The sequence below is a fragment of the Sphingobacterium sp. UBA3519 genome (assembly GCF_002377215.1).
Classification (GTDB): Bacteria; Bacteroidota; Bacteroidia; order Sphingobacteriales; family Sphingobacteriaceae; genus Sphingobacterium; species Sphingobacterium multivorum.
The window spans coordinates 1-57671 of record NZ_DFPI01000018.1 but is presented as its reverse complement, the minus strand read 5'-3'; the positions used below and the strand labels follow the sequence as shown (position 1 = coordinate 57671).

The 57671-nt window shown below is 38.8% G+C and carries 59 protein-coding genes, 2 tRNA genes and 1 pseudogene (1 of these 62 running past the window's edge); 41 read left to right on the top strand and 21 right to left on the bottom strand.

Annotated elements, in window-relative coordinates; all coding sequences use genetic code 11:
- Positions 1 to 1124, bottom strand: the 5' portion of a protein-coding gene (locus B3297_RS08505) for a Na+/H+ antiporter (protein ID WP_070564084.1). Its footprint begins 454 nt before the window's first position; 1124 of the gene's 1578 nt are visible here — the first part of the coding sequence; the start codon lies at positions 1122 to 1124; its stop codon lies beyond the left edge, outside the window.
- 353 nt (positions 1125 to 1477) lie between these two features.
- Between B3297_RS08505 and B3297_RS08500 the strand changes: the two genes are divergently transcribed.
- Both B3297_RS08500 and B3297_RS08495 read left to right on the top strand, forming a co-directional pair.
- On the top strand, positions 1478 to 1786 hold the full coding sequence (locus tag B3297_RS08500; protein WP_286778779.1) for a helix-turn-helix transcriptional regulator: 309 nt from the start codon (positions 1478 to 1480) through the stop codon (positions 1784 to 1786).
- Between the two features lie 6 nt (positions 1787 to 1792).
- Positions 1793 to 2422: a pentapeptide repeat-containing protein gene (locus B3297_RS08495; protein WP_286778818.1), complete on the top strand. Its 630-nt coding sequence runs from the start codon at positions 1793 to 1795 to the stop codon at positions 2420 to 2422.
- Between the two features lie 152 nt (positions 2423 to 2574).
- On the opposite strand, the gene B3297_RS08490 is transcribed toward B3297_RS08495, so the two are convergent.
- Entirely contained in the window at positions 2575 to 3039 is a 465-nt protein-coding gene (locus B3297_RS08490) for an Lrp/AsnC family transcriptional regulator (RefSeq protein ID WP_070564088.1), read from the bottom strand.
- Between the two features lie 191 nt (positions 3040 to 3230).
- Here B3297_RS08490 and eat point away from each other — a divergent pair, with 191 nt between their 5' ends.
- The 13 genes and pseudogenes from eat to B3297_RS08420 all read left to right on the top strand — a co-directional run bounded on the left by eat (position 3231) and on the right by B3297_RS08420 (position 17455).
- Positions 3231 to 4553, top strand: coding sequence for an ethanolamine permease (eat, locus tag B3297_RS08485; protein WP_286767206.1), 1323 nt, complete (start codon positions 3231 to 3233; stop codon positions 4551 to 4553).
- Positions 4550 to 5911, top strand: coding sequence for a glutamine synthetase family protein (locus B3297_RS08480; protein ID WP_286778778.1), 1362 nt, complete (start codon positions 4550 to 4552; stop codon positions 5909 to 5911). Before eat ends, B3297_RS08480 begins: the two co-directional genes overlap by 4 nt.
- Positions 5912 to 5918: 7 nt before the next feature.
- Entirely contained in the window at positions 5919 to 7076 is a 1158-nt protein-coding gene (locus B3297_RS08475) for an iron-containing alcohol dehydrogenase (protein ID WP_286778777.1), read from the top strand.
- Between the two features lie 106 nt (positions 7077 to 7182).
- The gene (locus B3297_RS08470; RefSeq protein WP_286778817.1) at positions 7183 to 7827 is read left to right on the top strand and encodes a gamma-glutamyl-gamma-aminobutyrate hydrolase family protein; all 645 of its coding nucleotides are present in this window, start codon (positions 7183 to 7185) and stop codon (positions 7825 to 7827) included.
- Positions 7805 to 9184, top strand: a complete 1380-nt coding sequence (locus B3297_RS08465) for an aldehyde dehydrogenase family protein (protein ID WP_236560200.1) — start codon at positions 7805 to 7807, stop codon at positions 9182 to 9184. The genes B3297_RS08470 and B3297_RS08465 overlap by 23 nt, the downstream gene beginning before the upstream one ends.
- 267 nt (positions 9185 to 9451) lie before the next feature.
- Positions 9452 to 9940: an NUDIX hydrolase gene (locus tag B3297_RS08460; protein ID WP_070564092.1), complete on the top strand. Its 489-nt coding sequence runs from the start codon at positions 9452 to 9454 to the stop codon at positions 9938 to 9940.
- Positions 9941 to 9966: 26 nt separating this feature from the next.
- A complete protein-coding gene (locus B3297_RS08455; RefSeq protein ID WP_115048702.1) occupies positions 9967 to 10668 on the top strand; it encodes an HAD family hydrolase in 702 nt (233 codons plus the stop codon).
- A gap of 112 nt (positions 10669 to 10780) precedes the next feature.
- A pseudogene (locus tag B3297_RS08445) lies at positions 10781 to 12507 on the top strand (amidohydrolase).
- A gap of 398 nt (positions 12508 to 12905) precedes the next feature.
- Positions 12906 to 13628: a hypothetical protein gene (locus B3297_RS08440; protein ID WP_286778775.1), complete on the top strand. Its 723-nt coding sequence runs from the start codon at positions 12906 to 12908 to the stop codon at positions 13626 to 13628.
- A gap of 9 nt (positions 13629 to 13637) precedes the next feature.
- Entirely contained in the window at positions 13638 to 14369 is a 732-nt protein-coding gene (locus B3297_RS08435) for a hypothetical protein (RefSeq protein WP_254667679.1), read from the top strand.
- Positions 14370 to 14531: 162 nt separating this feature from the next.
- Positions 14532 to 15734, top strand: a complete 1203-nt coding sequence (locus B3297_RS08430; RefSeq protein ID WP_070564540.1) for a S41 family peptidase — start codon at positions 14532 to 14534, stop codon at positions 15732 to 15734.
- Between the two features lie 80 nt (positions 15735 to 15814).
- The gene (locus tag B3297_RS08425; protein ID WP_070564098.1) at positions 15815 to 16810 is read left to right on the top strand and encodes a hypothetical protein; all 996 of its coding nucleotides are present in this window, start codon (positions 15815 to 15817) and stop codon (positions 16808 to 16810) included.
- Between the two features lie 177 nt (positions 16811 to 16987).
- Positions 16988 to 17455, top strand: coding sequence for a GNAT family N-acetyltransferase (locus B3297_RS08420; protein WP_070564101.1), 468 nt, complete (start codon positions 16988 to 16990; stop codon positions 17453 to 17455).
- A 113-nt stretch (positions 17456 to 17568) separates the two neighbouring features.
- Here B3297_RS08420 and B3297_RS08415 read toward each other — a convergent pair whose 3' ends face one another.
- A complete protein-coding gene (locus B3297_RS08415) occupies positions 17569 to 18294 on the bottom strand; it encodes a DUF6090 family protein (RefSeq protein WP_286778774.1) in 726 nt (241 codons plus the stop codon).
- 242 nt (positions 18295 to 18536) lie between these two features.
- On the opposite strand from B3297_RS08415, the gene B3297_RS08410 reads away from it, so the two are divergent.
- Complete coding sequence (locus tag B3297_RS08410; protein WP_115048694.1) at positions 18537 to 19697, top strand: TlpA disulfide reductase family protein; 1161 nt, start codon at positions 18537 to 18539, stop codon at positions 19695 to 19697.
- Between the two features lie 110 nt (positions 19698 to 19807).
- Here B3297_RS08410 and B3297_RS08405 read toward each other — a convergent pair whose 3' ends face one another.
- The gene (locus tag B3297_RS08405) at positions 19808 to 20305 is read right to left on the bottom strand and encodes a GNAT family N-acetyltransferase (RefSeq protein WP_070564113.1); all 498 of its coding nucleotides are present in this window, start codon (positions 20303 to 20305) and stop codon (positions 19808 to 19810) included.
- 78 nt (positions 20306 to 20383) lie between these two features.
- Here B3297_RS08405 and B3297_RS08400 point away from each other — a divergent pair, with 78 nt between their 5' ends.
- Entirely contained in the window at positions 20384 to 20527 is a 144-nt protein-coding gene (locus B3297_RS08400; protein ID WP_159332943.1) for a hypothetical protein, read from the top strand.
- Between the two features lie 229 nt (positions 20528 to 20756).
- On the opposite strand, the gene B3297_RS08395 is transcribed toward B3297_RS08400, so the two are convergent.
- The 3 genes from B3297_RS08395 to B3297_RS08385 all read right to left on the bottom strand — a co-directional run bounded on the left by B3297_RS08395 (position 20757) and on the right by B3297_RS08385 (position 22091).
- Entirely contained in the window at positions 20757 to 21302 is a 546-nt protein-coding gene (locus B3297_RS08395; protein WP_115048692.1) for a hypothetical protein, read from the bottom strand.
- Between the two features lie 2 nt (positions 21303 to 21304).
- Positions 21305 to 21517, bottom strand: a complete 213-nt coding sequence (locus B3297_RS08390) for a hypothetical protein (RefSeq protein ID WP_070564118.1) — start codon at positions 21515 to 21517, stop codon at positions 21305 to 21307.
- Between the two features lie 486 nt (positions 21518 to 22003).
- Positions 22004 to 22091: transfer RNA gene (locus B3297_RS08385), tRNA-Ser, on the bottom strand.
- A 144-nt stretch (positions 22092 to 22235) separates the two neighbouring features.
- Here B3297_RS08385 and B3297_RS08380 point away from each other — a divergent pair.
- On the top strand, positions 22236 to 22706 hold the full coding sequence (locus B3297_RS08380; RefSeq protein ID WP_115049569.1) for a GreA/GreB family elongation factor: 471 nt from the start codon (positions 22236 to 22238) through the stop codon (positions 22704 to 22706).
- 74 nt (positions 22707 to 22780) lie between these two features.
- On the top strand, positions 22781 to 23293 hold the full coding sequence (locus tag B3297_RS08375) for a BON domain-containing protein (RefSeq protein ID WP_159332942.1): 513 nt from the start codon (positions 22781 to 22783) through the stop codon (positions 23291 to 23293).
- A gap of 76 nt (positions 23294 to 23369) precedes the next feature.
- On the opposite strand, the gene B3297_RS08370 is transcribed toward B3297_RS08375, so the two are convergent.
- The 6 genes from B3297_RS08370 to B3297_RS08345 form a co-directional block, all read right to left on the bottom strand.
- Positions 23370 to 24095 (bottom strand): tRNA threonylcarbamoyladenosine dehydratase, encoded by a 726-nt coding sequence (locus B3297_RS08370; protein WP_112374130.1) that lies wholly within the window; start codon positions 24093 to 24095, stop codon positions 23370 to 23372.
- 78 nt (positions 24096 to 24173) lie between these two features.
- Positions 24174 to 24839 carry a TatD family hydrolase gene (locus B3297_RS08365; RefSeq protein ID WP_070564127.1) on the bottom strand — a complete coding sequence of 222 codons (666 nt, stop codon included), beginning with the start codon at positions 24837 to 24839 and terminating at the stop codon, positions 24174 to 24176.
- Between the two features lie 61 nt (positions 24840 to 24900).
- The gene (locus tag B3297_RS08360) at positions 24901 to 26187 is read right to left on the bottom strand and encodes an anthranilate synthase component I family protein (protein ID WP_070564130.1); all 1287 of its coding nucleotides are present in this window, start codon (positions 26185 to 26187) and stop codon (positions 24901 to 24903) included.
- 3 nt (positions 26188 to 26190) lie between these two features.
- Entirely contained in the window at positions 26191 to 27468 is a 1278-nt protein-coding gene (locus B3297_RS08355) for an adenylosuccinate synthase (protein WP_070564133.1), read from the bottom strand.
- A gap of 127 nt (positions 27469 to 27595) precedes the next feature.
- Positions 27596 to 28087: a Fur family transcriptional regulator gene (locus B3297_RS08350; RefSeq protein ID WP_286778773.1), complete on the bottom strand. Its 492-nt coding sequence runs from the start codon at positions 28085 to 28087 to the stop codon at positions 27596 to 27598.
- Positions 28088 to 28197: 110 nt separating this feature from the next.
- Positions 28198 to 30417, bottom strand: coding sequence for a RelA/SpoT family protein (locus B3297_RS08345; protein WP_070564136.1), 2220 nt, complete (start codon positions 30415 to 30417; stop codon positions 28198 to 28200).
- 151 nt (positions 30418 to 30568) lie between these two features.
- On the opposite strand from B3297_RS08345, the gene B3297_RS08340 reads away from it, so the two are divergent.
- The 3 genes from B3297_RS08340 (at position 30569) to bshB1 (ending at position 32611) form a co-directional block, all read left to right on the top strand.
- Positions 30569 to 31201, top strand: coding sequence for a DUF4294 domain-containing protein (locus B3297_RS08340; protein ID WP_070564139.1), 633 nt, complete (start codon positions 30569 to 30571; stop codon positions 31199 to 31201).
- A gap of 19 nt (positions 31202 to 31220) precedes the next feature.
- The gene (locus tag B3297_RS08335; RefSeq protein ID WP_070564142.1) at positions 31221 to 31712 is read left to right on the top strand and encodes a glutathione peroxidase; all 492 of its coding nucleotides are present in this window, start codon (positions 31221 to 31223) and stop codon (positions 31710 to 31712) included.
- Positions 31713 to 31879: 167 nt separating this feature from the next.
- A complete protein-coding gene (gene bshB1 / locus B3297_RS08330) occupies positions 31880 to 32611 on the top strand; it encodes a bacillithiol biosynthesis deacetylase BshB1 (RefSeq protein ID WP_046673378.1) in 732 nt (243 codons plus the stop codon).
- A gap of 286 nt (positions 32612 to 32897) precedes the next feature.
- Here bshB1 and B3297_RS08325 read toward each other — a convergent pair whose 3' ends face one another.
- Genes B3297_RS08325 through B3297_RS08310 form a run of 4 tightly spaced genes read right to left on the bottom strand, consistent with a single transcriptional unit; the run spans position 32898 to position 36324 of the window.
- The gene (locus tag B3297_RS08325) at positions 32898 to 33707 is read right to left on the bottom strand and encodes a phosphate ABC transporter ATP-binding protein (protein ID WP_046673379.1); all 810 of its coding nucleotides are present in this window, start codon (positions 33705 to 33707) and stop codon (positions 32898 to 32900) included.
- Positions 33665 to 34516 carry a PstA family ABC transporter permease gene (locus tag B3297_RS08320; protein ID WP_046673380.1) on the bottom strand — a complete coding sequence of 284 codons (852 nt, stop codon included), beginning with the start codon at positions 34514 to 34516 and terminating at the stop codon, positions 33665 to 33667. Before B3297_RS08320 ends, B3297_RS08325 begins: the two co-directional genes overlap by 43 nt.
- Positions 34509 to 35405 carry a phosphate ABC transporter permease subunit PstC gene (gene pstC / locus B3297_RS08315; RefSeq protein ID WP_070564149.1) on the bottom strand — a complete coding sequence of 299 codons (897 nt, stop codon included), beginning with the start codon at positions 35403 to 35405 and terminating at the stop codon, positions 34509 to 34511. Before pstC ends, B3297_RS08320 begins: the two co-directional genes overlap by 8 nt.
- A 1-nt stretch (position 35406) precedes the next feature.
- Positions 35407 to 36324 (bottom strand): PstS family phosphate ABC transporter substrate-binding protein, encoded by a 918-nt coding sequence (locus B3297_RS08310; protein ID WP_236560197.1) that lies wholly within the window; start codon positions 36322 to 36324, stop codon positions 35407 to 35409.
- Positions 36325 to 36523: 199 nt separating this feature from the next.
- Between B3297_RS08310 and B3297_RS08305 the strand changes: the two genes are divergently transcribed.
- The 9 genes from B3297_RS08305 (at position 36524) to B3297_RS08265 (ending at position 45439) form a co-directional block, all read left to right on the top strand.
- Positions 36524 to 38629, top strand: a complete 2106-nt coding sequence (locus B3297_RS08305) for a HEPN domain-containing protein (protein WP_070564155.1) — start codon at positions 36524 to 36526, stop codon at positions 38627 to 38629.
- 12 nt (positions 38630 to 38641) lie between these two features.
- On the top strand, positions 38642 to 39400 hold the full coding sequence (cobA, locus tag B3297_RS08300) for a uroporphyrinogen-III C-methyltransferase (protein ID WP_070564158.1): 759 nt from the start codon (positions 38642 to 38644) through the stop codon (positions 39398 to 39400).
- A gap of 2 nt (positions 39401 to 39402) precedes the next feature.
- Complete coding sequence (locus tag B3297_RS08295) at positions 39403 to 39981, top strand: precorrin-2 dehydrogenase/sirohydrochlorin ferrochelatase family protein (RefSeq protein WP_070564161.1); 579 nt, start codon at positions 39403 to 39405, stop codon at positions 39979 to 39981.
- Positions 39971 to 40672, top strand: a complete 702-nt coding sequence (locus tag B3297_RS08290; protein ID WP_070564164.1) for a phosphoadenylyl-sulfate reductase — start codon at positions 39971 to 39973, stop codon at positions 40670 to 40672. Before B3297_RS08295 ends, B3297_RS08290 begins: the two co-directional genes overlap by 11 nt.
- Positions 40673 to 40726: 54 nt before the next feature.
- Positions 40727 to 41617 carry a sulfate adenylyltransferase subunit CysD gene (gene cysD / locus B3297_RS08285; protein ID WP_070564167.1) on the top strand — a complete coding sequence of 297 codons (891 nt, stop codon included), beginning with the start codon at positions 40727 to 40729 and terminating at the stop codon, positions 41615 to 41617.
- A gap of 29 nt (positions 41618 to 41646) precedes the next feature.
- Positions 41647 to 42891: a sulfate adenylyltransferase subunit 1 gene (locus tag B3297_RS08280; protein ID WP_286778772.1), complete on the top strand. Its 1245-nt coding sequence runs from the start codon at positions 41647 to 41649 to the stop codon at positions 42889 to 42891.
- 525 nt (positions 42892 to 43416) lie between these two features.
- Positions 43417 to 44748, top strand: coding sequence for an NADP-specific glutamate dehydrogenase (gene gdhA, locus B3297_RS08275; RefSeq protein ID WP_070564173.1), 1332 nt, complete (start codon positions 43417 to 43419; stop codon positions 44746 to 44748).
- 102 nt (positions 44749 to 44850) lie between these two features.
- Positions 44851 to 45096, top strand: a complete 246-nt coding sequence (locus B3297_RS08270) for a hypothetical protein (RefSeq protein ID WP_070564176.1) — start codon at positions 44851 to 44853, stop codon at positions 45094 to 45096.
- A 7-nt stretch (positions 45097 to 45103) separates the two neighbouring features.
- On the top strand, positions 45104 to 45439 hold the full coding sequence (locus tag B3297_RS08265; protein ID WP_254667680.1) for a hypothetical protein: 336 nt from the start codon (positions 45104 to 45106) through the stop codon (positions 45437 to 45439).
- A gap of 28 nt (positions 45440 to 45467) precedes the next feature.
- On the opposite strand, the gene B3297_RS08260 is transcribed toward B3297_RS08265, so the two are convergent.
- From B3297_RS08260 to B3297_RS08250, 3 genes are all read right to left on the bottom strand, one after another.
- Entirely contained in the window at positions 45468 to 46124 is a 657-nt protein-coding gene (locus tag B3297_RS08260) for an MgtC/SapB family protein (RefSeq protein WP_070564179.1), read from the bottom strand.
- Positions 46125 to 46187: 63 nt separating this feature from the next.
- Positions 46188 to 48557, bottom strand: coding sequence for an endonuclease MutS2 (locus B3297_RS08255; RefSeq protein WP_070564182.1), 2370 nt, complete (start codon positions 48555 to 48557; stop codon positions 46188 to 46190).
- A gap of 21 nt (positions 48558 to 48578) precedes the next feature.
- Complete coding sequence (locus tag B3297_RS08250; RefSeq protein ID WP_070564184.1) at positions 48579 to 49349, bottom strand: DUF4296 domain-containing protein; 771 nt, start codon at positions 49347 to 49349, stop codon at positions 48579 to 48581.
- Between the two features lie 73 nt (positions 49350 to 49422).
- Between B3297_RS08250 and B3297_RS08245 the strand changes: the two genes are divergently transcribed.
- The 10 genes from B3297_RS08245 (at position 49423) to B3297_RS08200 (ending at position 57359) form a co-directional block, all read left to right on the top strand.
- Entirely contained in the window at positions 49423 to 50115 is a 693-nt protein-coding gene (locus tag B3297_RS08245; RefSeq protein WP_070564188.1) for a YggS family pyridoxal phosphate-dependent enzyme, read from the top strand.
- Positions 50108 to 50560, top strand: a complete 453-nt coding sequence (locus B3297_RS08240; RefSeq protein WP_070564191.1) for a GNAT family N-acetyltransferase — start codon at positions 50108 to 50110, stop codon at positions 50558 to 50560. The genes B3297_RS08245 and B3297_RS08240 overlap by 8 nt, the downstream gene beginning before the upstream one ends.
- 21 nt (positions 50561 to 50581) lie before the next feature.
- Complete coding sequence (locus B3297_RS08235; protein WP_070564193.1) at positions 50582 to 51373, top strand: DUF3298 and DUF4163 domain-containing protein; 792 nt, start codon at positions 50582 to 50584, stop codon at positions 51371 to 51373.
- Between the two features lie 23 nt (positions 51374 to 51396).
- Complete coding sequence (locus tag B3297_RS08230; RefSeq protein WP_070564195.1) at positions 51397 to 52659, top strand: aspartate kinase; 1263 nt, start codon at positions 51397 to 51399, stop codon at positions 52657 to 52659.
- Positions 52660 to 53847 (top strand): THUMP-like domain-containing protein, encoded by a 1188-nt coding sequence (locus B3297_RS08225; RefSeq protein WP_070564197.1) that lies wholly within the window; start codon positions 52660 to 52662, stop codon positions 53845 to 53847.
- 46 nt (positions 53848 to 53893) lie between these two features.
- Positions 53894 to 54883 (top strand): LLM class flavin-dependent oxidoreductase, encoded by a 990-nt coding sequence (locus B3297_RS08220; RefSeq protein WP_286710288.1) that lies wholly within the window; start codon positions 53894 to 53896, stop codon positions 54881 to 54883.
- A 58-nt stretch (positions 54884 to 54941) separates the two neighbouring features.
- Positions 54942 to 55754 carry a hypothetical protein gene (locus tag B3297_RS08215; protein WP_286778771.1) on the top strand — a complete coding sequence of 271 codons (813 nt, stop codon included), beginning with the start codon at positions 54942 to 54944 and terminating at the stop codon, positions 55752 to 55754.
- Between the two features lie 10 nt (positions 55755 to 55764).
- Positions 55765 to 56421 carry a DUF1345 domain-containing protein gene (locus tag B3297_RS08210; RefSeq protein ID WP_070564549.1) on the top strand — a complete coding sequence of 219 codons (657 nt, stop codon included), beginning with the start codon at positions 55765 to 55767 and terminating at the stop codon, positions 56419 to 56421.
- 43 nt (positions 56422 to 56464) lie between these two features.
- Entirely contained in the window at positions 56465 to 56848 is a 384-nt protein-coding gene (locus tag B3297_RS08205) for a hypothetical protein (protein WP_070564207.1), read from the top strand.
- 91 nt (positions 56849 to 56939) lie between these two features.
- Entirely contained in the window at positions 56940 to 57359 is a 420-nt protein-coding gene (locus tag B3297_RS08200) for a c-type cytochrome (RefSeq protein ID WP_070564210.1), read from the top strand.
- Positions 57360 to 57564: 205 nt separating this feature from the next.
- On the opposite strand, the gene B3297_RS08195 is transcribed toward B3297_RS08200, so the two are convergent.
- Positions 57565 to 57644 (bottom strand) — tRNA-Leu (locus B3297_RS08195).
- Between the last annotated feature and the right edge of the window lie 27 nt (positions 57645 to 57671).

Sequence of the window (57671 nt, the reverse complement as noted above, 5' to 3'; positions counted from 1 at the left end):
CCGTCGGCCAAAGTTAATGGGATAGATAGCGCTGCTGCCAAAGAAACGACGCCACGCATTCCAGTCCAGCCGATAATCATTGGCGTTTGCCAACCAGGCGATTGATCGTCTGCAACCGTTATAAAATTTCTCATGATCAAGGTCGTAATTACTGCAGCATACCCTGCAAAAATTCGTACAAGAATAAGGACTATTGTAACGGCGACGCCATAGCCAATAGCAGTGGAGATATTGGTATCACCCAATCCAGATACAATTTCCGGTAAATCTAATCCGATAAGCATAAAGACAATGCCATTCAGCAGAAAGCAAAAGCTTTCCCATACGGTCACTGTCCGGATCCGGGATGCACTGCTCAAAAAATCGTGACTACGATACGAGAGAAATAAGCCGCCACTGACAACCGCAAGAACCCCAGAAGCATGAAGTTGTTCTGCGATCAAATACATCGAGAAAGGTGCAATAAAAGTTAGCAATATGTCTGTATTGGAATCGGTTGGTAAAAGTTTGTGCATTTTCAGAAAAACATAGGCAATTGTAAGTCCGATTCCCACTCCGCCAATACACATCCAAATAAAGCTCCCGGCCGCTTGGTACCATACATACTGCCCAGTAGCAGCAGCAATCATTGCAAAGCGAAAAATTATTAGTGAGGAAGCATCATTCAACAAACTTTCACCTTCCAATATGGACGCCAGCCTTTTGGGTACCTTCACGAATTTTAAAATTGCACCGGCACTAACCGCATCAGGAGGGGAAACTATTCCGCCCAATAGAAAACCGAGAGCTAAGGAGAATCCCGGGATAAAATAGTTGGCAAAAACGGCAACGGACAATGCTGTAAAAAAGACCACAACAAAGGCAAAGCTGAAGATAATCCGGCGCCATCGCCAGAGTTCTTTCCAGGAAGTTGACCAAGCTGCCTCGTAGAGGAGCGGCGGTAAAAAAATAATGAATATCAATTCGGGTTCTATCTTTATAGGGGGAACTCCCGGGATAAAACTTATTACAAGTCCCGCTAATACGAGTAAAACAGGGTATGCAACCTGAATTTTTCTCGCCAGCATGATCAACATCGTAATTAGTAGGACTAAAAAAAGGTAAAACTCAAAATTCTCTAACATATGTAAATTTTAGGTATATAAATATAGATCAAATTTCTAGAAATATTTAAACTAGCTTGGCGGTATTCATGGTGGTAGATCTTCCTAAATTAGTTAAAGTTTGTCTTTCTCATAACCCACGATCTAAAATATGGGATGGCATTATTATAAAGAAAGGCCCGTCTTTGAGAAGTTTTACTTAAAATATAGTTTCAATAACAGTATAGGACAATACTCTAGGAATAACAACCCGAAGCTGTTCGAATACAACGATAAGTAGCATAATTACAACTAGAGGTATTTCCCTTTTCGCGATAATTACAGATTAGCCTCAATATATTTGTAAAGTTGAACATCATCAATAAACAATAATTATGGATAACAAAACATTAGGTAATAATATTGCCAAAGTGCGGAAAGAGCGAAATATGTCGCAAGCACAGCTTGCTGAACTTTTATTCGTCAGCCCCCAAGCAGTTGGAAAATGGGAGCGGGGAGAGTCTTTACCAGACTTTTTAACAATACATAGACTTGCGGAAATATTCGCAGTCGATCTAAACTACTTCGCCGAAAATTCGAAATTAGGAGATAGCGTAGCAAGTCAAAAGGTGGTCATTGGCACTTTAGATGACACGAAAGGAAATTCTCTGGAAGAGGCAAAATTTTCTGATACGGGACAATAGCCGCTACTGACAGATTTTAGCGGTAACACGCTAGCCGAAACTGATTTTTCTGGCGTAAATGCGCCAAAGAGAAAATTTCTCGGAAGTGAGCTGCGTGGCACAGACTTCAGTACAGCAGATTTCACGGCAAGCATTTTTAAAGGAAGTGATATCCGCGATGCTAATTTTGATTCGTCGAACCTTACGGACTGTACATTTTCTGCTAGTAATATGACGAACGCAAATTTCAACAAGACCGTTCTCGCACGTACAGAATTTTATGCGTCGGAGTTGAACAATGCTAGATTTAATAGTATAAAGCTGACAGATGTCAAATTTACGGCGTCGGATCTCAGAAAAACCATTTTTGAACACTGTGAGTTCAATGGTGTTTGCTTTAAGTCCTGTGATATGAAAGGCATAAGCTTTGATGGGCAAGTATTTGTCGACGTAAAATTCGATAATGCAGACCTAGCAAACAGTTCATTTAGAGGGGTTATTCTTAGAAATGTTTCCTTTCGGCCCACGTTTGCGCTTACCAATAAATATTATAAGAGTATTAAAACAATCGATTTTGACGGGGCCTCAATGGACAAATTAACCTACGCAGCTCTTAAGGGAGTAGGCGTATCGCTTGAGAATATTGTGCTCTTATAAACAACACGATACAAATAGAAGGCATGGTTCTGCAAGTATGAACCATTGCCTAAGTGTAGGTGCCATACCAATGAAACCCATCAATTCCGGGAAATTAAATTAGGAGAGTCGTCAGCGCAGCATAGTAAAGCTAAAATATGCTAAACTAATTATCAAAGAAAGATTGGGAGACGGGTTGTATTCACGATTTCTTTCATGACAAAATAACTTTCCATATGTCTGATTCCCTTGATTGTTGCCAGTTTATTAAAATTGAATTCATGATAGTGATCAACATCCCTAACCATCACCTTTATTTGATAGTCAAATGCACCCGTTACGTGGAAACACTCGACTACTTCTGGAAATTTTTGTATCTCCTCCATAAATAACAAGGCACTTTCATTGGAATGTTTTTCCATACTAATGGATACAAGGACCATTAGATTAAGATCAAGTTTTCTTCTGTCCAGCAGAAAGACTTTCTGTTTGAGAACGGAGGTTGCCATTAACTTCTTAATACGTTCGTAAACGGGAGTCATGGATAAATTAACACGGTCAGCTATTTCCTTGTTACTTATGTTCGCATCCTGTTGCAAAAGGTCCAGAAGCATGAGGTCTTTCTCATCCAATTTCATTATCGTAGTAAATTAAATCTAAAAAAACTATATCTATGACTGTAGTTAGATCGTAAACACTAGTAAATAAAATACAACCATATTATTTTACTAAAATAGCCATAATTACAGATATATAATACTATCATTTAAACTATATGTAGTAAATTTAAATTAATTAATTACTTTCATTTACCAACCTAAATAAAATTATGAGTGAGCCTCAATTAAAAAAAGTCCTTGGTCCGGTTATGTTATGGGGATTGGGTGTAGGCTATGTTATCTCGGGAATGTATTTTGGATGGAATCTCGGTTTGGCAGAAGGCGGCACATTGGGATTGGCCATTGCTACAGTGTTCGTTATTATCATGTACCTTACATTTAACTTCAGCTATACAGAGATGGCGTGTGCGATCCCTAAGGCTGGCGGAGCCTTTGAATATGCCAATCGAGGATTGGGCAAGCATTTGGGATTTGTCGCCGGTATTGCACAAAATATTGAGTTTGTTTTTGCTCCGCCTGCTATTGCTGCTGCTATAGGTGCTTATCTACATTTATTGCATCCTTCGGTTGACTATCTTATTTTTGCCATTGGGGCCTATGTGATTTTCACTTCAATGAATATACTGGGCGTAAAGCTCGCTGCATCATTTGAATTGGTCGTAACTGTTCTTGCGGTTATCGAATTACTAATATTTGCCGGTGTTACATTTCCGGCTTTCGAATTTTCCAACCTTGAGCACAACGCATTGCCCAATGGCTTCTCGGGTATTTTTGCAGCTATTCCGTTTGCCATCTGGTTTTTTCTCGCTATTGAAGGTGTAGCGAATGTTGCTGAGGAAACGATCAATCCACAGAAAAATGTATTAATCGGCTTTGGATCGGCCATCGTAACTTTAGTTGTGCTTTGTATCATTACATTTTTGTCGGCGGTGGGTGTCGGCGGCTGGGAGGCTGTTGTTTATCCTGTCGGAAGCACTGAACCCTCCGATTCACCATTGCTACTTGCCATTGCACATGTCATTGACAATCGCCATATTCTCTATAAACTACTTATAGGCGTTGGTCTTTTGGGTCTTATAGCCTCATTTCATGGTATCATTCTCGCTGGTGGCAGAGCTACCTTCGAATTTGGGAGAGTGGGGTATGCACCGTCGATTCTTGGAAAAGTACATCAACGATTTAAGACTCCGGCCAATGCACTCTTAATCAATATGGCTATTGGCATCATAGCATTATTGACCGGAAAGACCGCAGGTATTATTACCATCGCATGTTTTGGGGCAATCTGTCTTTATATAATATCCATGTGGTCATTTTTTGCCTTGCGAAAAAAGGAACCCGATTTGGAACGCCCATTCAAAGTTCCATTGTATCCGCTGTTTCCGGCAATTGCATTTATTATTGCTGTCGTGTGTCTCATTGCAATGATATATTATAACCCCTTGACAGCTCTATTATTCTTTGGGCTTGTCATCTTATCATACCTCTATTTCCTAATCTTCCTTGACAAGGACAAAACCATCAAATTATGATAACTAAAAATGAAATTATTGCCAAATTAACAGCAAGCACAAGTACGCACGTTAAAGTTGCCGTCGCTGATATAGACGGGGTGCTCCGTGGGAAATTTATGCATCGGGATAAGTTTATCTCTGCACTGGACAATGAATTTGGGTTTTGCTCGGTGGTGTTTGGATGGGATGTTAACGATCAGGTTTATGACAATGTGGAAATTACAGGCTGGCATACAGGATACGGCGATTTCCCGGCGCGTATTGATGGAAATACATTTCGACAGATTCCCTGGCAAGAAGATATTCCCTTTTTTCTAGCTGATTTTGAATCTCCGCTTTCTCGGGACCAAAATGTGTGCCCAAGATCACTCCTTAAAAACATAATTGCACAGGCGGAGACTGCCGGATTTAAACCAATTTTTTCACAGGAATTTGAATGGTTTAATTTCGTGAAAGCCGATAATGCCGCTCCCCAAAATAGTTTTAGAGATATGACACCGATAACATCTGGTATGTTTGGTTATTCCATCTTACGGATGTCTGACAATTACGGATTTTTTCAGGATCTTTTGGCTATGCTCGAAAGATTCGGTGTACCTCTTGAGGGGCTACATACGGAGACCGGGCCAGGTGTTCTGGAAGCTGCGATCCAATGTAGTGATGCTCTTGAAGCTACGGATAGGGCTACGCTCTTTAAATCTGCGGTTAAGGACATCGGAAAAAAACATAATATCACGGCGAGTTTTATGGCGAAACAGACCAAGGACTTACCAGGCTGCAGCGGCCATGTGCATCAAAGTCTTTGGGATCTCAACAAACAGAACAACCTCTTTTATGATAAAGAAGATGAACTCGGAATGAGCCAGTTGATGAAGCATTTTCTTGCGGGGCAATTGTATTGTTTACCTGATATTCTACCGTTATTGGCGCCCACTGTTAACAGTTATAAAAGGCTGACTGAAGGAGCATGGGCACCGACAACCCTGACTTGGGGCATAGATAATCGTACCACAGCACTCCGCGTCATCGACGGTGGTCCCAAAGCCACACGCATTGAACACCGTGTTGTCGGTTCAGATGTGAACCCTTATTTGGCAGTAGCAGCATGTTTGGCTAGCGGGTTGTATGGCATCAAGTATAAATTGCCATTGGATAATCGACATACTAGCGGTAATGGTTATAAAGATCTGCAACACGGCGTGTTACCAAGAAACCTCCACGATGCGACCGCTCGAATGGCGCAATCGCAAATAGCCTCCGAGCTATTTGGCCAAAAGTTTGTCGATCATTTTTGTAAATCACGGTTATGGGAATGGCGACAATTTTCTGAGCAGGTCACAGATTGGGAAACAAAAAGATATTTTGAAATTATTTAACTGAACAATGGATACAGCAAAAATTTACGGTTTTAATTTTCCGACACCGATCCGTTTCGGTGCTGGAGTGATCGACGAGCTACCAGACTATTTATTGACCAATGGACTTAATCGCCCTTTACTGGTAACGGATCCGACTATCGCCCAACTACCATTTTTTAAGGGAGTCCAACAAAAGCTGACGAACAAAGGGATCGACGTTATTGTCTTTCATGATTTGCATAAAAATCCAGTAAAATCTGATGTCCTCTTGGGAGGAGATGTCTTTAGAGGGCAAAATAGAGATTCAATTATTGGCGTTGGCGGTGGAGCAGCACTCGACGTAGCACGGGCAATTGCCTTGCGCGCAAATCATCATCGTGATTTATTTGATTACGACGATCTGATCGGTGGCGATATCTATGTGACCAACGAGATACCACCATTGATTACTGTACCTACGACCGCCGGGACTGGGAGTGAGGTGGGGCGTAGTGCTATTATTTCAGAAGATGAAACCAAGAAAAAACGAATTCTGTTTAGTCCCAGATTGATGGCAAAAATTGTATTTGCCGATCCTTTGCTTACTATGGATCTGCCACCGTTTATTACGGCAGCAACGGGAATGGACGCACTTACCCACAATATGGAAGCCTATTTGGCCAAAGGGTATCATCCGATGTGTGATGGTATAGCGCTTGAAGGAATGGCCATGGTGGCGACGTCTATTGAGTGTGCTACGAAAGAATCAGACTTGCCATCCCGCTCCAAAATGCTTTTGGCATCATTGATGGGAGCTGTTGCTTTTCAGAAGGGATTAGGAGTCGTTCATAGTTTAGCGCATCCGCTGTCCTCGCTCCTTGATACCCATCATGGACTGGCCAACGCGGTGAATCTTCCTTATGGAATGCAGTTTAATTATGTCGGTTTTGAAGATCGTTTCGATAAGATGGCCATGGCTTTAGGGCTCGGTAGTCATGCTGGAGACAGGGTTGTAGACTATCTGTTTGACATCAATGTACGTTTGGGACTGCCTACACAATTATCTGCGATAGGCGTGCAAAAGGAACATCTGCAACCGTTATCAGAACTGGCGTTTGCAGATTTCTGTCACCCATCAAACCCCAAGCCCGTTAGCAAAGCAGATTTTCTTGCAATTTATGAAACCGCTTACGAAGGAAAATAATATGTTAAAAATCGGTATTAGTGCGTGTTTTTTTTATCCAGACCCCGAGAGGACGGTCTTTGGACACAAATCACTGAGCTATATGGAAAATGATATGGTTCGATGAATAACTAAAAAAGGCGTTCTTCCTATATTATTGCCGGATCTTGAAGAATCATTATTAGCGGACATCTTACACCAGATGGATGGCATAGTTCTTCAAGGTGGAAGCGATATAGCACCCCAGCATTATGGAGAAGAGCCTATCGGACCCTGGAAAGGAGACCCTTATCGGGATCAATATGAGCTAAAGATATTGGATTATGCCATCAGAAATCATAAGCCAGTCTTAGGTATCTGTCGGGGATTTCAGTTAATGAACGTCTATTTTGGAGGCACAATGTATCAGGATATCGGTAGTCAGCTTCCTCAGTCGGCTGTACATCGTTCAGCAAGTCTATACGACACCATCAATCATCCCGTACATATAGAACCAGGAACACTTTTCGACAGACTATATGGCCATGTTGCCAATCCATTGGTCAACACTGTACATCATCAGGCTATTAAAGATCTTGGCCGTGATCTCGAAGTCTTTGCGCGCTCGGAAGACGGATTTATCGAAGCATTTGGTTATACCAAAGAAGCGGCCGGGAAAGTGATGGGTGTACAATGGCATCCCGAATTTTCCCAAACACAGAAGGGAATACTTTTAGATGAAAATTTAATTCTTAATGTTTTTATCGAACATGCAAGACAACATAGAAATTAGAAATCCTGCAACCGGTGCTGTAGTAGCAACGTTGCCTTCAACCACAACAGTTGAATTGGAAAATACACTCTCCTTACTAAGACAGGGACAGCAAAAATGGGCCAACGTTCCTTTGAGGGATCGTTTGGCGTGCATCATACAATTTGGGGAGCTGATCTTGGCGAATAAACAGGAACTTGCGGAGATCCTTACCAAGGAGACGGGCAAACCCATCACACAATCGCTTAATGAAATTAACGGAGCACAAAACCGTATTGAGCATCTTCGAAAAAATGCTGAAAGATGGCTTTCAGAAGAAATTATTGTAAATGAGGGGGCTACACTAGAACATATTCGCTATGAACCACTTGGTGTCATTGCCAATATTTCTGCATGGAATTTCCCTTATAATGTGGGCTTTAATATTTTTCTGTACGCCTTGGTTGCGGGCAATGCCGTGCTCTATAAACCTTCTGAATTTGCTACGCTGACCGGATTGCAGTTTGCAAAATACCTTTATGAAGCCGGTATACCTGATGATGTATTTCACTGTGTTGTTGGAGATGGGAGGATTGGCGAGCATATCTTATCATTGCCATTGGATGGCTATTTCTTTACTGGATCCTATAAAACTGGAGTACATATTGCTAGGGCCGTAGCGCATAAATTAGTTCCAGTCCAGCTTGAGCTAGGCGGAAAGGATCCACTATACGTAACAGAAGATGTGAAAGATATAAAACAGGCGGCAGTGTCGGCAGCTGAGGGCGCTTTCTACAACAATGGGCAGAGCTGTTGTGCTGTTGAACGTATCTATGTTTCAGAACAGATATACGATGAGTTTGTCGAGGCATTTATTGAGGAGGTAGCTTCCTATCAGGTTGGCGATCCATGCGCTGGAGACACATTTATCGGTCCTTTAACGAGGGCTGCTCAGCTGGACGTCCTTGAAGATCAAGTGAAAGATGCCCTTGAAAAGGGAGCAACACTACGGTTGGGCGGACATGTATTAGAAGGTAAGGGATATTATTATGCTCCCACAGTATTTGAGCACTGTAATCACAACATGCTACTTATGCGTGAAGAGACTTTTGGTCCGTTGATAGGTATACAAAAGGTAACTTCAGACGAAGAGGCAATTACGTTGATGCAGGATACGACCTATGGCCTTACTGCAGCGGTGTTTTCGTCCGATCAGGATAGAGCAATGAATATCCTTAGCAAAATGGATACAGGAACGGTATATTGGAACTGCTGTGATAGGGTAAGCCCTAATGTGCCTTGGTCCGGAAGACGAAATTCTGGCTTAGGTTCGACCTTATCGGCTCAAGGTATACGAGCATTTGTTCAGCCTAAAGCCTATCATTTAAGACCCGCATAATTTAATGTTTAATTCTATGGATATAGCCCATTATGCCGATCGTTCATTGGATAATGGGCTTTCCCTCAAAAATAAATTTCGGTACCCCATGAGAGTGAGTGCGTAAAGATTATGGGGTCCGCTTCATGGAAAAGTGATCGCCAAGGTGACTTATGCCGATGCAATAGATATGCAAGTCCTTACTGAGGAGAGATAGACTGAATGAATTCGCTAAAATACTTGAAGACTCTCGCAACATTTTCTATTTTTGTTACAAACAGAAAAGAAATGAGCACTGAAGTGACAGGTTTGAAGCGTGTAGCCACACTATGTATATTAAGAAATAAAGATAAGTTTCTATTGTTAAAGCGCCTTAAAGAACCCAATAAAGATATGTATGTTCCCGTTGGTGGGAAATTAGACCCATTTGAAAACCCGGATGATGAGGTAGTTCGTGAAGTCATGGAAGAAACAGGGATCCATATCACGTCAAAACAATTTTGTGGCATGTTAACCGAAACATCACCGATCAATTACAATTGGATCAGCTATGTATATGTATCCGATATCGAATATGTAGAGGCCCCCTATTGTAATGAGGGTGACCTCGAATGGATCGCTGCAGACGAACTGGAATCTATTCCGACCCCTTTAACCGATCTTTATATTTATGATTATGTGGCTAAGGGAAAACTGTTTGCTTTTAATGCCGTATATGATTCAGACCTAAACTTGACCGGGTTATGGGAACAATATAATGGCATCAAGATCAAGTAAACTACTTAAATTGAATTAAAATTAGAATGATTATCAATAAAACTGCCATTAAAGTCATCGCATTCGATGCAGATGATACATTATGGGTAAACGAACCATATTTTCAAAAAGCAGAACATGATTTTTGTGCGCTGTTAGAAAATTATCTTCCACAGCATGCAGTATCAAAAGAATTATTTGAAACAGAAATGAATAACCTGTCCCTCTATGGGTATGGTGTGAAAGGCTTTATTCTTTGTATGATAGAGACTGCCAGCCGTATTTCGGCAGGACAGTTATCGCTGAAGACAATAAACAAAATCATAGCGATTGGACAAGATTTATTAAAGATGCCGATTGAATTATTGGAAGGTGTTGAAGATACGTTGGTAAGGCTGAGTGCACATTATAAGCTAATCGTAGCCACAAAAGGCGACCTTTTGGATCAGGAAAGAAAGCTGAAAAATTCGGGTCTCCAAAAGTACTTCCATCATGTGGAAATTATGAGTAACAAGAAAAATGACGATTACTCAAAATTATTAAGAAAAATTGAATGCCCCGCTGAAAATTTTATCATGATCGGAAATTCAATCAACTCCGATGTTCTGCCTGTTTTGGCATTGGGGGGACAGGCAATACATGTCCCTTACCATGTGACTTGGACACATGAGCAAGCTTGTGATGACGTTAAACCAAGCAATTTCCTGCAGGTAGAAAGTCTAGATCAACTGTTACCGATTCTGCTTTAATCGAAAATGCGCATCTAGATGCGCATTTCTTCTACCGGCTGTTACCCAGCAAAGAGCTGCGAAACAATTAACTGTTTTCTGTTGTTATTCATCAGTACAGTTAACCTCTCACATGGCAATTATTACAAAATATCTATTTTTCCTTTTACCCTTTTTTATTTTAAGCTGTAAGAGCAGTCAGCAAAAAGGGGATACGTTCTATTTTGGTGGAAATATTATTACGATGGAAGATGATTTTCCCCAGGTAGATGCGTTAGTAGTAAAAGGCGGGAAAATTCTTTTCGTCGGTAGCCGGAAAGAAGCGGCCCCCTATGTAGGGGAAAACACGAAACAGATCGATTTAAAGGGAAAAACTTTACTGCCTGGCTTTATTGATGCCCATGGCCATATCACTTCAAGAGCAGGAATGGAACAGGCAATAGATTTATCGCCCAGTCCATATGGTACCGTTAATTCAATACCAGATCTTCAAAAGACTATATTATCAGTTATTAAGCGAACAAAATTAGGCGCGTCTGTTCCTGTATTAGGAAATGGTTACGATGATGCTATCATGCGTGAGCATCGCCATCCGACTCGTCAGGAATTGGATGCGATCAGTACGACAAATCCTATTATTGTCATTCATGCTTCTGGTCATGCAAGTGTTGCCAATAGTGCGATGTTGAAGTTATTAGGTATTGCCGAAAATGTAAAAGACCCGGAGGGGGACATTACGGCCGAAGCCCCGATAATCGACTAAACGGCAAACTAGAAGAAAATGCCTCTTTTGCCGCACTGGTGAAGTTGACGAATATGATTCCCAAGCCTCAACAGGCCAAAAATGAGCTATCTCAATCCCTAAAAGATTTTGTCAAAGCGCAAGACGAATGGCTTAGTTATGGGCAGACAACAATCTGTGACGGACGTTCGATGGGAGTGGGGGTTGGCCTGTTGAAGGAAGCAGCTTCGAAAAATCTTCTAAAGGCAGATGTGGTTTATTTTCCGGATTTTGAAGCAAACAAAGCCGAATGGAAATCCTTTAAACCCAATTACATGAAATACGAAAAGCGTTTGAAATTTGGTGGATTTAAATTTTCGGATGATGGTTCGCCTCAGGGGAAGACAGCTTGGTTGACAGAACCATACCTGGTTCCACCAGAAGGTCAACCGGCAGATTACAAAGGCTTTCCAATCTTTTCGGACCAGACCCTCTACAATGATTTAAAAACAGTGTTTTCAAATCATATTACGGCACAACTACATGTTAATGGCGATGCGGCTATTGATCAGGTACTTCGTGTGATCGGCAGATTGAAAGCCGAAGGAATTTATAAGCCTGAGCTTAGGGCAACCTTGATACATGTGCAGAACAGCCGCCCCGATCATATCGCCAAGATAAAAGATATCGGTGTTATTCCTTCCTATTTTTCATCCCATGTTTACTTATGGGGAGATTGGCACTATCAAAGTGTTTTTGGTCCCAAACGTGCGGCGTTTATTAGTCCAGCTCAGTCGGCAAAAAAAGCGGGAATACTGTTTACCATCCATCATGATAGCCCAGTAACACCTCCAGATCTATTGACCGGGGTGTATGCTGCAGTCAATCGGACGACACGTTCGGGAATGTTGTTGGGGCCAGATGAACGTATTGATGTCAGGGACGCGCTCAAAGCAATTACCATCAACGCTGCCTATCAGTATCAGGAAGAAAAAGATAAAGGGTCTCTTAAAAAAGGAAAACTAGCTGATTTGGTTATTTTGGATCAAAATCCATTAACAATTAATCCCCAAAAATTACGGGACATCAAAGTAATTGAAACAATCAAAGAAGGGAATACCGTCTTTAAGCGAAATTGATCAATCTGTCAATCCCATAATAAAACAGCATTGTAAACTCATTTTGATTCGCGATTGTTTGGAAAAACCCACTATTGTACTGTTAGTTGCCACTCTGCTGGACTAGTGACGATGAGTCGAAGTCATCGTTTTCAAGAGGATCAAATGTTGGGATAAAACAGGAGAGTTGTATAGTAATACAACAGCGTCAAGTCTTCATCCTTTAAAGAAATAGCGAATAATAAATCGCCACATGCAAATATTAAATGGTCTTAAACTTTTGCGGCTTGTGGCCTATTTTTACACGATGATCGATTCATGATGTCACTTTTGAACAAACAATAGATCTATTTCATCATGCAACGCAGGGAGGGTTATCTTAGATGGAATCCTGTTTTTACTAAAATCCAGAAATAATTATGAAATCGCTATTGATATTTCTTTTTTCGATAAACCTTGTTTACGGTCAATCTACACCAAATTTGACAGTAGGTTATGGAGATCGCTATGATAGCCTTCCCAAATTAGTAATCAAAGCAGCTACACCAGAAGACTATCATAAAGCATTTAGCTCCAACATTATCAATAAAACTCCTGCTGTTGAACGGAAAAGCTTTGTGATTCCTACAGGCAAAGGCAAGCTAAAGTTCAGGAAATATAGTTTTTCAGCCGGTTATGGTGATGGATTTAAGGGTTGGGCGTATAAAGGCTATCTTCCCAAACTGAAAATGCATATTCTCGTAAGCAATCATGTTGTTGAATCATTAGGTTTTAGCGATTTAGTTTTACTCGATAGCATCAACGGTAGTCAACATACAATTGCTTCAGTCGGCGACGGTGCAGTTGAAATACCAATTCCATCTCCAAACGGAGATTTTCTTGCTTATTATTATAATGAGGTCTATGCTGCGAATAGTTGCTTTATAGGGGTACTTGCTGTCCGCAAAGAAAAGGCTCCTTTCCGGATCAAACTTTCCGAATACAACAGTTTTGAAACGGACAATTGGGCGGTGGAAAACATCAGATGGATCGATAGCATGACGATTATCATAAAAGCATATACGCTTAAAAAAGTTGCCAATGAAAATATTAAGCAGTTTGCGTACTACACTGCCCGGTTAAGCAAAGAAAATACAAACTAAGGTATAGAGATGAACATACAACAAAATATCATCATGCTAACTGTTGCTGCAATTTGCTCTTGTAACAATCCTAGCGTACCCCTACAAAAACGGGATGTTAAGCAATCAGAACATCCTATTGACGGAGAAGTAGTGATATCCAGGCAGCAGATAGATACGGTCCCCGCCTCGCATACCACGAATGAGGTTAAGACAACAACATCCATAAAGTTCAATGAATTTGTCGTTTCGATTCAAGGTATGGCCATTTTTGATCCAGAAAGGATGGATCGACTACAACGTGATACCGTAGAAATCGAAGCAGAAGTCGGGGAAAGCATCGAGGGAACTTATATTTCTATTTTAAGTGATCAGGTCCGTGACTTGAAGGTGGAACAACGCTATGAAACCAGCGTAACTATTATGAATGAAGGTCCCCATTGTGATCTTACCGAATGGAAACATTTTAACTCAGACTGGAAGCCTTTAAAACAAAATGGGAATGGCCTTTTTCTAAGTGAAGAATATACTGATCAGGATCATCGGACCTTTCCCAGCGTATCTATGGACGAATTGAAACAAAAAGTAAAAGAGCAGTGTGGTGAAGAATGGTTTAAACTTTTGACTAAAGTAAAATCGCTATCTGAATATCCATCAGCAGTCGGTATAAGCCGTTATTTCTTACGGATCGCATGTCGTCTTAAAGATAACGGTAAAAAAGTTACCAAATTAATCATTATCAAAACTCCAATGGGATGTTAACAGCTTAATTGCTGAATCACAACACCAGGATTTTCCAAGTTATAAATCTATACAAAGAGATTACGAAAAAAGTAATGCTTTCAAAAGATTCAGTATTTTAACACCGGTTTTATTATTTTTGCTATGGTTGGACCAATGAAATACCACTTCAAGAACACAACAATGAAATTAAGCCTATTGACTAAAGCAATTTTTACTATAGTATTCTTATTTTTAACAAAGAATAATATTTTCGCCCAAACCAAATACCAAAAGGATTTTTATGAGTTTTGGTCTGATATCAATAAACATTATGCTTATTTAGAAAGGCAAAATATCGACTGGAATAAAGTCAAAGAAATTTATTCTTCACAAGTAGAAAAAGTTACAAATGACAACGAGTTTATTCAGTTGCTTGAAAATACGTTGAATGAGCTGTACAATGGACATTCGTCGTTAAGCACAAATCTTAATACATCAAACAGGATAATTCCATCATGGTCCGACCTACGTGTCGAAAAAAATGGAAACAAATATTTAATAAAAGACTTAAGAAAAGGTTTTGGTGCAGATTTAGCTGGGTTAAAAATTGGTATGCAAGTAACTCTTTTCAACGGAAAAGCAATCGATGAACAGTTAAAAAGTTTCTTACCTCGATTTACAGATCATTACAGTCCAAAGATGTATCAGTATGCTTTAGATATGCTTTTTGCGGGAACTCATGATAAGAAACGCGTGATTACTGTCGTTGAAAACGGCGAACGTAAAACATTTGAACCGGTAAGCTATGGCAATCGGAATGAATTGTTGTATTATAAAATTATAAATGGAAACACAGCCTATATCAAAATCAATAATTCACTGGGAAATAACAACTTGATCGCTGAATTTGATACGGCGCTTGACAGTTTGATTTCTAATAAAAACCTTATTTTGGATTTAACTGAAACCCCTAGCGGTGGAAATTCAACGGTTGCGAGGGCCATTATGGGGCGGTTTGTCAATAAAGTTCTACCTTATCAAATTCACGAATTTGATGAGAAGGATTATGACACAAAACGACATTGGGTAGAGTATGTAAGCCCACGTAAGGAAATCTTCAAGGGTAATGTGTATGTTCTCGTGGGGCACTGGACAGGAAGTATGGGCGAAGGAATAGCTATAGGTTTTGACGCGCTTGATAGAGCGACAGTTATTGGCACACCTATGGCCGGGCTATTAGGCGCAATTTCAAACTTCCGTCTCACAGAAACAAAAATTGGATTCCAATTCCCAACGGAAAGATTGTATCATATCAACGGAATGCCAAGAGAGGATTTTATTCCCAAGATTTTGTGTGAAAATATCGAAGAAACATTAAAAAAAGCGAAGGAGATAGCTTGGTAGGTTAGATAGGAGATGATGGCTCAGTTTGCCTGAAAACTCATGGAGCAATGTTAGGATCAATGTGAACAACTAAAGAGTATATGTTTAGTAAAATTAATAAAACCTTTATCCTTCTTGTGCTTGTACTTGTTTCCAACTACAGCAAAGCACAAACCGGATATAAGAATTTAAATATACCTGCATCAGTTGAAGGATCTAACTTTTTTAATACGGATAAAAGGAATTGTATAACGCTTCCATTTGGGTATTCAAATATTTCAAAACAACTACCTGTCGATTCCGTAATGTCGGCTATGCAAGATCACCGTGGTTTAGGAAATCGCTATGCATTAAAATTTGATCAATCAATCAAAAACAATCTCGTAACGATACCCGAAGCATATGATGTTTCTTTTCCATTTGAGCAAGATATCGGCAAAGAATATAATCAGATTAAACTTGCCTCCAATTTCCTCCGTTATGGGGATTATTCGCTTCATTTTCTGGCCATTTATAACGCTGTCCGCTATAGTGAACCATTCATAAAAAAAATATATTTAATTTCAGTAAAGAATGGGAAGCCGGTTGATATAAGAAGAATTTATCTTCATCATGAGGGAGAAATGGGATTCACAGACTATACACTATTCTATATCGATAAAAATTTTATAATCTCATTGCGGGATTATGAATTTAATGAGAATCCCTTTAGGCAAAAACCTGTTTGTCAATTTCAGCTCTTAAGCAACGGAACATTTGTCAGATACTATGATCAGAATGGATTATATAAAACAGATGAAGAACAGGGCTCAATTAAAAATCACCATAAAGAAGGAAAATGGATCGAATTTAAAACAAATCGGTTTGTGGACTTACAAGAATATCCATCATTTACAGATTCGTATACGTACTTGGAAGCAAAGTATAAAGGAGGTCTTCCTGATGGCGAATGGAAATGTTATAAATTATTGCAGGAATATAATGAAGAAACGGGGGAACCAATAATCAACACAAGAAAAAGAGGACCGTTGATTTATACTGAACTATACAAAAATGGATTATTGGAAAAACGAGAGTTCCATATTCTTGATAAGTAGCCCCTCCGTTATAAGTGATAAATATGTAACTTGTAGAAAAGGTGAAAAAGGCTCCGAAGTTCCTTCTAATTAGAACTTAAAATATGAAAATAATACTACAGTTGCTATGCGATTTGTAGTTTGCCAGCAGTGGATATAGCCCGAAAAAGGCGGAATAATAGACGCAGAATATTAATTATGGAAATAATCATCAGACAAGCAAAAGAAAGCGAAATCAATGTGTTAATTGAGTTTGAACAAGGGATCGTTGAAGCGGAACGACCTTTTGATAACACATTAAAGCCAGGCGAAATTCATTATTTTGATCTCCTCGAATTGATCAAGTCTAGGGAGGCTGAAGTCCTTGTCGCAGTTGTTGACGATCAACTTGTCGGATCAGGATATGCGAAATTATTGGATGCAAAACCTTATCAAAAGTATGAAAAGTATGCTTATCTTGGTTTTATGTACGTTAGGCCAGAATATCGAGGTCAGGGTATCAACAAGATGATTTTACACCGATTGATCGATTGGGCAAAAGAAAGAAATATCTCGGAAGTAAGACTTCAGGTTTATGAAGAAAATACCAGTGCAATAAAAGCCTATGCAAAGGCAGGATTTAAACCAAATCTTCTGGAAATGCGTATGGAAATCGATGACAGATAATAGTGAAAATCCAATGAGATAATATCTATAACAAGTAAAAAAGACTTCTTTTAAAACTTTAAAAGAAGTCTTTTTTTTATTGGTAAGGCATTACACACTCATTTTAAACCGATTTATTCGTTGTTATGCTCAATTTCGGCAATGATTTCTTTGGCAGATTTAATCACCTGATCATTCAGCTGAATAATCATATTTGCTTGAGATGCTGCATTGATAAGAATCCCTTTTACTTTTGGCGATGCGTTAATTGCTTTGTACATTAAATCAGGATTGATATTTGCATTGGGAACGGATACCAGCTCATCTGCGAGATTAAAAACCAATGAGTTATAGTAGGTTTGCCAATCGTCTTTTGATGGTACTACGGTTTGATAATATTCCAAAATTCCTGTTTTTAATTTTCGATCCTTAATGAGACCGATTTTTCCACTAGATCGAAATCCTTCATAATTTCCAGTATTTCTGATCTTAAAGATCGGATTAAGGTTCATCTTAATACGGTCATTTGGGCTGACTTTCACCAAGCTATCAATTTTTTGTTGGTTTAATTCCCCGTAAAATTTACATCCTTCCGCTGTGTTCGTTAGGTAGGAATTTTGCTTTTCTAAGTCGTGGACATCTTTTTCGAGATCGACTTTTAGGTCCTCCAAAAATTCTTTTACTTCTTGTTGTTCATGCCTATGCTCACTCCAACCGTGAAGCCATATCGAAAGTGATACTGCAAAAACGATAATGAAGATCTCAATGGATATTTCTTTCAATTTTTCGGTGAGACTATGCTTTGGCTCCTTTGCGGTTTTATAAATTTTCTTCGTGTGCTTAATGATCTCGTCTTGCATTTTACAGCTTTAAGTTAATATAAAGGTGATTTGTTAAATATTGGTGCTAATACGCAAAGATGCAAAAGTTTGGTAAAACACACAAATTAATAACTTATCTATTACCTCTTTTATGGCAGAAAACACCTATCAAATTGTTTTATCGGGTATATACCATGGATTACACTAAATAGTGACTGGTTTAGAACAGAAAAATTCCGTATATTTAGGTCCGTAAATTAACTGAAAATAGACTTTATATTATGAGAATTCGGGCAGGACTGCTAGTAGTAGTGGCTCTTACGCTTCCTTTCCTCGTTTGTGGGCAAAATCGCTATCAAATTAATGGCACAATACCCCCATTGCAGGATGGTGCTAAAGTATTTTTGATCTACGAAATAGAAGGTAAGTCTGTCGTGGATTCCACTTTTTCCAGAGGAGGAAATTTTTCATTTTCGGGAACCGTAGACTATCCTGTTTCATCATCGTTATATCTCAATAAAAATCCATATGTAAATAGACCAGCTCGCAACGAGCAAATGGATTTTTTTCGTTTTTACCTTGAGCCTGTGACTATGGAAATGCGAGCAAGCGACTCCTTGAAGAACATTGTAATTAGCGGGTCTCAAATTAATCTCGACCAAGATGCTTTAAAAAAAATGCGAAGCGTTGTAGATGATAAATTTACAGCACTTAATAAAGAGTTTTATGCACTTTCAGCTAATCAACAGAGCGATCCTAAAGTACGGGAAGCTTTTATTGATCGGGAAAAGGGATTAATGGATGACCTGTATAGCGTTCATTTAGCATTTGCTCGCCAGCATCCATCGTCTTACCTTAGTTTAATCAGTTTATCCTTTGTTGCTGGACAGGAGAAATTTATAGAAGAGGTTAAAGGGATATACAGCGGTTTAGCGGAGGAGCTCAGAAGCTACCCTTTGGCCAAAGAGATACCCATGCAATTAGAATCGTCGATCAGGACGAAAGTTGGACAGATTGCCCCCGATCTTGAACTACAAACGCAAATGGGTACGAGTCTAAAACTAACTGAATTCCGAGGAAAGTATCTATTAGTAGACTTTTGGGCTAGTTGGTGTGGACCATGCCGTGAGGAAAATCCAAATCTTGTAGCGCTTTACAATAAATACAAAGATTCGGGATTCGAGATCTTAGGAGTATCCCTGGACAAGGCGGCTCAACGCGAACAATGGATGAAAGCAATTGCAGATGATAAGCTCAGTTGGCCACAAGTATCTGATTTAAAAGGTTGGGATAGCCAAGCAGCAAAACGTTATGGCATAAATTCCATACCAGCAAGCTTCTTATTGGATCCCACAGGAAAAATTATATACCGCGACCTCAGGGGAAAAGATTTAGAAGAAAAGTTAAAGGCGATCTTTTCAGATAAAGACGATCATAAATAGTGCGTTTAGTAGTGTGTCCGATAAGCCGTATTAAGACTGGAGTATTCTTGTTAGGCCCGGAACGTAAATGCAAAATGTAATAAGAAGAAAGCTGGTAATAAATAGGCTGATCAAATCACTGATTCATCTAATCTATAAATAAATTCCTCGATTTCGATTTGGCGTGCATTAGCAAAACCTCGGTCTGTACCAACCTTAACAAAACCACAATTTTCCAGTACTTTTTGAGAACCGATATTATCGAAAGCGACACGCCCATAAATCGGACGGCTTGTTTCAAATGAAAGAAGTTCTTTAAGCGCCTTTGTTGCAATTCCACGTCCCCAGAATTTCCGGTCAATCCAATAAGTGATCTCAGCATCACCATCAATAACAAACTTCGCAATACTTCCTACAATTGTCCCATCAACCAGAATCGTTTGATTGTTTATACTTGGCTCATTGAGAAATTTAGCATATTTCTCAAGGTAAGCTTCTTTGTCTGAAGAAGTACTTGAGGTAAATGCGGCGAGATAATTTGCTTCTTCATCAAGCTGAAACTGATAATGTGTTTCTAAATCCGTGTATACTGTCGGTCTAAGTGTAAGTTGAAAGTTGAGGGCATCCATGCTTTTTTATGTTCGGTTTATTCCCAAATATAGTAATAAATACACTATTGTTTAAACTCGCCTCAGGTATATGTGGATATGAAGCAAAAAACAAATTCTATCGTCTTCGAATTGGGCGTTTATATCTTTCCAACCTATATTGTCATTGACCGAGATGGCAAGATCATCTTTAGAGATTCATCCGAGGGTCTTGCCCGCATAAAAGATATTGTACTAAAATAATGATTACAATAGGCCAAAGTTATTATAATCGTTGTGGTAGTAATAATATCTATCGCTTAAAAAGATCAACCATTTAGAACTGCAGTAAGTATGAATATGAAAGTTTTCATCAAAGCCAACTTAAAGTCCAGCTGAGGAAAAGCCGAACAAAGGTAGAAGTTGGTCAGGTCAAGAGCCTTTAAATTTAGACTTCTCCTTTTATCGAAATTTAAGTGGGTATGATGTTCCTTCACTGAGCCCATACGGGGAGAGATGTAGATACCTCGATTCCTAAAGCATTATCTTGGTATTTAAACACAGTTTCAGGTACTATGTGGTTTTCGCTTATATCCACCCCCTTAACAGAGGAAAAGAGATTTAGATGTCTTTTCACAAGCGGCATGGTATGAATATATGAACGGGTTATTTTGTCAGGGTCGGAGTCGCAACTACTATTTTTCTTAGCCTTAGACCTCGCTTGGCATATGTACATATTATCGGTGTAAAAAAAGATCATTTCAATCTTATTTTCAGGATACAAGGCTTTAATGTCTTGTAGCATTTGAAGATGCACCTTATTAACGATATTGACCTCAACAGCAAAATCTTCGTCATGACTTAGCAGCCCCAACAGCTGTTCCTCAAATCTCCGATATCCATCTTTTAAACCTAGTTCAGCATAGCTTTGAACAAAGAGATTTGGGTCAAGTATCTTAATCCCTTCTGGGATGAAATACTGACCACAAGTACTTTTCCCAATGTAAGGGGGACCGGTTATCACATATATTGTCGCCATGATCAAATACTTTGAATCGTGCCATCGCGATGCTCTTCAACCATTTGCCCATCCTTGTTATAAACCAATGGCTGTTCGCGAGAAAATAAATAGGAACGAATGCTCTTTTGCAATTCTTGCCTCCATTGTATCTTTTCATCCGCAGACATAGTGAGCGGATCTTTTTTCATCTTTCCAGTTTTGACAAGTTCTTCTTCTTGAATTGTCCTTTTCATTTAAAACTTAATTAACATTAGCTTGTACGATTAATTAAATATAAACATATATTAATATATTATAAAAAAATATTAATATAAAAAACGCCAATAATTTGATGAATTGACTTTTGATTGGCAACAAGATCCATTAATAAAAATTGACTGGAGTTGTTTATTCTCTTTAGCAAGAAAGCCTACAAAGAATTATACAGTTCATAGGTAAAGCTATGTACCTATTTGAATAGTTTAAGGTAAAATTTAGACAACTAACAAAATGTAGAGCAATAATGTAAAACTTTCGAACTCATTAATCTAGCTCAGAATCTCGTATTCATAACGACTCTCCAGTCACCGGATTTGGCTCTTATTATACGTGGGATTTGGAAGAAGACACTCCCATTAAACATGAACTTCTTTGCTTTTATCTAAGTGCTGTTTTTGGTGCCGATTTAGTACTCAAAAAAGAAAAACCGTTTTTAACAGTGTTAAAAACGGTTTGTTTTGCGGAAAGGGAGGGATTCGAACCCTCGATACAGTCATCCCGTATACAGTCTTTCCAGGACTGCTCATTCGACCACTCTGACACCTTTCCGTGTTTCAGTGCACAAATGTAGTAATTTTTTAATTTATTGCAACCTTATTCGTATTATTTACCATCCAATTTATTATATTCTATTGAGCCTAAGCCTATTGTTTTTATTTTTTAATGAATAAAACTTATTCCTTATTTTTCGGAATGACAAATAATTATTTCGACATAAAAGGGGAGGTCCTTGACATAGCGCTAAAACGCACCAGGGAACGTATTACAATGATAGAATCTGCTTTGGAAACCGCACGGGATTCAAGTAATGACGATACAAAAAGTAGTGCTGGAGACAAATATGAGACGTCACGTGAAATGATCCAACAGGACATTAATCGCTACCAGAAACAACTCGTGGAAGCCAATAAAGATCTGCAGCAACTGATCAGTATAGAATCATTATCAAATGATGTAATTGATGTCGTCAGATTAGGAACACTTGTTCAAACCAATGTTGGACTATATTTGATCGCCACAAGTATCGGAGCTGTAAAAATAGGGACCAATAATATCTTCGTTATCTCGCCTGCATCTCCAATTGGACAACTACTTATCGGGAAAAAAATAGGTGATAGTTTTGTTTTTAATAACGTTAATCAAAAAGTTATTGCAATTTACTAGGTGATGAAAATACCGAAAAATTAAACAATATGCCGATGCATCTGTTCTTATTTAGTACAGAAACAAAGAATGACATGAAATTCAATAGTTTACTTTTAATCTTCTTGCTTGGTGCTGCACTATTTATTCACTCTTGTAGATCGCCCGAGTCGGACGAAAAACTAAGATCAAAAATCGAGACAGCGTTGGAAACTACTGCGGGAATCGGAGTCGATGTCGAAGAGGGGAATGTAACCTTGAATGGACAAATAGGTTCAGACTCTCTCAAGCAGGACATAGAAAACAAAACAAAGCTAGCCGGAGGAGAGGATATCAAATCCATTCACAACAATATTGTCGTAAATCTTCCTGAACCAGAAGATGCCCGTGAAAAATATCATGAAATTTTGGGCGGCGCGATAGATTCTACCTTAACACGAGATGTTAACCTTGTTCTGGAAGATTTTCCGACCATTACAGCACAGGTTAAAGAAGGGATTATAATTGCAACGGGTAATCTTGAAAAATCAAAAATAGATACACTCAAGAAACGATTGGAACATATCAAGCCCAAAGGTATTGATATAAAAGGGGTCACAAGCCGATAGCCTAAGAAAAAAAGAAGCTACCGTCAATTGGCAGGCAGCTTCTTTCATTTCTTCATATGTTTATTTAATACCTAAGTTAAGCATTTTCTATTAAATCTCGTATAGCAACAGAAGCTATTGCCCCACCAAAAGCCGCTGGTAGATAGGACATGGTGCCATAAGCGGACTTTTTAAAATTACTCCCATCGGTATACAATAATGAATCCTTGTTTGGAAGTTCGGTTGAAAATGCCACTTTCACTCCATCACGTATACCATGTTTGCGCAATTTCTTACGGATATGTTGGGCCAACTTACAATTATAAGATTTACCGATATCAGCAATTTTTATTTTTGTCGGATCCACTTTGCCACCGGCACCCATTGAACTTACAAATGGTATATTGGCTTCTAACGCCCTCCGAATGAAAAATAGTTTCGGTGTAATACTATCAATGGCTTCCACACAATAATCTGGCGCCAAATCTAATAAAGCGGGTATCTTTTCTGGAATGATAAAATCTTGTATTACGGTTAAATCCAATTCAGGATTAATGGCCAACAATCTTTCCCGCATAATTTCAGCTTTTGCTTCACCATGATTAGTTGCCAAGGCAGGCAATTGTCTATTACGGTTAGACGGATCCACTGTGTCTCCATCGATAATGGTCATTTTCCCAACTCCCGCTCGGCATATAAATTCCGCAGCAAAGGATCCAACACCACCTAATCCCAAAACCATCACATGTGAATTTGCCAATTTTTCAACCGCTGATCGACCTATCAATGCTTCGGTACGTGACAGCCAACTTAAATCTTTCATCTATCTAAATTTGTTTTTTTATATTTTCATGAAACCTTATAGCTATCCGACAACGTGAATAAACAGACTATGACGGCCTCACTTATTAAATACTTTCTTATAATTCTGGTATAAAGCCCGCTTTAGCTCCTCCAACTCGATCGATCTGATCCGAGCTACGTATTGATAAAGCGTAGTAATTTCTACGGTCGTATCTGTATCCGTTTCTAGAAACAATTGACTGAGTGAAATATTTTCCAAAAGCTCGTCTTGGCTTCCATTTAAACAATGTCCACCTATTGAAAGATAGTACCCCTGATCAATTAATTGCCGAGCTAGTGTCCAATTTTTCCGATAGCCATGGAAAACAACAGCTTCGTTAAAATTCACTTTTTTTAAACAACTGACAATCTCCTGAAAAGCTCGAACACAATGAATAATCAACGGTTTTCGATAAACTTGAGCCAGTTGAACCTGTCGATCAAAGACCTGCTGCTGCTGGATGAGGGGAATAGCAATATTTTTATCCAAACCGCATTCGCCTATCGCCAAAACTTGAACCTGTTTTAATCCTCCTTTCATTAAGGCTAAAGCAAGTTCAGAATTCCCGTCTATATACCATGGATGTAACCCTATGGAGCAATCTGTTTCAGTGATTTCTTCAGCATGATTCAATGCGATATTCTTCACCGAGAGAATCGCGCGCTCTTTGATCGGATAATTCCGATGAGTATGTAGATCGATATAAGGAACTTGTGGTACCAATGGGACAAAGGTCGAAAAAATACTTGAAGCAAAAAATATTCTCTACAAATTTAGTATAGTTTTATTCTTTCAACTTTGCATCTAGGGCTTCAAGGATGGCTGAAGCTTTCAAAAGGCATTCTTGATACTCCTGATCTGCAGCTGCCTGATTGGTGACCGCCCCTCCAGTATGAAAGGAAAGGTACCGTTTTTGTTTATTATACAGCAGTGAGCGGATGACTACATTAAAATCGAACTCATCATGTACAGTGTCAAAGTATCCGATAGACCCTGCATAGATACCTCTCTTTCGAGCTTCAAGCTGATCGCAAATTTGCATAGCTGCAATTTTAGGAGCACCTGTCATCGAACCTGCAGGAAAGGTATTTCTAAATACATCCACATTGGCGACTTTTGGGTCTTGCATGCAGGTAATGGTAGAAATCATTTGATGCACTTGTTCGAAGGATTGAATCTCAAAAAGGCGAGTAGCCTCAACTGTTCCAGGAAGAGCACTTCGTGTCAAGTCATTACGCACCAAATCAACGATCATCACATTTTCCGCAATCTCCTTTTTTGACCTCAACATATCAGCTATAATCTGTCGGTCCTCTTCCGGGCTTGTTCCTCTTCTAGCTGTCCCTTTAATCGGTTGAGAAATCAGCTTTCCCTGCCTTTTCGCTAAAAATCGCTCCGGAGAAGCACACATGATAAAATGATGTCCTACTCTGAAGAATGAACTAAATGGGGTAGGTGATAGGCTATTTAATTGATGATAAACTTCGAGCGGCGAGATGTCGACGTTCTCCGCATAAAATTCCTGACAAAGGTTAACTTCATAAATGTCTCCACGTTGAATATGCGCTTGCACATCTTCAAATGCTTTAACGTATTCACTTTTTGTCCAACGCGATTGTACTTGCACTACGATTGGAGCTGCTAAAGGAATCTTCGTATCGGAAATAGCTTGATAGATTTTAACTGGATCTTCAGCCTCTATATGCACTTGATTTGCCGTCCATCGGAGCGTAATCGCTGGCACGAAGAAATAAGTTTCCGGAAATTCGAGCTGATCCTTTCCCGTTGTCTGTAATTCCTCTATCTCATTCTTGAGGTCGTAGGATAGAAATCCAGGGATAAACTGAGATTGATGTAAATTCAAAAATGTATCGAGCTGATCAAATACATTTTCATTTGCACGGAAGGAGAATAATGCCTTGACAGCCAAAACTTGCTCATATCTTCCCCATTGATCGGACATCCCATTACTATTAAAGAAAGAAATTTCATCAAATTGCCCCGACCAATGCAGGGCTTTTTGATGAAATTTATCTTTAGAATCGAGAAGATCAAAACTTTCGATCCGCATAGTTTATTTTGATAAAGCTAATGTTTGTTTACGATCAGGACCTACCGATAGGATTGTGATAGGTACTTCAAGAGCTTTCTCTAAATAAGAAATGTAATTTTTTAATGCTTCAGGTATCTCCTGTTCAGACGTTATACCAGTCAAATCTTGTTTCCACCCATCAATTTCTTCCAAGATAGGTTCGGCTTGATGTGTGATGATTTCATAAGGCATATAATCAATCACTTCACCATTATATTTATAATGTGTACATGCATAGATTTTGTCGAAGGTATCCAAAACGTCGGCCTTCATCATAATCAAGTCTGTTACGCCATTAAGCATAATAGCATATTTCAAGGCAGGAATATCAATCCAACCTGTACGGCGAGCACGACCAGTAGTTGCTCCAAATTCATGACCTAATTGACGTAATTTTTCGCCAGTTTCATCGTGAAGTTCAGTAGGGAAGGGACCACCACCTACACGAGTCGCATAAGCTTTAAAGATACCATATACCTTGCCGATTTTATTTGGCGCAATACCTAGGCCTGTACAAGCTCCGGCTGTTGTGGTATTCGATGAAGTTACAAATGGATAAGAACCAAAATCAACATCCAACAGCGTACCTTGCGCACCCTCAGCCAACACACGTTTGCCTTCTTTCAGATATTGATTCACCAAATGCTCTGAATCCACATGTGGGATAGATTTAATGAATTCGATAGCATCTAAAAATGCCTTCTCTTTTTCACTGAAATCAGGTATCTCACCATAGTGCGAAAGAATGCTTAGGTGTTTTTCTTTCAACTTTTGGTAACGCTCTTGAAAATCCGGAAGTGTCGTATCACCTACACGTAAACCATTTCTACCGGTTTTATCCATGTAAGTTGGACCGATACCTTTCAAAGTGGATCCAATTTTTCCTGCACCCATTTTTGATTCTGAGGCAGCATCCAATAATTGGTGTGTAGGCAGAATAAGGTGTGCTTTTCGCGCTAAAACTAAATTGCCTTTACCCACCGGATCAAAACCAGCTGTCTTCAGGTTGTCTAACTCTCTTTTTAAGATAATCGGATCGATAACGACACCATTACCAATAAGATTTAGTGTACCTTCATTGAAGATACCAGATGGAATTGTGTTGAGTACGAATTTTTTGTTATCGAATTCCAACGTGTGTCCGGCGTTAGGGCCGCCTTGGAAACGAGCGATTAAATCGTATTTTGGACAAAATACGTCTACGATTTTACCTTTACCCTCGTCACCCCATTGTAAGCCCAAAAGCACATCAACTTGCATAGCTTTTAAAGTATAGTAATTAAAATGTTATTAATAAAAATAGACTCTATTTAAAAATAAAATGTTCAGGAATTTTCCCCTGAACATTCCTGAACAAATGTACTATTATATTTAAGAAAATATAAGATTAATTTGAAATAGCTTCGTGAGCGACGGTCTCTTCTTTTTTGTTCTTAAGTTGACAGTCTTGACATACACCATACAAATTGAGTGAGTGGTGCTTAATATCAAATTTTAAAAGATCTCCCATGAGACTCTGAATTTGGTTGATACGTGGATCACAGAATTCAACAACCTTATTACATTCAATACAGATCACGTGATCGTGTTGTTTGAACCCATATGACTTCTCAAATTGTGCCATGTTCCTTCCAAACTGGTGTTTTGTAACCAAGTCACAAGAGACCAAAAGTTCTAGAGTATTATAAACTGTAGCACGACTGACACGATATTTCTTGTTCTTCATATGGATATACAAAGACTCTACATCAAAGTGATCAGTACGTGAATAAATCTCATCCAAAATCGCATAGCGCTCTGGTGTTTTTCTTAGATTTTTATTTTCTAAGTAGGCTTCAAAGATTTTTTTTACAGTTGCAAAATTTTCAGCTTGATTCATAGTAAAAATATTCTTGTACAAATTTACCAATTAAAATTGATATTTCCTCTATTAAAAATAGTGCTTAATAGTAGTCGCCTTAGCGTAATTTTCAATCCAATGGTTGGCTACTAATTTTCCGATTCATATCGATTGACACCTGTTATCCCCCTGACTTGCTTTAAATTTCTCATCAAACTTTCAAGCTGAGCAGTATCATTTACATACACCATAATATTACCATCAAAAATACCTTCGTTACTTGAAATTGATAAGGATCGAATATTAACAGCAAATTCTTGAGAAATAACAGTTGTAAGTTTATTTACTAATCCTACATCATCTATGCCAACGATATGTAAACCTGTCAAAAATGCAGAATCCTTTGTAGAAGCCCAGCGTGCTTTTAAAATTCTATAGCCATAATTTGCCATCAGCTTGGAGGCATTTGGACAGCTCGTACGGTGAATTTTTATACCATCATTAACTGTCAAAAAACCGAAGACATCATCACCAGGAATAGGATTACAACAGGGTGCTAGAGTATAATCAACCTTCTGCATATCATCACCGATCAAGATCGTGTCGAATTCCTTCTTATTTATCTTTTCAACTAGCCCACCTATATGGGTATTAAATTGATTTCCTGATGAAGAACTTACATTAATTTCAACCGCTTTCTCATGCGCAACATATTCTCTCAGTTGCCTGATATCAACAATACCCTTGGCAACATTATAGAAAAGGTCCTGCGAACTGGGATATTTTAAAAAGTTGGCAATTTTGTTAATATTATCCGTATTGTAAGTAACTTTTAGCGATTTCAACTTACGTTCCAAAATTTCTTTCCCATCTTCCGCTACTCTTCTCTTTTCTTCTTTTAGAGAAGATCTGATTTTGGATTTGGCTTTCGCAGTCACAACAAAATTCAACCAATCCTCTTTAGGTGACTGCTTGCTTGATGTAATAATCTCTACCTGATCCCCATTTTGCAAAATATGGCTTAAAGGAACAAGTTTGTGATTTACTTTGGCGCCAATACAACTTGCACCGATATCAGAGTGAATCTCAAAGGCAAAATCTAAAGCAGTGGCATTGTTGGGGAGTTGAATCAGTGTTCCTTTGGGGGTGAATATAAAAATCTCATCGGAGAAGAGATTCATCTTAAAATCATCCACAAAATCCATCGCATTCTGATCTGGACTGCTTAAGACGTCACGTACTTTTTTGATCCATTGATCCAAGCCAGAATCTGAATTTGATTCTTTGTACTTCCAATGTGCTGCAAATCCTTTTTCGGCAATTTCATTCATCCGTTTGGTTCGAATCTGAACTTCTACCCATTGCCCTTTAGGCCCCATCACCGTAGTGTGTAAGGACTCATAACCATTTCCTTTCGGAGAGGAGATCCAATCCCGAAGACGGTCGGGGTTAGGACGGTACAAATCAGTGACAATAGAATAAACTTTCCAACATTCTGTCTTTTCTTTCTCATCCACAGCATCTATTACAATACGTATAGCAAACAAATCATAAACCTCCTCAAAAGGAATCGATTTTTTTCGCATCTTATTCCAAATAGAATGGATTGATTTAGGTCGCCCAAATACGGACGCCTTAATACCCTGTTCCTCCAATATCTCTTTGATTGGACCAATAAAATCGCCTATAAATTTTTCACGCTCAGCTTTTTTCTCATTCAGTTTTCTAGCGATAAATTTATAGGTATCCGGATCAGTAAATTTCATCGAGAGATCTTCCAATTCGGATTTTATCGCATACAGCCCAAGACGATGTGCCAATGGCGCATAAAGGTAGCTTGTCTCTGAAGCAATTTTCAGCTGCTTATCCCTGGCCATAAATTCCATGGTGCGCATATTGTGGAGCCTATCTGCCAATTTAATGAGAATTACACGAACATCGTCGGCCAATGTGAGCAACATTTTCCTAAAGTTCTCCGCTTGCATAGAGCTGTTTGGATCGAAAATTCCTGAAATTTTGGTAAGCCCATCGATAATTCGGCGAACTTTCTTACCAAACATTTCTTCAATTTCATCCAGAGTAACATTGGTATCTTCAACTACATCATGGAGCAAGGCGCATACAATAGATGTCGTCCCTAAGCCAATCTCTTCAGCAGCAATTTGGGCAACAGCAATTGGGTGATAGATGTAAGGCTCCCCTGATTTACGTCGCATCTCTTTATGACTATCCAACGCCAAATCAAATGCCTTGCGGATCTCTTGCTTGTCCCCGCGTTGTAAAGTTGGTTTACAGGCGCGTAACAATGCTCGGTAACGTTTCCTTATCTCTTTGTTTTCTGCTTCAATATCAATCACATAATCTTTCATAAACGTTGCAGGTAAATGATGTTTTTTGAGTAAATTTGTGTAATTTAGTTATTGTATTCTTGAATACTAATTTTCAAGCTAACTATTTTGTAATAAATCTACCAAAATATTATAGCATTGACAAATTAAAAAGCGTTATATAATTGCCCAAATGAAGACAATATTATTTTGTTTGCTATTCCTCACAGCGACTCTGTCCGGATGGGCGCAGTCTCAATCACTCACTCTTCCTTTGTATGGAGAGGGGGCACAGGAGACCGTAAACAGTTATATGACAACAACCTTGGCAAACGGAGAGGTATTACCCTGGTTTCCGATTCCACAGGTCACTGTTGTGGCCAAAAGGACCTGGTCAAGTGAAGAAGCACGAAGAGAATATCTCCGCTTTAGAAGAAATGTCCTCAAGGTTCTTCCTTATGCAATCTATGCGCAAAAAAGATATGATCAACTTGACAGAGACCTAGCGCTGACTTCGGACAAGAAGGAACATAAAGCATTGGTTGAAAAATGTGAAAGTGACGTAAAACAGATGTTTGACCGAGAAATCAAAAATATGACTATTTCCCAAGGCAAAATACTCATTAAATTGATCGATCGTTATACGGGACATACCGGCTATGAAATGGTAAAGGAAATGAAGGGTGGGATTTCCGCTTTTTTTTATCAGGGAGTCGCGAAAATATTCGGTCACAACCTAAAGTCAACTTATGACCCAAAAGAAGACTTTGCCATTGAAAATATCATTAGGGAATTTGAGAAATCGAGACCCCAACCTGTCATGTGACCAATCAAACTAAAACCAGATGAAAACAGTATACGACTTTGACGCACTTCAGTTTAATGGTAAAAAAAAATCTCTCGCTGATTTTGAAGGTAAAGTTTTACTCATCGTCAATACTGCTAGTCAATGCCTCTTTACCAGACAATTTAAATCCCTCGAAAAACTCTACCAAAGATATAAAGACCAAGGTTTCGAAATCCTGGCATTTCCGGCAAATAATTTTCGTAACCAGGAACCATTAACCGGTGGTACACTAGAGACATTCTGCCGGATCAATCAACAGGTGAGTTTCCCTATTTTTAAGCGTAGCCATGTTATCGGCGAATACACAACACCCTTATACAGTTTTCTTTCAAGCAAAGATCAGAATGGACATATTAACAGTAAACCTTCCTGGAATTTTCACAAATACCTGATAAACAAAAAAGGAGAGGTCATTGATTTCTATTATCCGACTACTTCGCCATTATCAAGTAAAATTTGCCGCAATATCGAGCGTCTTTTACAAGAGTAACCCATAAACTGCTTACCTTTGCCGCGGCTTTCACAACGTCAATCTAATCGTATATCGACTCAGGAACAATAGTATATTGAAGCTGTCTATAGCATCTCAGTAAAATTGTTCGTTGATTAAATGGAATGATTTGTCATTGAAGAGCCAAATAAAAAGAGAGATATCATATGTTAAAATTAGATCTACTTATCATTGCTGTACATCCTGATGATGCTGAATTAGGCGCAGGTGGAGTAATGGCAAAATATGTTGCTGAAGGAAAAAAGGTTGGAATTGTTGATTTGACTCAAGGCGAGCTTGGCACACGCGGCACAGCAGAAACCAGGGCTCAGGAAGCAAAAGATGCTGCCGAAATCCTAGGACTGGCCGCTAGAGAGAACCTGGGCTTAAGAGATGGTTTTTTTGAAAATGCCGAAAGAGAGAAAATGGCAGTAATAAGAGCTATCCGCAAATATCAACCCGAAATTATTATTACAAATGCCATCACAGACCGCCACCCGGACCATGGAAGAGCGGGGCAGATGGTCAGTGAAGCTTGCTTTCTTGCTGGCTTGAGAAGAGTGGAAACTTTTGATCAGGACAATGTTCCTCAGGAGGCCCACCGCCCCCGATTGGTACTGCAATTTGTACAGGATTATTATATAAAACCAGATGTTGTTATCGATATAACAGATTATTACCATGTTAAAGAAAAATCCGTTTTAGCCTATAAAACTCAATTTTACACAGGAGAAAACGTAAATCCTGATGAACCACAAACCTACATTTCCAATCCGGATTTCATGGAATCAACTGCTGCCAGAGCCCGAGAATTTGGACGATATATCCAAGCGAAATATGCCGAAGGATTTACTTCCAAGAAGATACTTGGCGTTGATGATTTATTCCACCTGAAGTAGGAAATAGAGTCTATCTGATACCATGATAAAATAAATGCGGGAGTATTCCTATTTTACCCCTGAATACTCCCGCATAATTTCTTAAGCGAAGTTACGGACTGATTTGATGGAAACAATATCGGTCATATGCTTATTTTGCTAATGTTTATCCCAACAAAGCAATCGTCTTCACAATTATAGGGAAGATATCCCGCAGTAGAAATTAAGCCTTTGGCTTATTCTTTTTATCAGCCAATCCTTATTGCTTTCTCATAAACCTAATCCAGTGTCGATGTTTCTTAAGCTTCTAGGAAATAAATCCTTTTACATACTGTTTTGTGATTTCATTCTGCGGATTCAATAAAACCTGTTCCGTCGGTCCAAACTCAAGAATTTCTCCACCATAGACAAACAGAATATAGTCAGACACCCGTCTTGCCTGTCGTAAAATATGCGTTACCAATACGATGGTATAATCTTTCTTCAATTCAATTAGTAATTCCTCAATTTTAGCAGTTGAAAGCGGATCTAACGCTGATGTCGATTCATCTCCAAGTATAATCTCAGGTTCTACAGCCAAACCTCTTGCAAGACAAAGCCTTTGTTGCTGACCGATGGACAATCCGCTAGCCGAATGTCCGAGACGGTCCTTGACTTCGTCCCATAACGCCACATTTCGCAATTGCGTTTCCACAATTCTGTCCAACTCCTTTTTGCTTCGAGTACCATGTATGCGAGGACCGTAAGCCACATTATCATAGATCGACATTGGTAAAGGATAAGGTTTTTGGGATAAAAGTCCCATTTTCTTACGGATATGTGTTACTTCAGCATTTCTACCATAAATATCCTCACCATTAACAAGTACAGATCCCGTTATTTCAACCCCCTTGGTATCATCTACTAATCTATTGAGTGTCTTTAAAAGCGTCGTCTTTCCGCAACCTGAAGGACCAATAATCGAAGTTACACTATTGTTAGGAAGGGCGAGATTAATATTTTTAAGTATATGTCGGCCGTCAATATAGACATTAAGATCCTTGATTTCAATGTGGGGATTGCTCAAAGGACTTATTATCGACGATTTTTTTGTTTCGATTGAAGGATATGAGTGCATACTACAATAATTAAAATAATGATTGTTAAAACTAAAGCTGAAGCATAAGCGCGCCCCTGAACTTCAGGAATAGGACTACTTAGCTGAAAAAAAATGGACAATGGCAACGTTGCCGCTGGTTCATCAATATATTTTGGAAGATTGTCACTAAAACCTGTTGTCAATAAAACGCCCGCAACATCACCAATAGCACGCCCAAAAGCCAGCAAAATCGCGGTAAGAAGCCCTGATCGGATGCTTCTTAGCATGACCTTAGCCAATTCCCAGCGTGTGGTCCCAAGGGAAAGAGTGACATTCTTTAAATCGTCAGGAATTGTTTTTATCAATTCATCAACCGTGCGAACCACAATTGGAATGGTTAACAGTGTCACTGTAATAATTCCCCCCAATAACGATGCTCGAATACCTAAATAAACCATAATACCAAAACCAACCGCCCCATAAACAATAGAAGGAACACCATACAAGACATCAAACAACAATTTAGCAAGCTGTGTCACTTTTGATTTCGCCCCCAAATAAACGTTGAGGTACAACGAAATCGGAATACCTATAATTGCGGACAAGGCTGTCGCTACACCTGCTAGATAGAGGGAGCCCAAGATTGCGTTCAAAATCCCACCTTCTTTTCCAATATAAAATCCACCTTTTGGCAACTGGCTAACCATCTCCCAACTGAGATAAGGAAGCCCCTTATATAAGATAGTTCCTACGATAAAAAATAGGGAAGCAGTCACAGTTATCCCGGAGAGATGCATGAAACCTTTGGCTACCTTTTCACTCAATAGCCGTCTTTTCGTATTATCCATGCTGAGCTCCTTCCAGTCGTCTCAATATAAGACGAGATATTAAATTAAAAACAAATATGATCACAAACAGCAGCAACGCAGAGAACATTAACGCAGATTCATAAAGTGGAATTGACATCATTTCCCCGAAATTATTGGCTATTAATGCTGGAATTGGGTATCCGGCATCAAATACCGAAGTAGGGACTTTTGCAACATTGCCACAGACCATCAACACCGCTATTGTTTCACCAAATGCCCTCGATGTTGACAAAACAATTGCAGCAACAATGCCAGGTCTAGCCTTCTTCAGAATAACATGCTTAATGGTATCCCATTTTGTTGCACCTAAAGATAGCGAAGCCGCTTTTAGCTCATAAGGTATCGTTTGCAGCACCTCCACCATAATGGAAATCATAATGGGAAAGATCATCACTGCCAATACAATTCCACCGGCAAGCACTGAATAACCCGATGTAACAACCCCAAAGATGGGAGCGATATACAGCTGAATTAAAGGTACAATAAACAATACCCCCCAAACACCATACAGAACCGGCGGTATCGCTGCTAAAATATTGACCAACGGAAACATCATATTTTTTAAGGCATCCGAAGCATATTCAGTCAAATAAACCGCAGTCAGTATACAAAGCGGAATCGCAATAACAAGAGAAATCAAGGTAACAGCAAGCGTACCTGCAATAAAAGGCAAAAAGCCAAACGATCCTTTCATTGGTGACCAAACCTTGTCGGTCAACAGTTGAAAGATATTACTGTATTCAAATAACGGAATCGATTTTATAGTTAAACCAATCGCAATAATCACCACAACTGAAAGTGAAATCAGTAGCAGGAGCAAGGTGGATCGCTTGACCAGAGAATCTTTAACGAGACGAGTATTTAGCATGCTATAACTTATTAAGTTCTTCTTTTATCAATGTTTCATTTAGTGGGACATAACCATTCTCAAGGAGTTGCGATTGCGCCTGTTTTTGAAGCACAAAAGAAATAAATTCTTTCAAGAGAAGGGATTCGGTCTTATTGCGCGTTACAAAAGTTAGTTCTCTTGAGGGGGGAGCTGGGTATTTTCCTGTAGCGACGGCCTCTGTCAAATTAGATAGAGTGCCATAAAACTGCTCATCATCCTCAATGTGCCCATTTTTATTGAGATCCAAAGGAACAACCGCAATACGATCAAACACGTTATTGGTTTTCAGATTATAGACGTAGTTAATGTTATTGAATCCAATCCCGTGAGTATCATCTTTAATGGCCTGAGCAATCCCAGGGTCACCAAAAATGCCAATACCTTGCAGATCCTCCTGCTTATGACCAAAAAATTTAGCCCATGTTTCAGCTGCTCCGGCAGCATCCGAACGTACATAAACGTTGATAGGATCCGCCGTAAACTGAGGATCAATTTCTTTCCAGGTCTTAAACTTTCTATTTACAAAAATATTCAGCAATTCTTCGCGGCTCAGACCACGCTTCAAAATAGCGGAATAATTAGGGTTACCGGGATTAATCGTACAGATAACAGCGTCTTTAGCAACAATAACTGGAACAGCCCCTTTTTTTATTTCCTGCTCGTGTAGGTCTCTCGACACCATTCCAATATCAACCATACCTGTCAGAACATCGGCGATTCCTTTTCCAGCACCTCCCGCTGAAATATTGAAACGGACATTAGGGTGTATTTTTTTAAAATCTTCACTCCAAACTACAGCTAAAGGATAAAGGGCAAAGGCACCGGACAAAGAAATATTACCTTCAAAACCATGTTCCTTACTATAACCATTTTTGACTTTTGGCGCACAGGAAGTCATTTTAAATACGATTACATAGCTTAAAATCAAGATTATAAAAAACTTTCTCATCATTACACCTAAAAGTCTACAGGTTTTATATATTAAATTTTATAGGGCAAATATATATTAATTTGGTAGATATTATAGAATATTAAAAAAATATTTTTACATTTGACATCGAGAAAAGAATACTAAATCAATAGATTTTATTTGTTATATGCAAAGCTTCCGCACAGAATTAGAAAATCCTATCGTGGAGAAGGAAATTATCGAACTTGAAAAAAAGATTCGATTGTTCCACGAGGGCAAAATTGCCGACGAAAAATTTAGATCGTTGCGTTTGGCTAGGGGGGTATATGGACAAAGACAACCTGGAGTTCAAATGGTTCGTATAAAGCTTCCGTTTGGAAAGGTTACGTTTAAGCAATTGAACAAAATTGCAGCAATATCAGACGAATACGCAAGCCGTAATCTGCACCTGACCACACGTCAAGATATACAGATTCATTACGTTAGTCTTGACCGTACACCAGAACTTTGGTCCAAATTGGCTGAAGACGATATTACATTACGCGAAGCTTGTGGAAATACAGTCCGTAATGTCACCGCTTCTCCAAGTTCGGGAATCGATCCAAAGGAGCCATTTGATGTTTCGCCATATGCTCAGGCGACCTTTGAATATTTTTTGCGCAATCCAGTATGTGCGGAAATGGGACGAAAATTCAAAATGTCATTTTCTGCCAGTGATGAAGACACTGCGTTTTCCTATATTCATGACCTTGGTTTTATTCCAAAACTAAAAATTGTTGATGGTGTGGAAGTTCGTGGTTTTAAAGTGTTATTGGGTGGGGGATTGGGATCTCAGCCTTTCTTAGCATCAGTGACAAGCGAGTTTTTACCAGAAGATGAATTGATCCCTTATATCGAAGCGACACTTCGTGTCTTTGATCGTTATGGTGAAAGAAATAACCGAAATAAAGCTCGATTCAAATACCTTATTCAGAAACTAGGGTTAGAGGAAGTGCTAAGTTTAATTGAAGCCGAGAAAATCGCCACGAAGGTGAAAAGCTATCCGATCGACCGAACCAAAATCGAACAGCCAATACCACCGGACGACAATCAGCTATCAACGATTAACCTAGATAGTGATCTAAATTATCAAGTTTGGAAGGGCACCAATACATTCGAACAAAAACAAAAAGGATATTACGGTGTCTATGTGCGGGTATCCACCGGTGATATAGGTACAGATAAAGCACGCGCGTTGGTTGCAGGTCTGAAGGATTTGGTCGCGGACGATATCCGTATCACACAAAACCAAAGCCTACTGCTAAAATACGCAACAGAAAAGTCACTGCCACATATTTATCAACTACTTAAATCGTTGGATCTAGCGCAGGTAGGTTTTGATAGTACTGCTGATGTAACAACTTGCCCTGGTACGGATACCTGTAATCTAGGCATTTCAAACAGTACTGAAATGGCGCGGGTTATCGAATCTTATATCGCCGAATTTCATCAGGATTTTGTCTTTAATCGGGATTTAAAAATCAAAATTTCGGGTTGTATGAATTCTTGTGGCCAACATGGTCTGGCACATATCGGCTTTCATGGTAGCTCGGTTAAAGCGGAGGGCAAATTGGTCCCTGCAGCCCAAGTTATGCTTGGTGGCGGGACAATTGGTAATGGTGAAGGACGTGTTGCCGAGCGTATTATTAAAGTGCCGACAAAAAGAGTCTTGCATGTTGTAGAATGGGTGCTGAATGATTATAAAAAAAATGCGGAAACAAATGAAAACTTCCATGCTTACTACGACAGACAAAGTAAAAATTACTTTTATAATCTTTTAAAGCCTCTATCGGATTTGACCAATCTTGCTGCGGACGAATTTGTCGACTGGGGACATGAAGGAACTTTCCAAACGGCAATCGGAGTTGGCGAGTGTGCAGGCGTGGTGATTGACTTGGTTGCTACGTTGATCTATGAGGCGGAAGAGAAATTACAATGGGCAAATGAAACATTTCGGGAATCCAAATTCTCGGATGCGATTTATCATGCTTATAATGCCTTTGTACAAGCAGCAAAAGCCCTACTATTGGATAAAGGGATTAGCGCCAGCACGCAAAATATTGTAATCAACGAATTCCAAACACATTTCGTGGAAACAGGTGAATATAGTTTTGACCAAACGTTTCCAGAATTAGTTCTACAGATTAGTAAAAATGAACCAACAGAGCATTTTGCAATCAACTACCTTCAGGAAGCAACGAAGTTTATCAATGAAGTCTATCAACGGAAAAATTTAAAACCAGTATTGGTATAGGAGGGAATAGGTATGTCAATAAAAGCAAAAGTAACATTGGTAGGAGCAGGCCCTGGTGATCCGGATCTGATCAGCCTAAAAGGCATCAAAGCAATAGAAAAAGCAGATGTCATTTTATACGACGCCTTGGTGAATGATGAACTACTGGATTATGCACAGGCTGAATGCATCAAGATATATGTTGGAAAACGAGCCGAACAACTCTCTACTTCACAGGATGAAATCAATCGCCTTTTGGTGGATTATGCCTTAAACTATGGCCATGTTGTACGTCTAAAAGGTGGTGATCCATTTGTTTTTGGCCGTGGTGGCGAAGAAATTGACTACGTACAGCAATATGGTATTGAAACTACCGTTGTGCCAGGTATTTCCTCCGCAATTGGACTTACCGGACTACAGCAACTTCCATTAACTTACCGGGGAATCAGTGAGAGCTTTTGGGTCATCACAGGCTCCAAATCGGACGGTTCACTTTCAACAGATCTTTATCTGGCGGCAGAATCCAAGGCCACTGTCGTTGTCTTGATGGGATACAGAAAATTGGCAGAGATCGTGGAAATCTACCGCCAAAGAAATCTTCATAATTTACCAATAGCCTTGATTCAAAATGGTTCATTGCCTAATGAAAAAGTTGTACTAGGTACTATCGATAATATTCTTGATGAATCAACAGAGAAAAGGGTCGGTGTCCCAGCGATTATTGTAATCGGCGAGGTCGTTGCCAAGCATCGTTCATTCCAACACATTAAAGAAAAAGCTTTAGCTTTATAGATATGAACCAGCTATTTCCAATATTCGTCAAATTGAATCAAATTGACACCTTACTTGTTGGAGGCGGGAAAGTTGCATTGGAAAAATTTCAAGCTTTAATTTCCAATGATGAGGGATTAAAACTGACCATTGTGACTCGGGAAATCATCCCGGAATTTAAGGAGCTATTACAAAATTACACACAAATTCAGCTCCACATGCGTCCGTTTAGACCAGACGACCTTACGGACAAACAACTTGTTATTGCAGCAACCAATAACATGGAGCTCAACGAGCAGCTGCGTAATTTAACAGGGCAAAATAACATACTGTTTAATGCCGCGGACAAACCCGAATTATGCGACTTCTACCTGGGGTCCATCGTAAAGAAAGGCGACTTGAAAATAGCTATTTCCACCAATGGCAAATCACCGACGATTGCCAAAAGGGTGAAGGAACTATTAAATGACTTGTTACCGGAGGAAATTGACGAAACACTATCACTCATGAGTGCTTATCGAGAGCAGCTTCGAGGAGATTTTGAATACAAAGTAAAGCAGTTGAACGAGCATACCAAAAATATATTACGTTATGAACGTTAAGGAAATTAAAGAAATTATTGGCGAAAAAAAAGGAGTGGAGCTCTTACAAACAATAGCCTCACTATTTCCTAATGAGGTAGTTTTTTCAACCTCTTTCGGTATTGAGGATCAAGTAATCACGGAATGGATCGGTAAAAATAATATTAATATCGACATATTCACACTGGATACTGGAAGACTGTTCAAAGAAACCTATTCCCTGTGGAGCCGCACCTTGGAACGTTATCAGTTGCGTATTAAAACATATACTGCGGATACAACATTGTTGGAAGATTTTATCAGCAGAAAAGGTCCAAACTCCTTTTATGAGTCGGTTGAGAATCGGAAGGAATGTTGTAGGATAAGGAAAATTGAACCTTTACAACGCGCGATTAAAGGGAAAAAAATTTGGGTAACGGGCATCCGATCAGATCAATCCATCAATCGCCACGACATGGACTTTATCGAATACGATGAAACGAACCAAATCATCAAAATCCATCCTTTATTTGACTGGACTTTTGAGGAAGTTAAAAATTATTGTAAAGAGCAATATATCCCGTACAATGTGCTACACGACAAGGGTTTCCCAAGTATCGGTTGTCAACCTTGTACAAGAGCAATACAAGAAGGAGAGGACTTCCGCGCTGGTAGATGGTGGTGGGAAGATCAAAGTAAAAAAGAATGTGGTTTGCACGCCGTTAAATCATAAAATAGCGAAGTAGAAACCCAAATTCATTAAAATCAAATTTTATTATTTCAGAGAATGGACTATTTAGATCATTTAGAAGCGGAAGCAATATATATTTTAAGGGAGGTAGCCGGACAATTTGAAAAACCAGCGCTATTATTCTCTGGTGGTAAGGACTCCATTACACTTGTTCACCTAGCAAAAAAAGCATTTAGACCTGGTAAATTTCCTTTTCCACTAGTTCATATTGACACTGGTCACAATTTTCCCGAGACAATTACGTTCAGGGATTCATTGATTGAAGACATAGGAGAAAAACTTATCGTTGGTTATGTTCAAGACAGCATTGATCAAGGAAAAGTCGTTGAGCAAAAAGGAAAAAATGCAAGTCGGAACGCCTTGCAAACAGTTACCTTACTCGATACAATCGCAAAACATGGTTTTGATGCCTGTATCGGTGGCGCACGTCGGGACGAAGAAAAAGCGCGTGCTAAGGAAAGAATCTTCTCCGTGCGTGATGAATTTGGACAATGGGATCCGAAACGCCAAAGACCTGAGCTGTGGAGCATCTTTAATGGCAAAATAAACAAAGGCGAAAATGTACGGGTGTTTCCTATTTCAAACTGGACCGAGCTCGATGTTTGGAACTATATTAAACGTGAACAGATTGCATTGCCATCGATTTATTTCAGCCATGAACGGGATGTTATTACCCGCAATGGGCAACTGATGGCTGCTGCCTCATTCTTAAATATCGATGCAGATGATATCATAGAACGCAAATCTGTACGTTTCAGAACTGTAGGCGACATGACTTGTACAGCAGCTGTAGATTCAACAGCAACGGAGTTAGATGATATTATCGCCGAAATCAAGGCCTCAACGGTAAGTGAACGTGGCGCTAGAATGGACGATAAGGTATCGGAAGCAGCCATGGAAGAACGTAAAAAACAAGGATACTTTTAATTCAAATCAAATACCTGATATTGACAACAATGAATATATTGAAATTTATAACGGCCGGTTCTGTAGATGATGGTAAAAGTACCTTGATTGGCCGATTACTATATGATACAAACTCCATTTTGGACGACCAATTGGAAGCTATACAGCGTGCCAACCGGAAAAATGACGATGGGACGGTAGACTTGGCCATATTGACTGATGGACTTAAAGCTGAACGTGAACAAGGCATAACAATTGATGTAGCCTATAAATATTTCCAGACTGAACACCGAAAATATATTATAGCCGATGCTCCAGGACATATCCAATACACCAGAAACATGGTAACTGGAGCTTCCAATTCAGATCTCATAATCATTCTGGTTGATGCACGCAAAGGCGTAATAGAGCAAACAAAACGTCATTCTTTTATAGCCAAATTATTGGCCATGAAACAAGTCTTGGTCTGCATAAACAAGATGGATATGGTCGATTATAGCGCTTCTGTTTTCGAACAGATCAAGGCTGATTATTTAACTTTAGCTAACAATCTCGGACTTAAGGATATTGATTTCATACCTGTTTCAGCCTTAAAAGGAGACAATATTGTCCATAAGTCAGAAAGAATGAGCTGGTATGCAGGCGAATCTTTATTGGATTACCTGGAAAATGTAGAAATTCACGAACAGGAAGCAGCCAGTTGGAGGTTTCCCGTCCAATGGGTTGTAAGACCACAAACCGATGATTTACACGACTATAGAGGCTATGCAGGCCGAGTACTAGGAGAGGGGCTGACGGTTGGTGACCAGGTTATTGTTTATCCAGCAGAAACATATAGCACAATTCAAGCGATTGAATTAAACGGGCAACAACTTCAACGGGCTGAAAACGGACAATCTGTCATTGTACACCTCAGTGACGATGTCGACATTAGTCGCGGCGATACCATTGCAAGTGTAGAACAGCCGCCAAAGTTTGAGCGCAATATTCAAGCAAACTTATGTTGGTTCGACAATAAGCCTTTGGATACTGCGCAAATTTATCTTGTCCAAAGCCACAGTAAATTAACCAAGGTTAAGATTGTAGATGTGTTATACAAATTTGATATCAATACACAGGAAAAAATATATAATGATCCAATCAAACTAAATGATATTGGTCGAATAGCCATTAAGTCCGCTGAGAATCTAGTATTTGATCTACAGCAGGAAAATCCGGCAAATTCTCAAGCGATTGTTATTGATCCACGGACAAATCTAACCATTGGTGCTTTAATGATTCAGGCAATCGATTAATATTTTTTTAAACGTAAATATTCAACCTAAATATTATTCAAGGAACTCAGGCATTGTTTGGGTTCCTTTTTTTTATGAAGTTGAACTTATACACCACAGAATCTATTTTAAAGAACCAAGCTTAAAGATCAACTGTATAGAGAGGGCACACTCGGATATTTACTATTTAACATAATATAAATTATAAATACCAAATATATAAAGAAAATAGGGTTCATCTACATTTATCAAATAGTCAGAAAAAAAAGCTAAACATTAAATATTCATCAATTGTAATGAGTATTCATAGCTATTTTATCAAAAACGAAAATGATTCTATCTTTTAGATTTAATTTCGAATAAAATACTGTTAAATGGTCATTATGCCTTCATTTCGCTATTGATTAGTCTGTTTTAAATAATTTTAAAAAAATATGAAATTTCATTAAAAAAGACCAATAATTGTAAATAATTAACAAATATTGGTTTTTTATTAAAAATTATATAAATTAGTGCCAGCCAAAGGGAAATTTTACTAATTAAAACATGTCAAAAAACTTTAACGAGTTCATTTCAATCGTTGAGAAACGCAATCCAAATGAACCAGAATTCTTACAAGCTGTAAAAGAAGTTACTGAGGATTTATTTCCTTATATTACTGAAAATCATCCTGAATTTTTCGACCAAAAAATTCTTGAAAGACTTACTGAACCTGAACGTATTATATCTTTTCGCGTAACTTGGTTGGATGATAATCACCAAGTACAGGTAAATCGTGGTTATCGTGTTCAAATGAACAGTTCAATCGGTCCATATAAAGGTGGCCTTCGCTTCGCTCCTTCTGTCAACCAAAGTATTTTAAAATTCCTCGCTTTTGAACAAGTATTTAAAAATAGCTTAACAGGACTACCAATTGGTGGTGGTAAAGGAGGTTCTGATTTTGACCCTAAAGGTAAATCAGATAATGAAATTATGCGTTTTTGTCAAAGCTTTATGACAGAACTTTATCGTCATATTGGCGCAGATACAGATGTTCCTGCAGGAGATATCGGCGTTGGTGGACGCGAAATAGGCTTTTTATTCGGTCAATTTAAACGACTTCAAAACAATTTTACAGGCGTTCTAACGGGCAAAGGTGAATTATGGGGTGGATCATATATTCGTCCTGAAGCTACCGGCTATGGGCTCCTATATTTTGTTGACTGCATATTCAGATATCAAGGAAAATCTTTACAAGGTAAAGTAGCTACAGTATCTGGTGCTGGCAACGTAGCCTTTTACGCTGTTGAAAAGGCTGTTCAACTTGGCGCCAAAGTAATTACTGTATCAAATAGCTTGGGCACACTTTACGATCCTGATGGTTTTAATGCTGAAAAAATGGCATTTGGGGCTACTTTGGGAAGAAACCTCGATCAATATCCTGCTCGCTATCCAAACGCCAAATTCTTACCTGGTCAAAAGCCATGGCAATTTAAATGTGATATCGCTCTGCCATGTGCAACACAAAATGAATTAGAAGAATCGGATGCTAAAGCGCTTGTAGCAAATGGTTGTATCTGCGTAGCTGAGGGTGCAAATATGCCTTCTACTGCAGAAGCTATTAAAGTTTTTCTAGATGCAAAAATCAGTTTTGCACCTGGCAAAGCTGCGAATGCTGGTGGTGTTGCTGTCAGCGGCTTGGAAATGTCTCAAAACTCAATCCGTACACAATGGTGTACAGAAGAAGTTGACAATCGCTTAAAAACCATTATGGAAAGCATTCACGAAACTTGCTTGAAATATGGCCAAGACAGTGGATTCGTTAATTATCTGAAAGGTGCCAATATTGGTGGTTTTATAAAAGTCGCTAACGCGATGAAAGCACAAGGTATCGTATAACACGCCTTTTTCTAATCATATCATAATCCTGAGCGCTCAAATGCATTGCATTTGGGCGTTTTTTTATACTTTTATGCTAATTTTAAAAAACACAAAATTTAAATGAGATTAATAGCTGAACTCCCCCATCCCGATTGCAAGATTTCAATCTTTGGTATGAATCAAAAATTCATTATTAAATTTGAACAAGGAAACTTAGAACAATCTTATAAAATTGCAGAAATGGATATAATTGGCGGTGTAAATGGGGTCTTTGATTTACTTGACGAAGAATTTATGAAGAGTGTGATCGATCAATTCGCATTGATGCGCCAATCTTTTAATAGTGCTTATAGTAGATACGAATAAAAAATCCATGCTGAACTATATATATTTTGTGGCATTTTGGGCCTGTCAAATTATTTCATCTATCCTGTTTAAACTTGGCGGGATACATCCAAAGTATAAATGGACAACTTTAATTATAGGAAACATTATTCTTTTATCAGCAAGTTGGTTTCTTGTGCAGTTATTTAAGAACGTCTCTCAACCTATCGTAATAGCCTTATGTTCTGGTGGCACATTTCTGACTGTCCAATTGGCGATGGAGCTATATTTTAAAAGTTCATTGAGCTGGCAGCAGGTACTGGGTATGTTTGTCATCATTTCAGGTATGGTTTTGATTACTTTCGGAGGTAAAGAAACGACTTAAGCTACAATGAGGTTAGTTATAGATGTGTTTATTTGTTATAATAAAACTCATCTATAACTAATGAACCTGCCAATTGTTGGTTAAAACGATCTAAATCTGTCATTTTCCCAGAAATATCATACATTACTTCTAACTTACCACTAATCTTTTCAATAACACGCCTGGTAGCTTTAATCTTAAAATCCAATGCCAATTGTTCAAACTCATGTAAGTGATAAAACTCATTGGAACTAAACTTTACGTGTAGAGAACGGACTAGGTAGTAACGAGCCAAAAGAATTTCGATCCGCTGAAAAAGCGCGAGTATTACCACCATAAAAACAGCAAAGGAAATCGCATAAACCAGTTGCCCCAATCCGGCAAACATGCCAATACCAGCTGTCGTCCAAATAACGGCCGCTGTTGTGAGACCACTAACCGATAGTTTGCCTTTAAAGATCACACCAGCACCAATAAAGCCTATACCAGTCACAATATTTGCAGCAACGCGATCAGTACTATTGCCAATAAACAAACAGGAAACAATAGTAAACATCGCCGAACCGAAACAAATAAGCACTACCGTACGAAATCCAGCAGATTTATTCCTATACTCACGTTCAAAACCAATTAAACTCCCACACAGAATTGAAGTGAGAGCGTTTAACAAAGGCTCACTAGTCAAAAAGTTAATGATATTCTCCATACCGAACTTTACAGAAAGATGAAACACGGAGCTTCGAACATGCTCAGCTCCATGAAATTAAGACTATAGATAAGCGTAAGTTATACCATCGCCCCCACGATCTTGATGTTCGTCCTCAAAACGGCTTACATGACTATATTTACGAAGGTAATCGCGAATAAATTTGCGCAAAATACCATCACCTTTACCATGAATAATTTTTAAGGACGGATAACCTATCATGACGGCCCGATCCAAAACACGTTCTAATTCATGCAGTGCGTCTTCTGTGCGCATTCCTCTTAAATCAAGTTCTGGCTTGAAATCAGCTACACTGCCAGAAGATAATGATCTTGATAGACTTTTTGCAGACTTCTTCCCTTCCCGCCCTTCGAGTTTAATCACATTCTTTCGCTTTTGAACAGTGCGAAGTTCCCCCATGGCAAGAATAAGGTTGTTCTTTGCAATTTCGACAATCTGCGCTTCAGCACCATTATCTATAATCTGTACCCAATCCCCAATATTTAATATGGTAGATTCAGGCGTTTTTTCTTTGACGATTTGCTTCGCCGGTTTTTGCTCTTTGGGAAGAACAGCTTGAAGTGCCTGATCCAAATTGCTGCGCAACTCACGAGTTTTCTCTTTATCCGCTTTTGCAGATTTGATCTGCGCTACCGTATTTTCGATTAACTTATTCGAACTTTTAATAATCTGTTGCGCTTCCTCTTTCGCCTTTTTCAAAATTACGCGCTTATTTTCTTCCAAATAACTTTGTAATTCCAAATACTCCGATTTAATCGACTCCAGTTCCTTCTCGCGCTTATTAATAGCAACCTTTGTATCAAAAACCTCTTTCTTTTCTCGCTCAAGATTGATCAATAATGTATCTACCTTCTTTTGTTGAACACCAATTTTACTTTTAGCAGATTCCAAAATATCCTTACCTAATCCTATTTTCTGCGCGATTTCGAAAGCATAAGAGCTTCCTGGCTTACCAATTTGTAGGATATACATCGGTTTCATCTCGCGATTATCAAATAACATTGAAGCATTTTCCAGACCTGTCGTATTGCTGGCAAAAACTTTGAGATTTGAATAGTGGGTGGTCACAACTCCCCTGATTTGTTTTTTGTTAAGGGATTCCAATACAGCCTCAGCAATAGGTCCGCCAAACAAAGGGTCGGTACCGGTTCCAAACTCATCGATCAGTACCAAAGTACGTCCATTTGCAAATTCCGTAAAATATTTCATTTTGGACAGATGAGCACTGTATGTACTCAAATCACTTTCAATGGATTGATCATCGCCTATATCTGCAAATAGCTGCTTAAAAACACCGACTTTACTTGTCGGTTCCGCTGGTATTAATAAGCCCGATTGCACCATGATTTGCAAAAGACCAACCGTTTTCATACATACCGATTTTCCGCCGGCATTAGGACCCGATACAACAATAATACGTTGAATATGATCAATTTGAATGTTTAAAGGAACAACAGTATGATGCTGATTCAGCAATAGAAGCGGATGTCGACCATTGACCAAATTAATTTCAGCCTCCTTCGATAATTCAGGCATTTCTGCCTCAATATCCAAGGCAAAAAGTGCTTTCGCTCGCACAAAATCTACTTTGGTTAATAGGCTGTGATAGGAAAGCAAGAGCGGAATATGTGGCCGGACCTTGTCCGTTAGTTCGACTAAAATACGGATGACCTCACGCCTACGTTCAAACTCCAGGTCCCTAATTTTATTATTTAACTGAAATACTTCTTCAGGCTCTATATAAGCAGTTTGTCCCGTAGCGGACTCATCATGAATCAAACCTTTGAGCTTTCTTTTATTTTCCGCAAGAATAGGAATACAGAGCCTTCCATCCCGTATCGTCAGATTCCCATCCGCTGTCCATCCGCTGTCCTGTGCGCTCTTAAAGATACTATTGATACGTTTTAGGGCCTCCTGTTCTGCCCGTTGAATTTGTTGGGTTATTTCCAACAGTAATCGGGAAGCATTACTTTTAAGCTTTCCACGCTCGTCAATGACCATTTCGATATCGCGAATAATCCCCTTCTCGATCGGTAAATGCTCAAACAATACCTCTAAATTGGGATAGAGACCTTCCCGCTCATTAAAATAACGGATAATAGCGTAAACAGTCTTGAGGGATAGTAATACCCGAAAAAATTCATCCTCGAGTAAGAACGCGCCCTCGACTCGAGCTTTCTCGATAATGGATCTAAGCGGAAAGAAATTTTCAACAGGAAATGCGCCATCATTCATTAGAAGATCCTTAAACTCGCTGGTCTGTCTTAGAAATCGGTCGATTTGGTCAAACCGGGTTTGAGGTTGAATTTTTTCAACTAGCTCACGCCCAGACTCACTTAGGCATTTTTGTTTTATTTTATCTTTTATCTCGGAAAACCCGAGTTTATCAATTGCATTTATTGGATATACCATAGAAATTATATTCTTTGATGGTTAAAGTTCCGTCGGCGGCTTGATGTGACGCGGCGGCGTGAGAATTGGTCTTTTTTCCAATTCATTTGTTGGTAATTGTGGCTCCACATGGTTTTGTACCACAAGAGTATCCTTGACTGAAGTACCAGGTGTTTTCAGTTGGGAAACCGTATCTTTCTGTGGAGAAGGCGATTCAATTGGTAAATTTGAATTACCGACCGACAATTGGTTCATGAGATAGCCGTTCATGTTTATACCAGTCTTTGTTTGAAAGTTCGTATTAAACAAGGAAGAAGCTTCTCTAAAGTTGAATTTCGTCTTATTTGGCAAATAATGTATAAGTGCTGCAATTCGTTCCTGATAAGACTGTTGTGCACGCATAACGCGATTGGTGCTATCTTGAATACGCATATTCTGGATTGAATCGCGCGTTCGAATTGAATCTTGCTTTTTCCGTTCTATATCGGCGTAAACCTTATTTTCCTTCGTTAAATTATCCTCCACTTTTTTATAAATCGCAGACATCACTTCAGCATCCTTACCATAATAGTCTAAGTTCTTTCGAAAAGAAACCGAATCCAATCCATATTTATCAAAGGTCACTTGATACAAAGGCAACATTACTTTACGTGCGCTGTCAATGGGCAAAATATTAAGATAGGAGTCTGTCAGTTGAATTTCGGTCAATGCATCCACAAACTTACTTTGAGGGATAATATCTTTCCCCCCAGTTCCGATACAAGAACCAAATAAAAAAATCACTGCAAGTAGATTCAGTATTAATCGTAGCATTTCGTAGTTTTGTACAAATTTACAAAAAGCACCGACATTTGGCGCTTTTTACATCATCAAAACTATATCGGAAATGAGTATTGCTCGTAATTTAGAAGCGTTAAGATTGGAAACCGAGGCTGTTGGGGTACAACTTGTAGCAGTTTCAAAAACAAAATCCAATTCGGACATTATGGAAGCCTATGAGGCAGGACAGCGTATATTTGGTGAAAATCATGTTCAAGAATTAGTTGAAAAAGCAGCACTTTTACCTAAAGATATTCAGTGGCATATGATTGGTCACCTTCAAACTAATAAGGTTAAATATATTGCACCATTCATCAGCTTAATTGCGTCAGTTGATTCATTAAAATTATTAAAAGAGATTAACAAACATGCGCAGAAAGCGCAACGTACAATCGACTGTTTGTTACAAGTATATATTGCAGAAGAAGAAACAAAATTCGGTTTCGACCATGCTGAACTAATCGAACTTCTTCGCGACGACGAGTTTCTCGAATTAAAAAATATTCGGATCTGTGGCTTAATGGGCATCGCATCCAATACAGATAATGAAAAAGTCATTAAAGCCGAATTTTATGAGTTAAAAATGTTATTCGATGGAATTAAGGTAAGTTTCTACCGGAAGGAAGAGTATTTTAATATCCTATCCATGGGAATGTCTTCAGACTATAAGTTAGCGATTGAAGAAGGTTCGACAATGGTGCGGATTGGAAGCACAATATTTGGCAAAAGAGTAATCAAACACTTCAAAAACAATGATTAAAACAACGATACGAGAGGCAATTGAAAGTGATTGCACCCAAATGCTCGAGCTAATTAAAGAATTGGCTATTTTTGAAAAAGCACCGGACGAGGTCACCGTGTCGCTTGAAGAATTTAAAGATGCAGGATTTGGAAAGAATCCCGTTTGGGGTGCATTTGTTGCCGAAGTGGATGGCGAAATTGTCGGAATTTCATTATATTATGTCCGATATTCAACCTGGAAAGGTAGAAGACTCTATTTGGAAGATTTGATTGTTACCGAAAGAATGCGACGTTTAGGGATAGGCAAGCTGCTTTTTGATAAAACTTTAGCTTACGGCAAACAGTGTGGATTTCATGGCATGGTGTGGCAGGTCCTCGATTGGAATGAGCCAGCTATAAAGTTTTATGAAAAATATAAAGCAAACTTCGATGCCGAATGGATTAATGTGTCAATCACGTATTAAATAACGAGAATCATCAATTCAATGCGATTTTACTTTTTTTTAATAGTATTATTTATTAGCTGCGTTCTGTCCGCTTGCAGTGACCACAAAAAGGCCGCTATAGCGAAACAGCCCACAGACACACTTTCCTATAGTCAAAAAATCATCGATGAGCATAGCAATTATTTTCTAAAAGAAGATGATCGCTTGGACACAACTTATTTTCGCGCAAAATACCCGATTTTCCAAGAAAATAAAATCAATACCCTCATATCAAGTATTGTTCATCTTGAAGGCGACACAAGCATGGCAGATGCAGCACATCGCTTTATAAATTCATACAACGAATATGTGGAAGACAATAATGGCAAATCTACATCAACCTGGAGTCGGGATCTACAGATTGATGTGATCGTCAATACGCCTGTTTTCTTGGGTGTAAGAACCAAACAAGAGGAATATACTGGTGGAGCGCATGGGGACCATTTCACGCTGTACTCCAATTTTGATCGTCAATCTAACAGTGCAATTACAATCAATGATATCATTCAGGAAGAGAACAAAAATAAATTCGTTCAAATCGCCGAGCAATACTTCCGTAAGCAAGAAGGATTAAATGCTGATGATTCCCTAAATGGAAAGTACTTTTTTGAAGACGGTAAATTTTCTTTGGCCGATAACTTCACTTTTGAAAAAAACGACATCCTGTTTTACTACAACGTATACGAAATCAAATCTTATGCTGAAGGAAATACTGAATTACGTATTCCCTATACAACATTTAAACATCTGATTTCAGAAAAAGGATTACACTATATTAATAGTATCAACTAGCAATCAACTAAACTAATAAATAAATGCAGGTTTTTAAATTTGGGGGTGCATCAGTAAAAGATGCTGAAAGTGTCAGAAATTCGGCGCGGATTATTTCTAAATACAAAGGCGACGCCTTGTTAGTCGTCATATCCGCCATGGGAAAGACAACAAACCTTCTAGAGAAATTGACCAAAGAATATTTTAACAACACGGGGAACCAATTTCAGACACTTGAAGAGGCGAAAGCATTTCACTTTCAAATCCTTCAAGAATTATTCCCTGAAGCTGAACATCCTATATTTGATGAGATTTCCAACTGCTTTGTGGAGATCGAGTGGATTTTAGAGGAAGAACCTCAAGATTCATATGATTATCTTTTCGATCAAATTGTTTCGATGGGTGAACTTATCTCCACCAAGATTGTTGCAGCCTACGTTGCATTCATTGGTGAAAAGGTAAAATGGCTAGATGCACGAGATTATATATTTACGGACAACACCTATCGCGAAGCTGTCGTAGACTGGAACAAAACGGAAGAAAAAATCCGTGCCGAACTGCCAGCCATCCTAGACGAGTATATTGTAATTACGCAGGGATTTTTAGGTTCTACCTCTGAAAATTTCACAACCACTTTAGGCCGTGAAGGTTCCGATTACTCTGCGGCAATTTTTGCTTCTTGTCTAAATGCCGAAAATGTAACTATATGGAAAGACGTTCCAGGTGTACTTAATGCGGATCCGAAGTGGTTTGAGAAAACCGAGTTGATTCCTGAGCTATCTTATACCGATGCTATAGAGCTTACCTATTATGGGGCTACGGTTATTCACCCGAAAACAATCAAGCCGCTTCAGAATAAAAAGATCGCATTAAATGTGCGATCCTTTGTGGACCCTGACTCACCTGGAACAATGATAAAGAGTACAAACCAAACTTTACCTGTGCCCTCCTTCATCTTTAAGGTGAACCAGATTTTTATTTCCATCTCCCCGAGGGATTTCTCATTTATCGTTGAAGACAATCTGAGAGACATCTTCAACCTATTTCATGAACATCGTATTAAAATTAATATGATGCATAATACGGCGATCAACTTTACGGTTTCCGTCGATGATACTGGAAAAAATCTAGTCGACTTAATTAACGAACTGGAGCAAAAATTCAAAGTCAGGTATGAATCTGGGCTAGAACTCATTACAATCCGTTATTATAATCAAGAAACCATTGATCGCGTTTTGGTTGATAAAGAAGTTATTAGCGAACTAAAGGATACCTATACTTGCCAACTTCTCGTTAAGAAAATATAAATGAACACATTAATCCTTCAAGAGGAGGCTCAACAGTTTTTAGAACGAAACAAACTGGAGTCTCCGACTAAAATCGCTTTAAAAAAATCTCCTTTTGAAGGAATATCATCTTCCGAGCTCGCGGCACAACTCGATGGTAGACAACGGGCGAGCGGCAAAATTCCACTATGGGCCGAAACAGCAGGGATTTACTTCCCCACCAAACTCAATCTCGAACAATGTTCTTCCGAGAAAACCGGATTATTTAAAAGTTCACTCATCGAAAACAACAGCCATTTAATTGATGCTACCAGTGGCTTCGGTGTTGATAGCTTTTACTTCTCTAAACGGGCAAAGCAAGTAACATCCTGCGAACTCAATCCCGAACTCGCTGCAATCACCCAACATAATGCAAAGATATTGAAATCAGAAAATCTTCAGATCATTGCGGCAAATGGAGTTGAATATATACTAAACGATCCAAAGAGAAGATTTGATTATATCTATTTGGATCCTTCAAGAAGAGTTCAAAACAAAAAAGTGTTTCTACTTGATGAATGTGAACCTAATTTGGTTGCCTTGCAAGATGAATTTTTCAAACATGCCAACAAAATAATAAGTAAGCTAGCTCCACTATTGGATATTTCTGCAGCAATACACATGCTGCAACATGTTAAGGACGTTTATGTCGTCTCTTTGCAAAATGACTGCAAAGAACTTATCTTCGTGCAGGAGAAAGGATACGAAGCTGAACCTTGCATCCACGCGGTCAGGTTATATCAAGAACAACAGCAGATTATATCTTTCACTTACGAAAATGAACGTGCAATTTCAAATGACTACAGTAGGCCGCTATCCTATTTATACGAACCGGATGTAGCTCTCTCCAAAGCCGGAGCATTTAAGACTATTGCCGAAGTATTCAACGTAAAAAAACTCCATAAAAACACCCATCTCTACACCTCCGATCAAAAGATCGAAAATTTTCCCGGTAAAACATTCATCATCAAACAGGTGGAATCATTTACAGATTTTAAGAAAAATAAAAGAGCATTGAATTCCGATATCATCGCCAAAAATTTTCCCTTGAAGACCGAAGAGATCAAAAAGAAATTTAAAATCAAAGACGCTAGTGATTCGTTCACATTTTTCACGACAACCGTGAATGATCAATTTAGTGTCATACATACACAACGTATTTTAGAATAGACATTTTCATTACAATTGTCGAATAACTTCTCCGTAATTTTAATGCATGGATAAAATAGCGTTATCAGCATTGGACTTGGCTCCTATCAAAAAAGGAGAAAATACAGCAAGCGCGTTGGCTCGCACCGTAAAAATGGCCCAACATGTAGAAAAATTAGATTTTGAAAGGATATGGGTTGCCGAACATCATAATATGGAATATATTGCCAGTTCAGCAACCTCACTCCTCATACAACATATCGCATCAAACACCAGTTCTATACGCGTGGGTTCTGGTGGGATCATGTTACCAAATCACGCTCCTTTAGTCATTGCAGAGCAATTTGGAACATTAGAAACCTTGTTTCCCGGGCGTATTGACCTCGGTTTGGGACGTGCACCGGGCACTGATCAATTGACCGCAATGGCTTTGCGCAGAAACAACTTGAATACAGCCTTTCAGTTTCCACAAGAGGTAAAAGACTTACAGCGCTACTTCAGTGGAGACAACTACGACGCAAAAGTACGTGCGTTTCCAGGAGAAGGGTTGGACATCCCACTCTATATCCTCGGGTCAAGTACCGATAGTGCCTATTTAGCTGCTAGCTTAGGTCTTCCATATGCTTTTGCAACGCATTTTGCTCCGGCACAGTTTGCTTCAGCAAGCATGATCTATCATCAAAATTTTGTTCCTTCTAATACCTTAGAAAAACCATATTTCATCTCTTGTGTCAATGTTATCGCTGCCGATAGTACGGAAGAAGCCAATTTCTTAGCAACAAGCTTCTATAATCTATTCGCTGGTATTGTGACAAATACCAGAAGACCACTTTCAGAACCTACTCAAGAGGTAATCTACAAAGGCATTCCCGCGATAGAGCAAGCTGTGCAAAGTATGGCTTCCTGTGCATTTATTGGCGATGGCCCTAAAATCCTTCCGGAAATAGAAAAATTCGTAAACGATCACAAAGTGGACGAGATCATGGCGACTTCCTATATCTTTGATGATGAAAAGTGTCTCCATTCATTATCATTGTTGAAAGAAATTCTTACGTAAGAATCCAAACTACTTTATATACGGTGAATTTTATATATTTAAGCAAAATTCACCGCATATGAATGTTTTTTTTTCCTTCAGCCTGATATTGGGTTTGCTCTCCCTGCAGGCATGTTCAAACCAGACAACAAAACAACAGCAAGATCGACCTGATGCAAAAATAGTATCAGACAGTTTAGCGGTATCGACTGTGGATTATACAACATCTTCTATTTACCAAAAAGCAGACCCTGCTAAAGGTCAGATTTTCCTTGTTCGTAGTTACCGTATCTGGGAGAAGGAAGACCCAACGGCTGTCTTAAATAAAGAATGGTATGATCTTTACGAAGAAAGTGGACAATATTACTTGGCAAAGGCGGATTATGTGATTAAAGATGGTTTTGACGAGTGTGCTCAGGTACCGTCTAAGAGTGTCGAATCACGCAGAAATTCATTGTTATTCTTGAAGTTAAGCGGACTTAAGCCTGGTCTCATTGAACATGTCAAAATAAATCAAGCCGAAATCTGGCCAAAAGAATCTGTCCAGTATACTTTTAAAAACCAAAAAGTTACCCTCAAAGCAGTGGGTGATATTAGATCAACTGAAGTGCAAACCGACGAAAACGGTCACGAGAAAGTATTTCATGAGGTTGCCAATTATAAACTCAACTATAGCGCAACCAATGGAGGTAAAGAAAAGACACTTTTCCAGGTAGATCAATATGACCATGTATTTATGAGGACATTATTTGTTGGAGATATTGACCGGGATGGCGCGCTGGATTTTATTTTTTCCAATCCAAGGAATTATGAGGAAGAGGCACTATTACTGCTGCTTTCCAATCATGGCAATCCATTGATTTTTGATGCAGAAGAACAGTTTGATTGTTAATAGAACTGAAATGGAAAAAATAAACTATTACCTACATCGAATGCAGTCCATTCATAGGGCAATGATTTCGGTCTGTATTTTTTTATTGATCTACTTCATCTCTCCCATTAAAACCATCCCCTTGCTCAATTTAATGTTGTGCTGGTTTGGTTTTTGTCTTTCCTACGTTTCTATATCTTGGTATACATTCTACACCACACCTATTTCTACCATTGCGCGCAAAGCACAGCAAGAAGATGGTAGCCGTCTCTTTGTATCCCTTTTTATTATTTTAGTGACCATAGGCTGTTTTATTTCAGTATTAATGATTATCATATCAAGTAAGGATAAACAGCTGAATGATGCTTACATTATCATTATTTGTATGCTGGCTATGTTGGCTTCATGGATATTGGTTCACACCATATACACCTTTCATTATGCGCGATTATACTACGAACATCACGCAAATGGAGCTGGACTGGAGTTTCCAGGAGATGACCATCCAGATTATTTAGATTTTGCTTATTTTTCATTTGTGATGGGCTGTACCTTTCAAGTATCTGATGTGGAAATATCGTCAAAAAAAATAAGAAGAGTAGCATTATTTCATGGCCTCCTCTCCTTTGCTTTAAATACGTTTGTCGTTGCATTGACCATTAACATCATTTCTGGATTGATCAATTGAGATTTTGGCCAAAAAAGCTTATTTTAGCACAAAAATTACACACATGAAGTTGTTTAAGCCTTTAGTCTCGCCCCTTTTATTCGTTATCTTATTTATCTCGTGTAAAAAAAATGAAAATACAGGTGGTGCTGCGGACGCTTCCGGCAGCTTTATCGGTCGTGTTAAATACCAAGGCAATTCCATTGAAGTGGACCGGGATAATCGCCTGATACGGGTGCTTCGTGATGGTACCGATACTTATAAAATTGAGTTTTTCACAGGCATCCCAAATATTACAGGCGTTCGATTTGATAAAACCAATGATAGCACTTGGACTTCTACTGATACAACACTCTTAAAAGACGTGAAGATCGAAGGAAAGTTGCTGAAAATTAATTATCAATCCAATAGCCAATCTTGGGTTGTGGATAATGCAGTACGTAAATAATAATCAATCTAAATTGTCATATTAACTTCATTTTCTGTTTGAAAATTATCTCTTTCTCCCTATATTTAGGTAAGCATAAAGGAAAAGAGAAATGAAAAAAATAAATAAATTAGGTGCAATTGCATCTGTGTTTGCTATTGCCATTGCTTTGAGTGCATTTAGCTTCCAACAGGAAAAACCTAAAGAAGAACCAAAACCGACTAATCTCAAAGTTCTTCCCAAAAATATCTCCCACGATGAATTAATTTCCACTATGAAGGAATTTAATGTCGCATTGGGTGTAAAATGTGGTTTCTGTCATGCACCGTCGAAGGAAGATCCCAAAAAAATGGATTTTGCGAGTGATGATAACCACAAAAAAGAGATTGGACGAGCGATGATTAAGATGACCCAAAAGATAAACAAAAAGTATTTTAATCGAAGCTGGGATAGCTCGCCTGCCAAAGCTATTTCCTGTAAAACCTGTCATGGCGGAAAAGAAGAACCAGAAATGGTCTTAGCAAAAAACTAATCAAACCACATATTCATGTAACACCATAATACGCTGTATTGTGGTGTTTTTTATTTCTATTACATTTTAATGGAAAAAAGTTTTAGAACCAGAAGAATAAGACCATTCATTTTGGAAATGAATAAGGAACCGCGCGAAACTACGCTGAGCTAAGTATAAAAAATAGTCAGTAAATAAAAAAAGCTTCTCGATTGAGAAGCTTTAGTACCCGGAGCCGGAGTCGAACCGGCACGGTTTCCCACTGGTGTTTGAGACCAGCGCGTCTACCAATTCCGCCATCCGGGCATATCCGTTTGGGATGATGCAAAAGTA

Bases quoted from the DNA above. Each gene is read 5' to 3' on its own strand.
- B3297_RS08500 (WP_286778779.1), top strand. From the start codon at position 1,478: ATGGATAACAAAACATTAGGTAATAATATTGCCAAAGTGCGGAAAGAG.
- B3297_RS08490 (WP_070564088.1), bottom strand. From the start codon at position 3,039: ATGAAATTGGATGAGAAAGACCTCATGCTTCTGGACCTTTTGCAACAG.
- eat (WP_286767206.1), top strand. From the start codon at position 3,231: ATGAGTGAGCCTCAATTAAAAAAAGTCCTTGGTCCGGTTATGTTATGG.
- B3297_RS08480 (WP_286778778.1), top strand. From the start codon at position 4,550: ATGATAACTAAAAATGAAATTATTGCCAAATTAACAGCAAGCACAAGT.
- B3297_RS08475 (WP_286778777.1), top strand. From the start codon at position 5,919: ATGGATACAGCAAAAATTTACGGTTTTAATTTTCCGACACCGATCCGT.
- B3297_RS08465 (WP_236560200.1), top strand. From the start codon at position 7,805: ATGCAAGACAACATAGAAATTAGAAATCCTGCAACCGGTGCTGTAGTA.
- B3297_RS08460 (WP_070564092.1), top strand. From the start codon at position 9,452: ATGAGCACTGAAGTGACAGGTTTGAAGCGTGTAGCCACACTATGTATA.
- B3297_RS08455 (WP_115048702.1), top strand. From the start codon at position 9,967: ATGATTATCAATAAAACTGCCATTAAAGTCATCGCATTCGATGCAGAT.
- B3297_RS08440 (WP_286778775.1), top strand. From the start codon at position 12,906: ATGAAATCGCTATTGATATTTCTTTTTTCGATAAACCTTGTTTACGGT.
- B3297_RS08435 (WP_254667679.1), top strand. From the start codon at position 13,638: ATGAACATACAACAAAATATCATCATGCTAACTGTTGCTGCAATTTGC.
- B3297_RS08430 (WP_070564540.1), top strand. From the start codon at position 14,532: ATGAAATTAAGCCTATTGACTAAAGCAATTTTTACTATAGTATTCTTA.
- B3297_RS08425 (WP_070564098.1), top strand. From the start codon at position 15,815: ATGTTTAGTAAAATTAATAAAACCTTTATCCTTCTTGTGCTTGTACTT.
- B3297_RS08420 (WP_070564101.1), top strand. From the start codon at position 16,988: ATGGAAATAATCATCAGACAAGCAAAAGAAAGCGAAATCAATGTGTTA.
- B3297_RS08415 (WP_286778774.1), bottom strand. From the start codon at position 18,294: ATGCAAGACGAGATCATTAAGCACACGAAGAAAATTTATAAAACCGCA.
- B3297_RS08410 (WP_115048694.1), top strand. From the start codon at position 18,537: ATGAGAATTCGGGCAGGACTGCTAGTAGTAGTGGCTCTTACGCTTCCT.
- B3297_RS08405 (WP_070564113.1), bottom strand. From the start codon at position 20,305: ATGGATGCCCTCAACTTTCAACTTACACTTAGACCGACAGTATACACG.
- B3297_RS08400 (WP_159332943.1), top strand. From the start codon at position 20,384: ATGAAGCAAAAAACAAATTCTATCGTCTTCGAATTGGGCGTTTATATC.
- B3297_RS08395 (WP_115048692.1), bottom strand. From the start codon at position 21,302: ATGGCGACAATATATGTGATAACCGGTCCCCCTTACATTGGGAAAAGT.
- B3297_RS08390 (WP_070564118.1), bottom strand. From the start codon at position 21,517: ATGAAAAGGACAATTCAAGAAGAAGAACTTGTCAAAACTGGAAAGATG.
- B3297_RS08380 (WP_115049569.1), top strand. From the start codon at position 22,236: ATGACAAATAATTATTTCGACATAAAAGGGGAGGTCCTTGACATAGCG.
- B3297_RS08375 (WP_159332942.1), top strand. From the start codon at position 22,781: ATGAAATTCAATAGTTTACTTTTAATCTTCTTGCTTGGTGCTGCACTA.
- B3297_RS08370 (WP_112374130.1), bottom strand. From the start codon at position 24,095: ATGAAAGATTTAAGTTGGCTGTCACGTACCGAAGCATTGATAGGTCGA.
- B3297_RS08360 (WP_070564130.1), bottom strand. From the start codon at position 26,187: ATGCGGATCGAAAGTTTTGATCTTCTCGATTCTAAAGATAAATTTCAT.
- B3297_RS08355 (WP_070564133.1), bottom strand. From the start codon at position 27,468: ATGCAAGTTGATGTGCTTTTGGGCTTACAATGGGGTGACGAGGGTAAA.
- B3297_RS08350 (WP_286778773.1), bottom strand. From the start codon at position 28,087: ATGAATCAAGCTGAAAATTTTGCAACTGTAAAAAAAATCTTTGAAGCC.
- B3297_RS08345 (WP_070564136.1), bottom strand. From the start codon at position 30,417: ATGAAAGATTATGTGATTGATATTGAAGCAGAAAACAAAGAGATAAGG.
- B3297_RS08340 (WP_070564139.1), top strand. From the start codon at position 30,569: ATGAAGACAATATTATTTTGTTTGCTATTCCTCACAGCGACTCTGTCC.
- B3297_RS08335 (WP_070564142.1), top strand. From the start codon at position 31,221: ATGAAAACAGTATACGACTTTGACGCACTTCAGTTTAATGGTAAAAAA.
- bshB1 (WP_046673378.1), top strand. From the start codon at position 31,880: ATGTTAAAATTAGATCTACTTATCATTGCTGTACATCCTGATGATGCT.
- B3297_RS08325 (WP_046673379.1), bottom strand. From the start codon at position 33,707: ATGCACTCATATCCTTCAATCGAAACAAAAAAATCGTCGATAATAAGT.
- B3297_RS08320 (WP_046673380.1), bottom strand. From the start codon at position 34,516: ATGGATAATACGAAAAGACGGCTATTGAGTGAAAAGGTAGCCAAAGGT.
- pstC (WP_070564149.1), bottom strand. From the start codon at position 35,405: ATGCTAAATACTCGTCTCGTTAAAGATTCTCTGGTCAAGCGATCCACC.
- B3297_RS08310 (WP_236560197.1), bottom strand. From the start codon at position 36,324: ATGACTTCCTGTGCGCCAAAAGTCAAAAATGGTTATAGTAAGGAACAT.
- B3297_RS08305 (WP_070564155.1), top strand. From the start codon at position 36,524: ATGCAAAGCTTCCGCACAGAATTAGAAAATCCTATCGTGGAGAAGGAA.
- cobA (WP_070564158.1), top strand. From the start codon at position 38,642: ATGTCAATAAAAGCAAAAGTAACATTGGTAGGAGCAGGCCCTGGTGAT.
- B3297_RS08295 (WP_070564161.1), top strand. From the start codon at position 39,403: ATGAACCAGCTATTTCCAATATTCGTCAAATTGAATCAAATTGACACC.
- B3297_RS08290 (WP_070564164.1), top strand. From the start codon at position 39,971: ATGAACGTTAAGGAAATTAAAGAAATTATTGGCGAAAAAAAAGGAGTG.
- cysD (WP_070564167.1), top strand. From the start codon at position 40,727: ATGGACTATTTAGATCATTTAGAAGCGGAAGCAATATATATTTTAAGG.
- B3297_RS08280 (WP_286778772.1), top strand. From the start codon at position 41,647: ATGAATATATTGAAATTTATAACGGCCGGTTCTGTAGATGATGGTAAA.
- gdhA (WP_070564173.1), top strand. From the start codon at position 43,417: ATGTCAAAAAACTTTAACGAGTTCATTTCAATCGTTGAGAAACGCAAT.
- B3297_RS08270 (WP_070564176.1), top strand. From the start codon at position 44,851: ATGAGATTAATAGCTGAACTCCCCCATCCCGATTGCAAGATTTCAATC.
- B3297_RS08265 (WP_254667680.1), top strand. From the start codon at position 45,104: ATGCTGAACTATATATATTTTGTGGCATTTTGGGCCTGTCAAATTATT.
- B3297_RS08260 (WP_070564179.1), bottom strand. From the start codon at position 46,124: ATGGAGAATATCATTAACTTTTTGACTAGTGAGCCTTTGTTAAACGCT.
- B3297_RS08255 (WP_070564182.1), bottom strand. From the start codon at position 48,557: ATGGTATATCCAATAAATGCAATTGATAAACTCGGGTTTTCCGAGATA.
- B3297_RS08250 (WP_070564184.1), bottom strand. From the start codon at position 49,349: ATGCTACGATTAATACTGAATCTACTTGCAGTGATTTTTTTATTTGGT.
- B3297_RS08245 (WP_070564188.1), top strand. From the start codon at position 49,423: ATGAGTATTGCTCGTAATTTAGAAGCGTTAAGATTGGAAACCGAGGCT.
- B3297_RS08240 (WP_070564191.1), top strand. From the start codon at position 50,108: ATGATTAAAACAACGATACGAGAGGCAATTGAAAGTGATTGCACCCAA.
- B3297_RS08235 (WP_070564193.1), top strand. From the start codon at position 50,582: ATGCGATTTTACTTTTTTTTAATAGTATTATTTATTAGCTGCGTTCTG.
- B3297_RS08230 (WP_070564195.1), top strand. From the start codon at position 51,397: ATGCAGGTTTTTAAATTTGGGGGTGCATCAGTAAAAGATGCTGAAAGT.
- B3297_RS08225 (WP_070564197.1), top strand. From the start codon at position 52,660: ATGAACACATTAATCCTTCAAGAGGAGGCTCAACAGTTTTTAGAACGA.
- B3297_RS08220 (WP_286710288.1), top strand. From the start codon at position 53,894: ATGGATAAAATAGCGTTATCAGCATTGGACTTGGCTCCTATCAAAAAA.
- B3297_RS08215 (WP_286778771.1), top strand. From the start codon at position 54,942: ATGAATGTTTTTTTTTCCTTCAGCCTGATATTGGGTTTGCTCTCCCTG.
- B3297_RS08210 (WP_070564549.1), top strand. From the start codon at position 55,765: ATGGAAAAAATAAACTATTACCTACATCGAATGCAGTCCATTCATAGG.
- B3297_RS08205 (WP_070564207.1), top strand. From the start codon at position 56,465: ATGAAGTTGTTTAAGCCTTTAGTCTCGCCCCTTTTATTCGTTATCTTA.
- B3297_RS08200 (WP_070564210.1), top strand. From the start codon at position 56,940: ATGAAAAAAATAAATAAATTAGGTGCAATTGCATCTGTGTTTGCTATT.